At 62.3% G+C, this 56,849-nt stretch carries 49 protein-coding genes, 1 tRNA gene and 1 pseudogene (2 of these 51 running past the window's edge); 24 read left to right on the forward strand and 27 right to left on the reverse strand.

Annotated elements, in window-relative coordinates:
• Positions 1-1,552: the 3' portion of a DUF3857 domain-containing protein gene (locus N008_RS04110; RefSeq protein WP_081910604.1), read on the forward strand. 404 nt of this gene lie to the left of the window's left edge; only the last 1,552 of its 1,956 coding nucleotides appear in the window; its start codon lies beyond the left edge, outside the window; it ends in the stop codon at positions 1,550-1,552.
• 273 nt (positions 1,553-1,825) lie between these two features.
• The gene (locus N008_RS21295) at positions 1,826-5,446 is read left to right on the forward strand and encodes a reprolysin-like metallopeptidase (protein ID WP_081910605.1); all 3,621 of its coding nucleotides are present in this window, start codon (positions 1,826-1,828) and stop codon (positions 5,444-5,446) included.
• Between the two features lie 223 nt (positions 5,447-5,669).
• Here the strand turns inward: N008_RS21295 and N008_RS04120 are convergent, their stop codons facing one another.
• Entirely contained in the window at positions 5,670-7,757 is a 2,088-nt protein-coding gene (locus tag N008_RS04120) for a ComEA family DNA-binding protein (protein ID WP_044013954.1), read from the reverse strand.
• Positions 7,758-7,924: 167 nt separating this feature from the next.
• Complete coding sequence (locus N008_RS04125) at positions 7,925-8,779, reverse strand: hypothetical protein (protein ID WP_156109004.1); 855 nt, start codon at positions 8,777-8,779, stop codon at positions 7,925-7,927.
• 317 nt (positions 8,780-9,096) lie between these two features.
• Between N008_RS04125 and N008_RS04130 the strand changes: the two genes are divergently transcribed.
• Positions 9,097-9,705: a hypothetical protein gene (locus N008_RS04130; protein ID WP_044013958.1), complete on the forward strand. Its 609-nt coding sequence runs from the start codon at positions 9,097-9,099 to the stop codon at positions 9,703-9,705.
• A gap of 179 nt (positions 9,706-9,884) precedes the next feature.
• Here the strand turns inward: N008_RS04130 and N008_RS04135 are convergent, their stop codons facing one another.
• Positions 9,885-12,194, reverse strand: coding sequence for a S46 family peptidase (locus N008_RS04135; protein ID WP_044013960.1), 2,310 nt, complete (start codon positions 12,192-12,194; stop codon positions 9,885-9,887).
• 137 nt (positions 12,195-12,331) lie between these two features.
• Here N008_RS04135 and yidD point away from each other — a divergent pair, with 137 nt between their 5' ends.
• Complete coding sequence (gene yidD / locus N008_RS04140; RefSeq protein WP_044013962.1) at positions 12,332-12,553, forward strand: membrane protein insertion efficiency factor YidD; 222 nt, start codon at positions 12,332-12,334, stop codon at positions 12,551-12,553.
• 257 nt (positions 12,554-12,810) lie between these two features.
• Positions 12,811-13,749 carry a hypothetical protein gene (locus tag N008_RS04145; RefSeq protein ID WP_052381178.1) on the forward strand — a complete coding sequence of 313 codons (939 nt, stop codon included), beginning with the start codon at positions 12,811-12,813 and terminating at the stop codon, positions 13,747-13,749.
• Positions 13,750-13,825: 76 nt separating this feature from the next.
• Here N008_RS04145 and lgt read toward each other — a convergent pair whose 3' ends face one another.
• The 7 genes from lgt to N008_RS04180 all read right to left on the reverse strand — a co-directional run bounded on the left by lgt (position 13,826) and on the right by N008_RS04180 (position 20,492).
• Positions 13,826-14,722: a prolipoprotein diacylglyceryl transferase gene (lgt, locus tag N008_RS04150; protein WP_071884483.1), complete on the reverse strand. Its 897-nt coding sequence runs from the start codon at positions 14,720-14,722 to the stop codon at positions 13,826-13,828.
• 93 nt (positions 14,723-14,815) lie between these two features.
• On the reverse strand, positions 14,816-15,055 hold the full coding sequence (locus N008_RS04155) for a hypothetical protein (RefSeq protein ID WP_052381179.1): 240 nt from the start codon (positions 15,053-15,055) through the stop codon (positions 14,816-14,818).
• On the reverse strand, positions 15,048-15,674 hold the full coding sequence (locus tag N008_RS04160; protein WP_081910607.1) for an RNA polymerase sigma factor: 627 nt from the start codon (positions 15,672-15,674) through the stop codon (positions 15,048-15,050). Before N008_RS04160 ends, N008_RS04155 begins: the two co-directional genes overlap by 8 nt.
• Positions 15,675-16,007: 333 nt before the next feature.
• Positions 16,008-17,942, reverse strand: a complete 1,935-nt coding sequence (gene nadE / locus N008_RS04165; RefSeq protein ID WP_044013964.1) for an NAD(+) synthase — start codon at positions 17,940-17,942, stop codon at positions 16,008-16,010.
• A gap of 158 nt (positions 17,943-18,100) precedes the next feature.
• Positions 18,101-18,838 carry a ribonuclease III gene (rnc, locus tag N008_RS04170; RefSeq protein ID WP_052381180.1) on the reverse strand — a complete coding sequence of 246 codons (738 nt, stop codon included), beginning with the start codon at positions 18,836-18,838 and terminating at the stop codon, positions 18,101-18,103.
• A 5-nt stretch (positions 18,839-18,843) separates the two neighbouring features.
• Positions 18,844-20,094 (reverse strand): beta-ketoacyl-ACP synthase II, encoded by a 1,251-nt coding sequence (fabF, locus tag N008_RS04175; RefSeq protein WP_044013967.1) that lies wholly within the window; start codon positions 20,092-20,094, stop codon positions 18,844-18,846.
• 161 nt (positions 20,095-20,255) lie between these two features.
• Positions 20,256-20,492, reverse strand: a complete 237-nt coding sequence (locus N008_RS04180; RefSeq protein ID WP_019948606.1) for an acyl carrier protein — start codon at positions 20,490-20,492, stop codon at positions 20,256-20,258.
• A gap of 161 nt (positions 20,493-20,653) precedes the next feature.
• On the opposite strand from N008_RS04180, the gene N008_RS04185 reads away from it, so the two are divergent.
• Together N008_RS04185 and pyk are read left to right on the forward strand one after the other, a co-directional pair.
• Positions 20,654-21,082 carry an IPExxxVDY family protein gene (locus tag N008_RS04185; protein WP_044013969.1) on the forward strand — a complete coding sequence of 143 codons (429 nt, stop codon included), beginning with the start codon at positions 20,654-20,656 and terminating at the stop codon, positions 21,080-21,082.
• 107 nt (positions 21,083-21,189) lie between these two features.
• Positions 21,190-22,628 (forward strand): annotated as a pseudogene (gene pyk, locus N008_RS04190) (pyruvate kinase).
• 207 nt (positions 22,629-22,835) lie between these two features.
• Here the strand turns inward: pyk and N008_RS04195 are convergent.
• Complete coding sequence (locus tag N008_RS04195) at positions 22,836-24,332, reverse strand: T9SS type A sorting domain-containing protein (protein ID WP_197062948.1); 1,497 nt, start codon at positions 24,330-24,332, stop codon at positions 22,836-22,838.
• A gap of 126 nt (positions 24,333-24,458) precedes the next feature.
• On the reverse strand, positions 24,459-24,716 hold the full coding sequence (gene rpsT / locus N008_RS04200) for a 30S ribosomal protein S20 (RefSeq protein ID WP_044013973.1): 258 nt from the start codon (positions 24,714-24,716) through the stop codon (positions 24,459-24,461).
• Between the two features lie 265 nt (positions 24,717-24,981).
• On the opposite strand from rpsT, the gene N008_RS04205 reads away from it, so the two are divergent.
• Positions 24,982-25,968, forward strand: a complete 987-nt coding sequence (locus tag N008_RS04205) for a YheT family hydrolase (RefSeq protein ID WP_044013975.1) — start codon at positions 24,982-24,984, stop codon at positions 25,966-25,968.
• Between the two features lie 645 nt (positions 25,969-26,613).
• Here N008_RS04205 and rsmG read toward each other — a convergent pair.
• The 3 genes from rsmG to N008_RS04225 are packed head-to-tail and all read right to left on the reverse strand — an operon-like array spanning position 26,614 to position 29,094.
• Complete coding sequence (gene rsmG / locus N008_RS04215; RefSeq protein WP_044013978.1) at positions 26,614-27,252, reverse strand: 16S rRNA (guanine(527)-N(7))-methyltransferase RsmG; 639 nt, start codon at positions 27,250-27,252, stop codon at positions 26,614-26,616.
• 22 nt (positions 27,253-27,274) lie between these two features.
• Positions 27,275-27,967: an RNA polymerase sigma factor gene (locus tag N008_RS04220; RefSeq protein WP_231569778.1), complete on the reverse strand. Its 693-nt coding sequence runs from the start codon at positions 27,965-27,967 to the stop codon at positions 27,275-27,277.
• The gene (locus N008_RS04225; protein WP_052381181.1) at positions 27,958-29,094 is read right to left on the reverse strand and encodes a glycosyltransferase; all 1,137 of its coding nucleotides are present in this window, start codon (positions 29,092-29,094) and stop codon (positions 27,958-27,960) included. Before N008_RS04225 ends, N008_RS04220 begins: the two co-directional genes overlap by 10 nt.
• 148 nt (positions 29,095-29,242) lie before the next feature.
• Here N008_RS04225 and tgt point away from each other — a divergent pair, with 148 nt between their 5' ends.
• The 3 genes from tgt (at position 29,243) to N008_RS04240 (ending at position 32,687) form a co-directional block, all read left to right on the forward strand.
• Positions 29,243-30,373, forward strand: coding sequence for a tRNA guanosine(34) transglycosylase Tgt (gene tgt, locus N008_RS04230; protein WP_044013980.1), 1,131 nt, complete (start codon positions 29,243-29,245; stop codon positions 30,371-30,373).
• A 182-nt stretch (positions 30,374-30,555) separates the two neighbouring features.
• Complete coding sequence (locus tag N008_RS04235) at positions 30,556-31,632, forward strand: LptF/LptG family permease (protein WP_044013982.1); 1,077 nt, start codon at positions 30,556-30,558, stop codon at positions 31,630-31,632.
• 116 nt (positions 31,633-31,748) lie between these two features.
• Entirely contained in the window at positions 31,749-32,687 is a 939-nt protein-coding gene (locus N008_RS04240) for a DMT family transporter (protein ID WP_044013984.1), read from the forward strand.
• Positions 32,688-32,740: 53 nt separating this feature from the next.
• Here N008_RS04240 and ispE read toward each other — a convergent pair whose 3' ends face one another.
• Positions 32,741-33,562 (reverse strand): 4-(cytidine 5'-diphospho)-2-C-methyl-D-erythritol kinase, encoded by an 822-nt coding sequence (gene ispE, locus N008_RS04245; RefSeq protein ID WP_044013986.1) that lies wholly within the window; start codon positions 33,560-33,562, stop codon positions 32,741-32,743.
• 165 nt (positions 33,563-33,727) lie between these two features.
• On the opposite strand from ispE, the gene N008_RS04250 reads away from it, so the two are divergent.
• The 3 genes from N008_RS04250 to N008_RS04260 all read left to right on the forward strand — a co-directional run bounded on the left by N008_RS04250 (position 33,728) and on the right by N008_RS04260 (position 36,342).
• Positions 33,728-34,357 (forward strand): sugar transferase, encoded by a 630-nt coding sequence (locus tag N008_RS04250; protein ID WP_052381182.1) that lies wholly within the window; start codon positions 33,728-33,730, stop codon positions 34,355-34,357.
• Positions 34,358-34,365: 8 nt separating this feature from the next.
• Entirely contained in the window at positions 34,366-35,055 is a 690-nt protein-coding gene (locus N008_RS04255) for an acetyltransferase (protein ID WP_071884594.1), read from the forward strand.
• 129 nt (positions 35,056-35,184) lie between these two features.
• A complete protein-coding gene (locus N008_RS04260; RefSeq protein ID WP_044013988.1) occupies positions 35,185-36,342 on the forward strand; it encodes a DegT/DnrJ/EryC1/StrS family aminotransferase in 1,158 nt (385 codons plus the stop codon).
• Positions 36,343-36,482: 140 nt separating this feature from the next.
• Here N008_RS04260 and N008_RS04265 read toward each other — a convergent pair whose 3' ends face one another.
• From N008_RS04265 to atpD, 6 genes are all read right to left on the reverse strand, one after another.
• Positions 36,483-37,550, reverse strand: coding sequence for a DUF6268 family outer membrane beta-barrel protein (locus tag N008_RS04265; protein ID WP_044013989.1), 1,068 nt, complete (start codon positions 37,548-37,550; stop codon positions 36,483-36,485).
• 4 nt (positions 37,551-37,554) lie between these two features.
• The gene (locus N008_RS04270; RefSeq protein ID WP_044013991.1) at positions 37,555-38,007 is read right to left on the reverse strand and encodes a DUF2147 domain-containing protein; all 453 of its coding nucleotides are present in this window, start codon (positions 38,005-38,007) and stop codon (positions 37,555-37,557) included.
• Between the two features lie 475 nt (positions 38,008-38,482).
• A complete protein-coding gene (locus N008_RS04275; RefSeq protein ID WP_052381184.1) occupies positions 38,483-39,622 on the reverse strand; it encodes a trans-sulfuration enzyme family protein in 1,140 nt (379 codons plus the stop codon).
• Between the two features lie 74 nt (positions 39,623-39,696).
• Positions 39,697-40,581 carry a hypothetical protein gene (locus N008_RS04280; RefSeq protein ID WP_156109006.1) on the reverse strand — a complete coding sequence of 295 codons (885 nt, stop codon included), beginning with the start codon at positions 40,579-40,581 and terminating at the stop codon, positions 39,697-39,699.
• A 170-nt stretch (positions 40,582-40,751) separates the two neighbouring features.
• Complete coding sequence (gene atpC, locus N008_RS04285) at positions 40,752-40,991, reverse strand: ATP synthase F1 subunit epsilon (protein WP_044013995.1); 240 nt, start codon at positions 40,989-40,991, stop codon at positions 40,752-40,754.
• Positions 40,992-41,086: 95 nt separating this feature from the next.
• Complete coding sequence (atpD, locus tag N008_RS04290; RefSeq protein ID WP_044013997.1) at positions 41,087-42,592, reverse strand: F0F1 ATP synthase subunit beta; 1,506 nt, start codon at positions 42,590-42,592, stop codon at positions 41,087-41,089.
• Positions 42,593-42,869: 277 nt separating this feature from the next.
• Between atpD and N008_RS04295 the strand changes: the two genes are divergently transcribed.
• From N008_RS04295 to pth, 5 genes are all read left to right on the forward strand, one after another.
• Positions 42,870-42,942, forward strand: a tRNA-Gln gene (locus tag N008_RS04295).
• 191 nt (positions 42,943-43,133) lie between these two features.
• The gene (locus N008_RS04300) at positions 43,134-44,063 is read left to right on the forward strand and encodes a ribose-phosphate pyrophosphokinase (RefSeq protein WP_044013999.1); all 930 of its coding nucleotides are present in this window, start codon (positions 43,134-43,136) and stop codon (positions 44,061-44,063) included.
• A gap of 131 nt (positions 44,064-44,194) precedes the next feature.
• Entirely contained in the window at positions 44,195-45,265 is a 1,071-nt protein-coding gene (locus tag N008_RS04305) for a DUF6340 family protein (RefSeq protein ID WP_156109007.1), read from the forward strand.
• A gap of 122 nt (positions 45,266-45,387) precedes the next feature.
• Positions 45,388-45,960 (forward strand): 50S ribosomal protein L25/general stress protein Ctc, encoded by a 573-nt coding sequence (locus N008_RS04310; RefSeq protein WP_044014004.1) that lies wholly within the window; start codon positions 45,388-45,390, stop codon positions 45,958-45,960.
• Positions 45,961-46,164: 204 nt separating this feature from the next.
• Complete coding sequence (gene pth, locus N008_RS04315) at positions 46,165-46,731, forward strand: aminoacyl-tRNA hydrolase (protein ID WP_044014006.1); 567 nt, start codon at positions 46,165-46,167, stop codon at positions 46,729-46,731.
• Between the two features lie 145 nt (positions 46,732-46,876).
• On the opposite strand, the gene metG is transcribed toward pth, so the two are convergent.
• Positions 46,877-48,922: a methionine--tRNA ligase gene (gene metG / locus N008_RS04320; RefSeq protein ID WP_044014008.1), complete on the reverse strand. Its 2,046-nt coding sequence runs from the start codon at positions 48,920-48,922 to the stop codon at positions 46,877-46,879.
• 276 nt (positions 48,923-49,198) lie between these two features.
• Between metG and N008_RS04325 the strand changes: the two genes are divergently transcribed.
• A complete protein-coding gene (locus N008_RS04325; RefSeq protein ID WP_052381185.1) occupies positions 49,199-49,843 on the forward strand; it encodes a hypothetical protein in 645 nt (214 codons plus the stop codon).
• A gap of 84 nt (positions 49,844-49,927) precedes the next feature.
• Here the strand turns inward: N008_RS04325 and N008_RS04330 are convergent, their stop codons facing one another.
• The 3 genes from N008_RS04330 to msrB all read right to left on the reverse strand — a co-directional run bounded on the left by N008_RS04330 (position 49,928) and on the right by msrB (position 51,932).
• Entirely contained in the window at positions 49,928-50,284 is a 357-nt protein-coding gene (locus N008_RS04330; RefSeq protein WP_156109008.1) for a hypothetical protein, read from the reverse strand.
• Positions 50,285-50,369: 85 nt separating this feature from the next.
• A complete protein-coding gene (locus N008_RS04335) occupies positions 50,370-51,167 on the reverse strand; it encodes a DUF3050 domain-containing protein (protein ID WP_044014012.1) in 798 nt (265 codons plus the stop codon).
• A 186-nt stretch (positions 51,168-51,353) separates the two neighbouring features.
• Positions 51,354-51,932: a peptide-methionine (R)-S-oxide reductase MsrB gene (gene msrB, locus N008_RS04340; protein WP_044014014.1), complete on the reverse strand. Its 579-nt coding sequence runs from the start codon at positions 51,930-51,932 to the stop codon at positions 51,354-51,356.
• 254 nt (positions 51,933-52,186) lie between these two features.
• Here msrB and typA point away from each other — a divergent pair, with 254 nt between their 5' ends.
• From typA to N008_RS04350, 3 genes are all read left to right on the forward strand, one after another.
• Complete coding sequence (typA, locus tag N008_RS04345) at positions 52,187-53,995, forward strand: translational GTPase TypA (RefSeq protein ID WP_044014016.1); 1,809 nt, start codon at positions 52,187-52,189, stop codon at positions 53,993-53,995.
• Positions 53,996-54,099: 104 nt separating this feature from the next.
• The gene (locus N008_RS22640) at positions 54,100-55,020 is read left to right on the forward strand and encodes a T9SS type A sorting domain-containing protein (RefSeq protein WP_081910608.1); all 921 of its coding nucleotides are present in this window, start codon (positions 54,100-54,102) and stop codon (positions 55,018-55,020) included.
• Positions 55,021-55,144: 124 nt separating this feature from the next.
• Complete coding sequence (locus tag N008_RS04350) at positions 55,145-55,885, forward strand: YqjF family protein (protein WP_197062949.1); 741 nt, start codon at positions 55,145-55,147, stop codon at positions 55,883-55,885.
• 14 nt (positions 55,886-55,899) lie between these two features.
• Here the strand turns inward: N008_RS04350 and N008_RS04355 are convergent, their stop codons facing one another.
• The gene (locus N008_RS04355; RefSeq protein WP_044014022.1) at positions 55,900-56,175 is read right to left on the reverse strand and encodes an acylphosphatase; all 276 of its coding nucleotides are present in this window, start codon (positions 56,173-56,175) and stop codon (positions 55,900-55,902) included.
• 147 nt (positions 56,176-56,322) lie between these two features.
• Here N008_RS04355 and nagA point away from each other — a divergent pair, with 147 nt between their 5' ends.
• Positions 56,323-56,849: the start of an N-acetylglucosamine-6-phosphate deacetylase gene (gene nagA, locus N008_RS04360; protein ID WP_044014024.1), read on the forward strand. 595 nt of this gene lie beyond the right edge of the window; only the first 527 of its 1,122 coding nucleotides appear in the window; it begins with the start codon at positions 56,323-56,325; the stop codon falls past the right edge of the window.

A 56,849-nucleotide genomic window follows, 5' to 3' on the forward strand; every position in this document is an offset into this window, starting at 1 on the left:
CCGCCTCGCCGACCTGCGCCAGCCGGTGTACCCGTACACCGTGGAGTTTGAGTACGAAGTCAGCTCCACCAACACCCTTTTCTATTCCACCTGGAAGCCCCAGCCCGACGAGCAGCTGGCCGTGGAGCACGCCACGTTCCGGGTGCTGATGCCGGCCGGCCTGGCGCTGCGCTACCAAGAGCGTGCCCTGCCCGCCGGCACGGCGGCCGTGAAAACCCCAACGGCCGACGCCGGGCAGGCCTACGAGTGGCAGGTGCACAACCTGGCCGCCGTGGAAGCCGAGCCCGACGGACCGCCCGTGAGCGAAACGGCCCCCGCCGTGTACACCGCCCCCACCCAGTTTGAGGTGCAGGGCCACCTGGGCACGCTTACCTCGTGGCAGACCCTGGGCCTCTGGAACTACCAGCTCAATGCCGGCCGCGACGAGCTGCCGCCCGCCGTGCAGGCCAAAGTGCAGGCCCTGCTGCAGGGCGAAACCGATGAGCGAGCCCGCATCCGGAAAGTGTATGAGTGGCTGCAGGCCAACACGCGCTACATTTCGGTGCAGCTGGGCATTGGCGGCTGGCAGACCTTTCCGGCCAGCAGCGTGGCCGCCAATGGCTATGGCGACTGCAAGGCCCTGACCAACTACTGCCAGGCCCTGCTGAAAACCGCGGGCATCACGGCCTACCCGGCTTTGGTGCGCGCCAATGAGGAAGACATCCGCACGGAGTTTCCCAGCCAGCAGTTCAACCATGTGGTGCTGTGCGTGCCGCTGAGCAAGGCTGCCAAGCCCGACACCGTGTGGCTGGAGTGCACCAGCCAGACCAACCCGTTCGGCTACATGAGCAGCTTCACTGGCAACCGCCACGCGCTGCTCGTGACGCCCCAGGGCGGCCGGCTGGTGCGCACGCCCCAGTACCTGGCCGCCGACAACCGCCGCGAGCGGCTGGCCGACGTGTACTTGGATGCGCAGGGCAGCGCCACAGCCAGTGTCCGGACCCGGCTTTCGGGCCTGGAACAGGACGCCTACACAGGGCTGGCCAGCTCCCAGAACCTGGCCGATCAGAAGAAGGCCGTAGCCGAGCATCTGCCGCTGGCCAACTTCAGCATCAGCAAGCTCAGCTACCAGCCCGACCACCGGCAGCCGGTGCCGGTGCTCACCGAAAACCTGGGCCTGACGCTACCGGGCTGGGCCTCGGTGTCGGGCAAGCGGGCGTTTCTGACACCCAACCTGCTCAGCCGCTGGAGCGCGCTGCCGGCTGCCGTGGGCGAGCGGCGCACGGGCGTCTGGCTCGACAACGCCTTCAGCTACGCCGATACCGTCCGGATTCATGTGCCCGCCGGCTTCAAGCCCGAAAGCCTGCCGGCGCAGGTGCAGCTAACGACGGCCTTTGGAACCTACTCCAGCCAGGTACAGGCCCAGCCCGATGGCACGCTGCTGTACGTGCGGCGCCTACTTGTGCCTCGCACCCGCTTTGCCCGCGAAGAATACCCGGCTTACCAGGAATTCCGCCGCCGCATCAGCCAGGCCGACAAGGCACAGGTGGTGCTGGTGAAAACCGAAGCCTGACCCTGCCAGCTGCTTCTCCCTGCCCAAGGCCCGCCGGAACTGCTTCCGGCGGGCCTTGCACGTTAGGTGGGCAACCACCAACCGGAGGGCAGCCACGTGCATCCCTCTAAATCTGTGTCGGTTAGACCCGCACCGCTCTGCGTGAGCACTGGCTATTAGGTGAAAGATACCTTCAGGTAAAATACCCTTCTAAACGCATTACACCTTCAGCAAAACCAGTACCTTAGGGCACCAGACTCTTGTTGACTTCCTTTTTTTTCAACCCATTCTTCTATGTTACCAAGCTTTACTCTGCCAAGAAATACATGGCGTCCGGCGCTGCTGGGCGGCCTGCTGCTGGCGGCGACCGGGCTGCCGAACATGGCCTCCGCCCAACGCGTGTTGTGGGCCGATGCACCCGGCGCCCAGCCGGCTGCCCGCTCTGCCACGCAGGCCCTGCGCCAGTACCGGGCCGTTACGGTGCAGCTGCCGGCCATGCGCGATGCTCTGGCTACTGCCCCCCGCGAGGCCGGCGCCGGCGCGCGCAACTCCGGCACCGTGGTGTCGCTGCCGCTGCCAGATGGCACCTCGCAGCGCTTCCGCATCGTGCAGGTGCCCGTGATGCTGCCCGAGCTGGCCGCTAAATACCCGCAGATCCGCACCTACGAAGCGCAAGGCATCGACGATCCGGCGGCCACGGCCCGCCTCGACGTGTCGCCGGCCGGCTTCCACGCCATGATTATGAGCGGCAGCCGCACGGTGTTCATCGACCCCGCTGAAACCGGCAGCAACACCCACTTGGTGTTCGACCGCACGGCCATGAACAAGGACAACGTGCGCTTCGAGTGCCTCACGCCGGGCGCCAGCAGCGCGGCCGGCACGGTGCTGGCGCCGCCGCTGCGCGTGGCCGTGCCCAACGGCGCCACGCTGCGCACCTACCGCCTGGCCGTGTCCTGCACCGGCGAGTACGCGGTAGCTGTGTGCGCCCCGGCCGCCCCCACCACAGCCCTGACGCTGTCGAAAATGGTAACGTCGGTGAACCGCGTGAGCGGCGTGTATGAGAAGGAAGTGGCCGCCCGCCTGGTGCTGGTGCCCAAGAACGACACTTTGGTGTTCCTCGACGGCACCACCGACCCGTTCACCAACAGCTCCTCCACGACGCTGCTGACCGAAAACCAGACCGTAGTGACGGCCCGTATCGGCCAGGCCAACTACGATATCGGCCACATCTTCGCCACCGGCGACGGCGGCGTGGCCCAGTTGCGCAGCCTGTGCGCCGCCAGCGGCAAAGCCCGCGGCATGACCGGCCGGCCCGCGCCGTTCGGGGATGCTTTCGACATCGACTACGTGGCCCACGAAATCGGCCACCAGTTTGGCGGCAACCACACCTTCAACGGCACGGTAGGCTCCTGCGCCGGCGGCAACCGCTCGGCGGGTGCGGCCTACGAGCCCGGCTCGGGCACGACCATCATGGCCTACGCCGGCATCTGCGGCACCGACAACACCCAGCCCAACTCTGACCCCTATTTCCACTCCTACAGCTTCGATGAGCTGGTAGCGCACATGACCAACGGCGGCAATTGCGGTGTGAACACGGCTACCGGCAACAATGCCCCAGTAGTAAACGCTGGCACCAATTACGCCATTCCGCTCAGCACGCCGTTTGAGCTGACCGGCTCGGCCACCGACGCCAACAGCGACCCACTGACGTACAGCTGGGAACAGTTCAACCTCGGCCCCGGCGGCGCGCCTAACTCGCCTACCGGCAACGCTCCAATTTTCCGCGCGTTTTCGCCCGTAACTTCGCCTACGCGCACCTTCCCGGCCACGCTCACGCCGGCCGGCACGCCGGGTGCTTTGCTGACCAACGTGCAGGTGCGGGGCGAAATTCTGCCTTCGTATGCCCGCAAGCTCATCTTCCGCCTTGTAGCCCGCGACAACCGCGTAGGCGGGGGCGGGGTTGATTACGACTCGATGAACGTGGCAGTAATCGGCACGGCTGGCCCGTTCCTGGTGACACTGCCCAACACGTCGGCTGCCTCGTGGCAGGCCGGCGCGCCGCAGCAGGTAGCCTGGGACGTGGCCAACACCACGGCCGCGCCCATCAACGCTGCCAACGTAGACGTGCTGCTCTCCACCGACGGCGGCCGCACATTCCCGACGGTGCTGCAGGCCAACACCCCGAACGATGGCTACACCGTGGTAACGGTGCCAACTTCGGTGGCCGCCACCACCACGGCCCGCATCAAGGTGAAAGCCGCCGGCAACGTGTTCTTCGACCTGTCCAACCAGGATTTCACCATCACCAACTCGGGCCAGCCCACGTTCTTCCTGGCGCCTACGGCCGCTCAGATTCCGGCCATCTGCCCCGGCGCTGGCTTCTCGTTCCCGCTGGCTATCGGCCAGATTCAATCGTTCAGCGGCGCGGTAGCCCTGTCGGCGGCCAACCTGCCCGCCGGTGTCACGGTTTCCTACGACAACAACGCCCCAGCCGCTGGTACCACCGTGCAGGCTACTGTGAACGTGGCAGCCGGCACCGCTGGTGGCAACTACACCATCTCGCTGACGGGCGTGAGCGGCAGCATCACCCAGACGCAGCAGTTCACCTTCACGGTGCTGCCAAGCGCTACAGCCACTGCCGTGCCGGTTAGCCCGGTTAGCGCTCAGCGCGTAGGCCCCCGCCCCCGCCTGACCTGGAACGCTGTACCTAATGCCACCACCTACGAGGTGCAGGTAGCTACCGACGCCACCTTCAGCAACGTGCTGCTCACGCAGGCCAACATTGCCGCCACCAACTTCACGGTAGCCACGCTGCCCCTGACGCCGGGCACCACGTATTTCTGGCGAGTGCGGGGTGTGAGCCCCTGCAGCACGGCGCCGTATTCGGCCGCAGCTTCGTTCCAGGTGGGCTCCGTAACCTGCGCGCCGATTGCGGCCACGCAGGTACCGGTCAGCATTCCGTTCGGCACGACGCCTACGGTAACGTCCACCATCAACGTACAGAACGCGGAGCGGGTCGGTGACATTCGTATCCGCAACCTAGCCATCACGCATCCTAACGTGGGCGAGCTGACCATTTCGCTAACGAACCCTGCGGGCCGGACTGTAGTGCTGCTCGCCAACGTGTGCCCCGGCACCGCCGACCTCAACCTGAACCTGGATGACGCGGCCACTTCCGCAGTTAGCTGCCCGCTGGCCAACGGCGCCACCGTGCGCCCAGCCAACTCGTTTGCCCCGCTGCTCAACGACCCGGCCAACGGCAACTGGACGCTGACCATCTCGGACAACAACGCCAGCAACGGCGGCCAGCTAACCGGCTGGAGCCTGGAGCTGTGCACGCTGGCCGAAGTTCCGGCTGCGCCATCTACGCTGCTCACGCTGCTCAATGGTGTGACCAACAACCGCGCAAACGTGAACCTGGTGTGGGCTGACAACTCCAACAACGAAGCTAGCTTCCAGATTGAGCGCACCGGTGCGAACAACAACACGTTCGCGCTGCTGGCTACTGTGGCGGCCAATACGACGTTCTACGCCGACCAGATTGCCGGCGCCAACGGTACCTACTGCTACCGCATTCGGGCCATCAACGCTACTGGCAACTCGGTGTACACCAACGAAAGCTGCGTGAATATCACCACGCTTTCCAGCCAGAACGCGGCCCTGCTGCGCGGCGTGGAAGTATTCCCGAACCCAAGCACCGGCCAGTTCCAAGTGAGCGTCGATAACGCCCAGCGTGGCCTCGTTACGCTGCGCGTGACGGATGCCGTGGGCCGCACCGTGAGCAGCATTGCCCTCAACAAGGGCGGCGCTCCGCTCAAGCACTCCCTCGACCTGAGCAAGCTCAGCACCGGCGTCTACCAGCTCCACCTCGACATGCCAGAAGGCACCGCCGTGGTGCGCCTGTTGAAGCAATAGTCGGCACCGAGTATCAACACATAAAAAAGGCGGCTCCCGACTCGGGAGCCGGCCTTTTTATGTGTTGGCACGGGTAATTATAGGATACCTGAAAACCTTGCGCACGTCATGATTAGCTTGTCGAAGCATCTCTACCGCTTCGTTGTGTTGGCATTGATTAGCCAGAGGTAGAGATGCTTCGGCAAGCTCAGCATGACGGCCTGAATGCTTTATATACGCCCTACTAGAACCGGTAGCGCGCCTGGGCTTTGAACTCGGTGCGGCGGGGGCCCTGGATTTCTTCGAGGCCGGAGCCGACGGTGGTTTGGTGGCGGTAGTGGGTTTCGGCCAGGCGCAGCCAGAGCGTGAGCTGGCGGGTGCAGCTGATTTCAGCAATGCCGTAGACGCGGGTGCCCTGCCCCGAGAGGGCCGGCACCGAAAACGCGTAGAGCACGTCCTGCTCGAACACGTACTGGCGCGTGTCGTAGCTGTCGGTATCGAAGAGGGCGTAGCGGGCAGTGAGGCGCAGGCGGCGGCCGATGCTTACCGAGGCATCCTGGGCCAGCACGTAGCCGCGCTGCCAGGGGCTGGCGTCGGTGGCGCGGTAGCGGCTGCCCTGCACGCGGGTGCGCAGACCCAGCGTGGGCGTGGGGTTGGCGTCGTAGTAGAGCAGCACGCTGTGGCGGGTGGTGGGCTCGGGCTGCGGGATGGGCTGGTCGGAGGACGGGTTGTAGGCTTTCTGGCGGGTGCGCAGCTGGGCGTATAGCAGGCTGGTTTTGGTGGGCGCGTACGTCACGCGCGTCAGCCAGTCGTGGCCGCGCGAGGGCGCACCCACGTCGTATTTCAGCCACGGAAACCAGAACTGGTCGTAATACGCCGATACTTCCCAGCGGGCCACCGGCCGTACTTTCAGCCCCAGATACAGGCCGCTTTCGTTGATGTTGCGGGTGTTTTCGCTAAGCGCGTTGCCGTAGAGCGTGTGGAAGTCGCGGGTGTAGTGCCGCACCAGCGCCGACACATCCACGGTGGGCGCGAGGCTGGCCAGCAGCCCGTTCACGGTGCCCCAGCCGCCGCTGCTGCTGCGGGCCGTTTCGCCAAACACCAGCACGTTGCCGCGCACGTAGGTGTAGTGCGCGCCCAGCGCCAGGTTGTGCGTACCGCGAAACTCGTACTGGTTGTACAGCTCGGGGCGGCGCTGAATGGCTTTGTCGAAGTGGGTGTCGACGGCGGTGAGGCCGGCGGCGAGGTGGCCGCTGCGGCTGGTGTAGCTGAGGTTGCCGCCGGCCACGGTTTCGCGCAGTGTCTGGCGGTTGGCCCGCTCCGAGGGTGTGCGGTGGAAGCCCGTCAGCAGAAAGCCCGACGAAAACTCGTCGAACTCTGCCAACGAATCGGCCGCCAGCTGCACGTTGGCATCCACCCGCTTCCTCGACACGAAAGCCGTGGCCCGCACCGTGGGCGCCACTTCCACGGTAGTGGCCGCACCCCTAAAAAACGTGCTTTCCAGAATGGAAGAGTACGGCCGCACCCCGATGGAGCTGCGCCGCAGGGTGGTGATGGTTTCGGCGCCCTTGCCCACCTGCAGCCCCGACGACAGCAGCAGCCCCTGCCCAAACTGCAGCTGGTAGTCGCCGACGGCCAGGGTTTTCAGCTTGCTCCGCTCCTGCACCACAAAGTGCGCCGACAGAAAATCGGCGCCGTACTGGCGGCCCTTGGGGTTCCAGGTGAGCTGCTCGCCGGCGTCCTTTTCGGCTGTGACGCCCAGGCTGAAATCCTTGGCGTGGCTGACGCGGTAGCGCAGCAGCAGCTTGTCGGGCGACCCGAGGTAGCGGGTGGGGCCGCGGCCGAGGCTGTCGAGGGGGGCGGCAGTGTAGCCGGTGCGGGTTTGCAGCACCCGCTCGTAGCGCAGAAACAGGGCGTTGTTGTCTTCCTTGAACACGCGCTGCCACAGCGGGCCGCGCAGGCCGTTGGTGCCGCCGGCGGTCTGCACCGTCACGAAGGGCGCGGCCCGGTAGATGGTGCGCAAATCGAAGCCCGGCACGGCCTGCAGCTCGTAGAGGCTCAGCAGCGGCCCGCGCTGCTGGCGGTACGTGAGCAGCTGGCTGATTTGGTTTTCGGAGAGCAGCAGCAGGCCGCGCAGGTCCTCGCGGGTGGCGGTGTTGAGGCTGAGCGGCGTCTGGTAGTACTGCAGCAGCGTTTCGTAGAGGTCCTCGGAGGGCACCTGGTCGCTCTGGATTTCGGCAAACAGCTCCTGCGTCAGCCGGTCGAGGTCGGGCGTGGGGCGCACGTATTCCTGGGCCTGCGCCGTACCGGCTGCCGCCAGCAGAACGGCCATCAGGATAGCCTTGCAGCGCCGTTTTTGCGGGTAGCGCGAAGCGTTTGCTTCGGGCCTAGCTGAACCGTAGGCTGCTGAATCGTTTAGCGGTACGCGAAGCAAAGGCTTCGCGCTACACTCGCCCGACAGTTCTCCCGACTGCGATACGAAAGTGCTCCAACCGGACCTCATGGCTGCTTGGCGTTGAAGCTCAGCCCAATGCTCAGGTGCTGGCTGAGGCCCAGGGCCGCGTGCCAGGCGGCGGCGTAGTCAATCTGCAGCGCGCCGGCCCGAAAGCCCAGGCCACCGGTGGTTTCCTCGGTGAGCGTACGCAGGCCGGCCCGCAGCGCTAAGGCGTCAATCACGCGGTATTCCACGCCAGCCTTGAAGTCGGCCGACTGCTCCACTTCCTTTTCGGTTTCGATGTTGAGCATCACCTTGGCCGTGGGCCGGTACGAGAGGCCGGCCTTGAGCACCGTGGGCACCCGCTCCTGCTGGTATTCGGCCAGCTTGGCCTGGTTGAGGTTGTAGAGGTAGGCACCGAACACCAGCCGCTTGGGCACCAGCTCGGCCTGCCCGCCCAACGATACGGCCACCGCCCGCCGGCTACCCAGCCCCTCAATACTCAGCTGCAGCAGATCCACCCGCGCCCCGATGCTGACAAGGCCGCCGCGGTAGCCGTAGCCGGCCCCGATGCGCTGCTCGTTGTAGAGCTTGCCGCCGAAGCGCTGCACCTCCAGGCCCACCACGCCCCGGCGGGCCAGCCCGTTTTCCACCTTGCCCAGCGGCGCGGCCACCGCCAGCGCCACGGTGTTGAGGGCGCTGAGCAAATAACGGTTTTCGGCGTACACGGCTGCCGTGGGGGCGCTGAGCTGGCCGAGGCCGGCGGCGTTGTTGCCTACCGCCCACACGTCGTTCAGCGTGACGGAGGCGTGACCAAGGGCGGCGGCGCGGGCCCCGCGCACGCCGGGGCCGCTGCCCTGCGCGTGGGTGATGAATCCGGTTAGCAATAAGACACTCAGAATCGGGTAGCGTTTTGCCATAAAGTGCTTTTGCATCTTTTACAAGTGATGAAAATTACCGGAAAGCCAGCAACTCCACAACTATTCATAGCGCACAGCCAATATTTATTTCCAGTGAGAAATCCAGCCCCGCCAGACGCATAAACGCCCCGGCGCCAACACGGCACCGGGGCGTTTTGCCAGCCCTTAAACGGGGCCTATATGCTCTTTTGCAGGCAACTCAGCCTGTAGCAGCATTGCATTTTCATAATTTATTACTACCTCTGCTTCAGTTAGGTACCTATTGAGTTTTTAGTTTTTCTATTCCCTACGCTAACCGCCCTGCCTGGGTCGCTGCCATGAACGCCCGCCCCCTCCTACTCGCCATTGGCCTGCTGGCACTGAGCACCAGCTGCGACAAAGAGCCGGATACCACCACCATCGAAGGGCAGGTGGTGGACCGGATAAACGGCCAGCCCGTGCCTAACGCCACGGTGCAACTGCACGTGACGCCCAACACCGGAGCAGGCGCTTATCGCGCTGTGGGCGCCCCGCACGCTTGCGACGCGCAGGGCCGGTTCTCGTTTGCCGCTGAGGCGCCCGGCGGCCATGTTATCCTGATGGCCCACTCCGCACAGGGCCACTACACGGCCTACGGCGAAGCCCCCGCCGTGCGCCAGGGCCGCAAAAACCAGGGCCTGCGTGTGCCCATCTACTCCCCCGCCTGGCTGCGCTTCGTGCTGGTAGACGAGCCGCCTCGCAGCCGCGTGTGGATTAGTATTGATGGCTCCAACACGCTAGTGGCCGAACTGCCCTATCCGCGCGACACTACTTTCGTACGGCCCATAGATGGAGGTCAGAACTATAGAGTTCGTTGGTATATCAACGTAGATGGAGTGCGGACTCTCACCAGCCAGAACGTGAACGTGCCCGCCCTGGACACCGTGACCGTACGCATTCCTTTTTAGCTGTGTAGTCTAACCTACTGGCCCACAATATCGGCTGCGCGCCAGACGCAAAAACACCCCGGCGCCAACACGGCACCGGGGCGTTTTTGGGTGTCATTCTGAGTAACGCGAAAAATCCGGGAAAACCCCGGTGGCGGGCTTGCGCAGATTCCGTGCTTCACTCGGAATGACAGGCGGGACTACATGCCGGCGGCAGTGGTTTCCTTGCCTTTCTTCTTCTTGACTTTGGTTTTCTGGCCGTCGTCGGTTTTCACCTTCATCTTTTCCACGTCGCCCAGGCCGTTGCTTACCGAGGCGGTGGCAGCACCCACGCCGGGGTTGGGGCCGTTGTTGACGATGGTCATTTCATCGACGATGTGCTTGGCGTTGCCGAGCTTCTCGATGCACCAGAGCACGTAGCGGATGTCGGCGTTGATGCAGCGCTTCAGCTCGGGGTCATATGCCAGGTCGCCGGTCATGGCTTCCCAGTTGCCGTCGAAGGCCAGCCCGATCAGCTCACCGCGGCCGTTGATAACCGGCGAGCCGGAGTTGCCGCCCGTGATGTCGTTGTCGGTGATGAAGGCCACGGGCAGGTTGCCGTCCTTATCGGCGAAGCGGCCGTAGTCTTTCATTTTCAGCAGCTCCAGCTCTTTCTGGGGCACCACAAACTCGGGGTTGGAGGCGTCTTCCTTCTCCAGAATGCCCTGGGCCGTGGTTTTGTAGTCGTAGCGCACGGCGTCGCGGCCTTTGTAGGGGCGCACAGTGCCGTAGCTGAGCCGGATGGTGGAGTTGGCATCGGGCGAGTACACTTTCTGGCTGTTCTTCTCACGCAGGGCGGCCACGTAGAGGCGGTTGGCGCGGGTGAGGCCGCTTTGCAGGGCCTGCATTTTGGGCAGAATGTTCTGGGTGTAGTTCAGGTACACCGAGTTGAAGGTCTTGAAGCCGGGGTCGGCTTCCAGCTTGGCCAGCGTGGGCGCGGCCAGGAAGGCCTTCACCTTGGCTTCCGAGGTCAGGAAGGAGTTGGCAAACACGTAGTCGGCGTACTTCTGCATCGAGTTGCCGTACTGCTTCTGCACGGTCTGGAACACGTCGGGCAGCTGGGCGGCGGGCACGTCCTTCATGTAGAGGCTCATGAGCGCGGCAAACACTTTTTTGTCGGTGCTGGCGCTGTAGTCCTTGAAATACTCGGCCACAGGCTCCTGCAGGTCGGCGGTGGCTTTGCCGAGGGCTGCCTTGTCGGTCGGCGTGGATTTCAGGGTCATGTAGAGCGGCATCATGCGCGAAGCCAGCGTGATGATTTCGGTGCCGAAAGCGGCTTCGTTCACGTAGTTGGCGCTCAGGTTGTACTCCCGCAGGCCGGCGTAGGCCTGGTTGATGCTGGTGAGGGCCTCGCCGTACTGCTGCTGGCGGGCGGGGTCCTGGCTGATCCACTGAGCCAGGGCGGCTTCTTCGGCCTTCTTGGCGTCCACGGTTTTCAGGCGGTTCATGCCCTCATTCTGGCCGATGAAATACTTCCAGTAGTTGGCGATGTTGGCGTACTTGGAAGCGTACTGCAGGCGCAGCGTGGGGTTCACGTCCATGTCTTCTTTCCACAGCTTGAGGCGCGTGTCGCGCAGCTTGATGCGGGCGGGGTTGCTCTGGTCGAGGGTCATCTGCAGGCCGGCGGCGGGCAGGAAGCGCTGGGTGCGGCCGGGGAAGCCGAACACCATGGCGAAGTCGCCTTCGCTGATGCCCTGCAGGCTTACGGGCAGGTGCTTCTTGGGCACGTAAGGCACGTTGTCGGCACTGGGGCCGGCGGTGGGCTTGTTGTTTTTGTCGGCGTACACGCGGAACATCGAGAAGTCGCCGGTGTGGCGGGGCCACATCCAGTTGTCGGTGTCGCCGCCGAACTTGCCCACGGCTTCCGGCGGGGCGCCCACCAGGCGCACGTCGCCGAAGCGCTGGTACACGAACAGGTAGTACTCGTTGCCGCCGAACATGTCGCGCACGTAGGCCACGTACTGGCCGTTCTCCTTGGCGGCGTCGGCCATTTCCTTCTGGCGCTTCTGGATGGTGGCCATGCGCTCCTGCTCGGGCGTGGTGGCCGTGAGGCCTTCCAGCATCTTGCCGGTCACGTCTTCCATGCGCACCAGAATGTCCACGAACAGGCCGGGGTTGGTCTTCTCTTCGGCTTTGGTAGCGGCGAAGAAGCCGTTCTGCAGGATGTTGTTCTGGGGCGTGCTGTGGGTCTGGATGGCGTCGTAGCCGCAGTGGTGGTTGGTGAGCAAGAGGCCCTGGCTGCTGACGAACTCGCCGGTGCAGAAGCCGCCAAGCTGCACCACGGCGTCCTTGAGGCTGGCGTTGTTGACGTCGTAGATTTCTTCGGCCGTGAGTTTGAGGCCTTTTTTCTGCATGTCGGCCTGGTTGAGCCGCTTCACGAAGAGCGGCAGCCACATGCCTTCGTCGGCGCGGGCCGTGAAGGGCAGCAGCAGCGTCAGCAGCAGGGCCTTGGCCCAGTGATTGGTGCGCATAAAACTGTGGGGAATGGGGAAAGGAAGGAATAAGGCGCCGGGCGCGTGCACCGGCCTTCAAACTTACAAAAAGGCGCTGCAACGCGCCGCCCGCCGGGCTCGGGATTTATTCCGAGGGGTTTGCGGTTCTTTGCGCTATGTCTGCCGTTTTCCGCCAGCTGCTGCTGGGTTTACTCTGGGTGTACCGCCACCTGATTTCGCCGCTCACGCCGGCCAGCTGCCGCTACACGCCCACCTGCTCGGCCTACGCCGTACAGGCCATCGAAAAGCACGGCCCCTGGCACGGCGGCCGGCTGGCGCTGCGCCGCATCGCCCGCTGCCACCCCTGGGGCGGCCACGGCCACGACCCGGTTCCTTGATAGCGTGGGCGTGGTCCTACGAATTGCCCGAAGGGCTTCGTAGGACCACTAAACCATTGAACAGCAACATCAGCACTCCACTGAACACCAACGACCCATTGCCTATTTAGTGGTCCTACGAAGCCCTTCGGGCAATTCGTAGGACCACGCTGCGTTGCGCGCCCGTACCCTCCTGCCTGCTCATTCCGTATACACTGTGTTTGCGCTGCCTGGGCTCTGCGAGTCGGGCAGCTTTTTTTCATCTCCGCTGTTCTTCCATGTCCAGAACTTTCCTGCTTACCCTCGGCCTGGCCACCCTGCTCACCAGTGCGTGCTCACAGGCGCAAAACGAAGTTTCCAACGACCTGACCGCTACTTCCGACACCAACGACCGGGGTGGCGACGACCAGAAGTCGGGCAAAAAAGGCAAAAAGGGGAAGAAGGATAAAAAGGGCAACGATGCCAGCGCGCCGCTGGGCGTGCTGCAGCCGGTAGGCGAGCTGCAGGGCGGCATTCCGGAAAGCTCGGGCCTGGCCCACGGCGGCCGGCCCGGCACGTTTTACACCCACGGCGACGCCGGCACTTCACCCACGCTTTACCTCATCAATGAGAAAGGTGAAAAGCTGGGCGAGCGGGAGCTGCCCGTGACTAACATCGACTGGGAAAGCCTGGCCGACGACGGCAAAGGCACCGTGTTCATCACCGATGCCGGCAACAACAACAACACCCGCCGCGACCTGGCCATCTACCGCGTGGAGCCGCAGAGCCCCAACAGCGTGGGCAAAATCAGCTTCCGCTACCCCGACCAGACGGCCTTCCCGCCCGCCAAGGACGAGCGCAACTTCGACTGCGAAGCCTCGCTCTGGAGTGCCGGCAAGCTGTACCTGTTCACGAAAGACCGCGCCAACCAGACCACCAGCAAAGTCTACAGCGTGTCGGACCAGCCCGGCTCGCACGTGGCCGAGCTGCTGACCAAGCTCAGCATTGCCGGCGAGGTAACCGGCGCCGACCTTAGCCCCGATGGCCGCCACCTGGCGCTGCTGGGCCGCGAAGAGCTGTACCTGCTGGAAGGTACCGACCTAAACAGCGCCCTGAAAGCCACGCCCAAAACCGTGTCGCTGAAAGGCGCCGGCCAGACCGAGGGCCTGCTGTTCCTCGACAACGGCACGCTACTCATCAGCACCGAGCAGGGCGCGCTCTACCGCTACAAGCTGTAAGCACCCGCACAATATCAGGCACAAAAAAGCCCCTCCGCCAAACTGGCGAAGAAGCTTTTTCGTGCGAGGCCGAAGGCTATACTTTGAGGGCCTTCGGATCGGGGGTTGCGTCGGTTTCCAGGTCGCGCGGGGCGTAGCCGTAGGGGTTTTTGGGGTCTTTGCCGGCGCGCAGCAGCACCCACAGCCCAACCAAAATCAGGGGTAAGCTCAGCAGCTGGCCCATGTTCAGCGGCAGCCGGTCTTCGAAGGCTTCCTGGTTTTCCTTCAGGAACTCCACCAGCACCCGGAACGAGAACAGCAGCACCACAAACAAGCCAAACAGCTGCCCGCGCGGCGTGCGCTCCTTGGTGCGGTTCCACATGAAGTAGAGCAGCACCAGCAGCACGATGCAGAACAGCGCCTCGTAGATCTGGGTGGGGTGGCGCAGCTCAAACGGAATGTTGCTGTTGCCGCCGTGGATTTCGTTGTAGCGCGCAAACTTGAACGCCCACGGCACGTCCGTCACGCGGCCGATAATTTCCGAGTTCATCAGGTTGCCGAGGCGGATCATGCAGCCGCCCAGCGCCACCACAATCACAATCCGGTCGAGCACCCAGAGGTAGTCGAACTTGTTGTTGCGGGCAAACAGGTAGGTGGCCAGCAGAATGCCCAGCGTGGCGCCATGGCTGGCCAGGCCGCCTTCCCAGATCTTGAAAATCTCCAGAAAATGCTCGCTGGTGAGGTAGTAAGCAGGATCGTAGAAAAGCACGTGCCCTAGCCGCGCCCCCAGGATGGTGCCCACCAGCATATAGATGGTAATGACATCCACCCAGCGCGGCGACACCCGCTCCGATTTGTAGATGTGCGACAGAATGAACGTGCCGAACACGAAGCCCGACATGAACAGCAGCCCGTACCAGCGCAGCGTCAGCGGCCCAATGTGCGCCAGAATCGGGTCGGCGGTCCAGGTGATGTAGGAGAGAAAAGAAAGCATGGTTACGAAATATAGAAGGGACTCAAAGGTACTCAGACATTCCACTTGCCGCTTTGCCGGCTCCTGCGGCGGCAACTCGTGGGCCGGCGGCAGTTAGCGCAGCAGGGCGCCGTCGCCGCTCAGCAGCAGCAACAAGCCCAGCATGACGGCGTAGCTGGGCCAGCGCAGCCAGGCGGGCAGCAGCTGGCGCTCCGCGGCGGCTTCGGCCACCAGCCGGGCCCGCACGCGGCTGTAAAAAAACGGCCGGGGCTGGGCAGCGGGCTGCGTGCGCCACTGGCGCAGCAGGTTTTCCCATTCGTCGTCGGCTATGGGCCGGGAGGCAGGATCAGTCATGGCGCAGGGAAAGATGGTGGCGAAGGGTTTTGCGGGCCCGGAACAGCAGGGATTCCACGGCCGGCACGGTGGTGTTGAGCACGGCCGCTATTTCCTCGTAGCTCAGCTCCTGCTCGTGGCGCAGCGTGAAGGCCACCTGCTGCTGGCCGGGCAGGCGGGCAATGTACGCCAATAGCAACGCCAGCTGCTGCTGGCCTTCCAGCTGGGCCTGCGGGTGCGCGTGGTCGGGCGGCTCGTGCAGTACTTGGTTGTCGAAGCCCAGTAGGCTGGTGAAGTAGGCGAAGCGCTTCCGGGCGCGGGCCCGCTGCCGGTGCTTGAGCGCCCGCGAAGTAGCCAGGCGGTACAGCCAAGTGCTCAGCGCCGCCTCGCCCCGAAACCGCCCGATGGTCTGGTACACTTCCACAAATACCTCCTGCGCCACGTCCTCGGCCTCTTCCGCCGACTGCAGCAGCGCCAGCACCGTGCGGTAGATGCGGTTCTGGTAGCGCTCCACCAGCGTCCGGAACGCCGCCTCGCTGCCCTGCTGCAGCTGCGCTACCAACTCGGCATCGGGCGAGACGGCAGCGCCGGGCGCGGGCGGCACAACGCCGGAAGCAGCAGGCAGCGGAAGGGTATACACCAGGGAGGCAGGAATTGAAAGATGAAAACGACACCTGCCCGGCACCCGGCCTTTGCCGCGCCTGCTGAGGATACAACTGCTTAGGCCCCATCGGCACGCAAAACTTGCGCACGGGCCAAACAATATTATTCAACAGCCTGTCTGACAGTTGATAATACATTGAAACCCCGCAACCTATCGGCACTTGCAGCCATAGGTCCGGAATCCTCTTGCAACCGCAACTGGCCAGAGGTGGCAGCCGCGCCGTGCTGACGACGACCGGCCCGACGGCTGAAAGAGCCGCCGGACCGGAGCCACTACCTTACCCCAGCGCAGCCAGTCGCCGCCCGGCCCCTACAGCGCGTTCAACTCCTCGGTGTAGCCACCGCTCAGGATGGGGAAGCGCAGCCAGGAGCGCGGGTCTACGTTGTAGTCGTCGAGGTGGAAGCTGGGGGCGTACCGCTCGCGCTTCCACTGGTTGCGGCTCCAGAGGCTGTAGAAGCGTTTCACGTAGGTTTTCAGCTGCTCAGGGTCGGCGGCGGGGTCTTCGTGACGCAATGTGGCCAGCACCTGCTTGGGCGCCAGCCGGTCGTAGAAGGCCAGCCGCTCGATGCGGTTGAGCAGCACGTAAGGCATCAGGTCCCGCTCGTCGGTTTGCTTGTCTTCGAGGGGGCGCAGCTCGGCGGTGGGCTGCAGGCTGTTCACGTGGCGCAACGCCGGGTAGTTCAGCTCGGTTTCGGCCCAGCGCAGCCACTTCTTCACGAAGTCCTTGTCCACGCCCGCAATCGGCGAGATGCTGCCGGCCGTGTCGCCGTCCATGGTGCAGTAGCCCACGCTGGCCTCCGAGCGGTTGGAGGTGGTGATGAGCAGGCAGTTCTGCACGTTGGCCAGCAGCCAGATGGCCGGGGCCCGCACCCGCGCCTGAATGTTCTGCAACGCCAGGTCGTCGGTTTGCCAGGTCAGGTCGCGGCCCAGCGCGTGCTCAATCTTGCCCACGTAGCCGCTCACTTCCGCGTCGATTTCCCAGTTGTGAAACACGGCCCCGATAGACTCCGCCAGCTCTTTGGCCGAATTGAACGTGTCGTCGGAGGAGTTGACGGTGCCCTGGTAGGCGCAGGTAAGCAGGCGGCGCGTGATTTCGTTGTTTGCTTTTCGCTGTTCGTTGTTGGTCGGGCTCAGCGAGGCGTCGTTGGGGCCCGGCGCATCCTGGTCGGCTACGGCCGTTACGGGGCCGGCCAGCTGGGCTATTTCCTCTGCGGTGAAGCAGCCGGCGCGGCGCATGAACTCGGCGGTGCCCAGCTCGGCGGTGCCCAGGCGCACCATCTCGGCCACCGCCACGGCGCACAGGCAGGAGTCGGCGCCGCCGCTGAGGCTCAGCACGAAGCCCCGGCTGCGGGCCTTGCGCAGGTAGTCGAACAGGGCCAGGCTCAGGGCCTGGTTTAGCTCCCGGTACTCGTCGGGCGCGGGCAGCGGCACTATCTCGGCGGCAGGCTCCAGCGGCGTGCTGAAATCCACGTCCACGTACTCCATGTCCACTTCCTTGAAGCTCATGAGCTGGTTACGCAGCAACAGGTGGCCGTGGCGGGCCACCAGAATTTCACCGTCGTAGGTGATGCGGCCGGCCTCGTTGCCGAGCAGGTTGGCGTAGAGGTAGGTGCAGTTGAACGTGCGCGAGGCCTCCGTTACAAGGTGGTAGCGCACGTCGGTCTTGCTCATGGCGAAGTGGCTGGCCGAGGGATTCACGATTAAGTCCACGCGGCCCATCAGGCGGCAGGCGGGGCGCACGTCGTTGGGCCGCCACGCATCCTCACAGATTTCAAACCCGAACTTCACTCCCTGGTGCTCAAACGTCATATCGCCCAAGGTCCACTCCTCCCCTTCCCACTGCACCGTGGTGGTTTCGCCGGCCGGCCAGGGCGCAAAGAAGCGCGGCTCGTAGTGCACGCCGTCGTTGGCCAGAAACTGCTTGGCCGCGAAACCCAGAATCTGGCCGTCGCGCAGCACGGCAGCCGTGTTGTAGGTGCGCTGGTTGAGCCGGATGGGCAGCCCCACCACCACGCAGATGCCCTCGGTCCAAGGCCGGATCTGCTGCAGATGGGCCAGCGCGGCTTCGGGCAGCCACTCGCTCAGAAACAGGTCTTCGCAGCCGTAGCCGGTGAGGCACAGCTCCGGCAGACACAGCAGCTCCACGCCAGCCGCTTTGGCCTGCGCTATGGCCTCACGGATGGTGCGCAGGTTGTGGGTCCAGTCAAACGGTATCTGGTTGAGGGCGGCGCCGGCTATTCGCATGGGAGGGGTCGGTAGGTTTCTGCAAAACAACTCTATTTCCCCGGATTGGGTTGCCCACTGCGTCTTCTGCGCAAAACACTGCGCCCTCTGCGGGCTACATCGTACCAACGACGTAGCCCGCAGAGGGCGCAGAAGTTTACGCAGAGGGCGCAGTGTTCTTACACGCCCAACGCCGCCAGCGCCCGTTCGGCGGCTAGCTGCTCGGCCTGTTTCTTACTCAGCCCCATGCCGGTAGCCACCACTTCGTCGTCAAGCACCACGGAGGCCGTGAATTCCATGACGCCGCCGGGGCGGGCCTCGCCGTTGAGGTCGTAGCGGATGGCTTTTCCGTTGCGCTGGGCCCATTCAATCAGCTTGCTCTTGAAGTTGGCCGTGGTTTCGGTGAGGGATTTCACATCCACGTAGGGCTTCACGAGGCGGCTGAGCACGAATTTGCGGGCCGCCTTGTAGCCCTGGTCGAGGTACACGGCGCCCACCAGCGCCTCCAGGGCGTTGCCGTTCACGGAACGCGAACGGGCGGCGCGGCCCTGACCGGGGTCCAGCTGCACCAGCTTGTCGAGGCCCAGCTTGAGGGCCAGGCCGTTGAGGCTTTCCCGGTTCACGATGCGGCTGCGCATCTCGGTCAGGAAGCCTTCCTGCTCATACGGAAACTTGCGGAACAGGTACTCGGCCACCACCGTGCCCAGCACGGCGTCGCCGAGAAACTCCAGCCGCTCGTTGCTTTGGTGGCGCCCGGTGGTAGGCTGCTGCTTCACCACCGACGAATGGGTAAAGGCCAAATGGTAAAGCCGCACGTTTTGAGGCGTGCGGCCGGTTACCGTGGCAATGGCCTGGCGGAAGGCCTTATCGTGGCCCAGCATCCGCCGAAAAAACCCGAACAAGGGTAAGCCACTCATGGCTGCTACTCCTCGAATTTGCGGAACACCACCGACGTGTTGTGCCCGCCAAAGCCGAAGGTGTTACTCATGGCCACCTTCACCTCGCGCGGCTGGGCCTCGTTGAACGTGAAGTTCAGCTTGGGGTCCAGTTCGGGGTCGTCGGTGAAGTGGTTGATGGTGGGAGGCACGATGCCGTGCTGAATGGCCAGGATGCTGGCCACGGCCTCAATACCGCCCGCGCCGCCCAGCAGGTGGCCGGTCATGCTCTTGGTGGAGCTGATGTTGAGCTTGTAGGCGTGCTCGCCAAACACCTTCTGGATGGCCTTCACCTCGGCACCGTCGCCGAGGGGCGTGCTGGTGCCGTGGGTGTTGATGTAGTCCACCTCTTCGGGCTGAATGCCAGCGTCGCGCAGGGCGTTCTGCATTACCAGCACCACACCTTCGCCCGTAGGATCGGGCGCCGTGATGTGGTAGGCATCCGACGACAGACCGCCACCGATGATTTCGGCGTAGATCTTGGCGCCGCGGGCCTGGGCGTGCTCGTAAGCTTCCAGAATCAGAGCCCCGGCACCTTCACCGAGCACAAAACCGTCCCGGTCTTTGTCGTAGGGACGCGAGCCGGTTTCGGCATCGTCGTTCCGCTCGCTCATGGCCTTGAGAGCATTGAAGCCCCCTACGCCCGCTTCCGTAATGGCTGCTTCCGAGCCGCCCGTCACCACCACGTCGGCCATGCCGAGGCGGATGTAGTTGTAGGCCGCCACAATAGCATCCGACGACGAGGCGCAAGCCGACGTCGTCACGAAGTTGGGGCCGCGGAAGCCGTTTTTGATGGAAATGTTGCCCGACGAGCTGTCGGCAATCATTTTAGGGATGAAGAAAGGGTTGTAGCGCGGCGTTCCGTCGCCCTTGGCGAAGTTGAAACACTCGTCCTGGAAGGTTTTCAGCCCCCCAATGCCCGAGCCCCAGATTACGCCTACCCGATCCTTGTTTACGCCTTCGAGCAAGCCGGCATCTTTAATGGCTTCGTCGCTGGCGATGACGGCAAATTGCGTGAACAGGTCCATTTTCCGACCTTCCTTGGTGGGGAAGTAGTCATCCGGGCTGTAGTTCTTCACTTCGCAGGCGAAGCGGGTCTTGAACTTGCTGGCGTCGAAGCGGGTGATGGGCGCGGCACCGCTGATGCCTTGGCGCAGCCCTTCCCAGTAAGCGGGAACGGTGCTACCCAGCGGCGTGATGGCGCCCAGGCCAGTAACGACAACTCTCCGAAAAGCCATAGGCGGGGCAGAGATTACGAAAAAGGGGAAAAGCAAAACGGCCGGCGGCAGGCCGGCCGGAATGCAAAAAGTAGAATCAAGTAGGTAGTATCAGGTATTAAGTATTGAGCTAAGCCCAGCATGTAGAAACCTCTCAATACTTAATACTCGCTACTCACTGCTTACTTGGCGTGCTCTTCGAGGTAGCTGATAGCCTGGCCCACGGTGCCGATGTTTTCGGCCTGGTCGTCTGGGATAGACACGTTGAATTCTTTTTCAAACTCCATGATCAGCTCCACCGTGTCGAGCGAGTCGGCACCCAGGTCGTTGGTGAAAGAGGCCTCCGGAGTTACTTCCGACGCTTCTACGCCCAGTTTGTCGATGATGATGGCTTTTACTTTTTCTGCAATTTCAGACATTTCCGTGGGGGTTTAGAGAAAACTCGCCACAAATAACATCATCTTCCCTAACATTTTCAAACCTGCCCCCCGATTCTTCCCGGCACAAGATTCTGGCCAGGGTGGTTCGTTTCGGATAAGGGGATGTGTACTTTTGCGCATCACCGCTTCGGCACCTGTCTATGAAAACCCTCACGCTGGACGTAGAATATGAGTGTGACTTCGACCTGTTCGGGGTAGTCTCGTCGAGCCGGGAGCACACGCTGGCGTGGCAGCTCAACCAGGCGCTGCGCCTGCGCCTGGTGAAGCAGCAGGACCTGATCTACGACCTGCTCCACCAGGGCCGGCTGGTCATCAGCAACTACCTGCACGCCACCGAGCACCTCACGCTGCGCCTGCTGCGCAACCGCTCCATCGACCCCTCGGTGCTGAAAAAGCCGTTTTTGGCTCCCGATGTTAAGGAGTATGACTACCTGATTCAGGTGAACAACGGCAGCGGCCAGCTGGCAGCCGAGACTTTACTGGCCGAACTGACCACCCTGCCCGTGGTGCAGTACGCCTGCCAATTCGACCCGAATACCTTGAAGTTTAAAGAAAATCTGCTCTTTTGAGCCTGCAACGCCAAGCTCCAGCTTGGCGGGCCATCTGAGCGTCTTGTTTCACCTAGCCACTGTCGTCGTGTGCCGACTCACCAAGCTGGAGCTTGGTGTCCCTTTCTATGGAACCTCTGCCCCATTTCAATAAAACTAAAATCGTAGCCACGGTTGGCCCGGCCTCCAACACCTACGAGAAGCTCGGCATGCTCATGCGCGAAGGCGTGGACGTATTCCGCCTCAACTTCTCGCACGGCAGCTACGAAGACCACCTGTCGGTTATCAACACGGTGCGCCGCCTCAACAAGGATATGCGCACCAACGTGGGCTTGCTCCAGGATTTGCAGGGCCCCAAGATTCGCCTTGGCGAAGTGGAAGGCGGCGGCGTTGAAATCAAGGCCGGCGACAAGATCAAGCTGGTGTGCGGCGAAAAGGAAATCACTACCGCTACCCGCCTGAGCACCATCTACCTGGGCCTGGCCCGCGACGTGAAGCCCGGCGACATGATCCTCATCGACGACGGCAAGATTGAGCTGCGCGTGCTGGCTACCGACCGCGACAAGGAAGTGGATGTGGAAGTGATTTACGGCGGCCTCGTGAAGCCCCGCAAAGGCATCAACCTGCCCGACTCCGAAGTGTCGGCCCCGAGCATGACCGAGAAGGACATCGAGGACCTGAAATTTGGCCTGGAAAACGACGTAGACTGGGTGGCGTTGTCGTTTGCGCGCCGCGCCGAAGACATCCGCTTCATCAAGGGCCTGATTGCCGAGAGCGGCAAGTCGGCCCGCGTGATTGCCAAGATTGAGACGCCGGAAGGCCTCAAAAACCTCGACGAAATCATTGCCATTACCGACGCCGTGATGGTAGCCCGCGGCGACCTGGGTGTGGAAGTGAAGATGGAAGAGGTGCCAATGGCCCAGAAGCTGATTGTGGAGAAGTGCAACAAGGCCGGCAAGCCCGTCATCGTGGCCACCCAGATGATGGAAAGCATGATTACGGCCCCCGCCCCACCCGCGCCGAAACCAGCGACGTGGCCAACGCCGTGCTCGACGGTGCCGACGCCGTGATGCTCTCCGCCGAAACGGCCGTGGGCGCGTATCCGGCCGAAGTAATCCGTTCGATGGTGGGCACGATTCTGAGCGTGGAAACCCGCCGCGAGTCGCTGTACCACCGCTGGCACCCTATCTCGCCCGAGTCGCCGACGTTCATGGTCGACAGCGTACTGTCGGCGGCCTGCCACTTGGCTAAAAACACGGGCGCCAAAGCCATTACCGGCATGACGCACCGTGGCTACACGGCCTTCCAGATTGCCAAGTACCGCCCCAAAGCCAACATCTTCATCTTCACCGATAACCGCTCTTTGCTCACGACCCTGAGCCTGATCTGGGGCGTGCGCGGCTTCTACTACGACCGGATGGTGAGCACCGACAGCTCGGTTTCGGACATCAAGTACGCCTTGACCGCCACCGGCAACCTCAACAAAGGCGACGTATTCATCAACACTGCCTCCATGCCCATCAACGAGAAGGGCAAGACCAACATGGTGAAAGTAAGCGTAGCCTAGCGCTGATGTAGCACAGGCTTTAGCCTGTGCCGCACAACACACAAAAAAGCCCGCCGGAATTGCTTCCAGCGGGCTTTTGTTTTTAATACTCAGTAGTGAGTAACGAGTACTTAGTATGGAGTGTTGAGGCAATCATCGAGCATCTCGATATTCCATACTAAATACTCGGCACTCACTACTCACACACGGCACAGGCTGAAGCCTATGCTACTTTTCAAGCTGCAGGCGCAGGTGCTGCGGCAGCTCGCCGGCAGCCTGCACCTCCACTACGTACATGCCGGCCGCCAGGGCCTGCAGGGGCAGCACCGTGGCGGTCTGGCCGGCAGCCAGCGGCCAGGAGCCGGCCGTGCGCCCCAGCGCGTCGAGGAGGCGCACGTTGGTAGTGGTGCGGGCCGGGCCGGCCAGCGTGAGCGTGGCGCTGCTGCCCGCGGGGTTGGGGTAGAGCTGGAACGTGGCCGCCGCCCGCGCCGCCGCAGTGGGCAGCAGCGTGGCGAAATCGGTGCGGGTGCCGCAGGTTTGCACGGTGCCGCTGCTGGTGCGGCGGCTGTAGGTAAGCTGGTATTCCAAATCACGCACGAAGCCCACGCCTGGCGCGCTCAGGGTTTGCTGATTCAAGGCATCCAGCCCCGGCGTATAGCCAATACCGCTACGGTTGTACAGCACCTCCGTCTGTAGCACTGCGGGCCCGCCACAGGCGCTGCCCGGCCGGTTGCTTACGACCGGGTAGCCCATGAGTACCGTGTTAAAGGGCAGCTGCTGGTAAGCGTAGGACAGCAACGGGGCGCGCAACGGGCTCAGCCGGTCGAGGCTGCTACCGCGCCACTGCCCGGTGCGCAGCGAGGCCGACAGGCGCACCCTCGATACCGGCGAAACAACAGTACCGCTCCGTGAGCAGCCCGGCGCGCCATTGTACACCGTTCGGCTTTGCTCCTGGCAGATGTACGTCAGGCTGTCGGCCGTAAGCTGGCGCGTAAGCACGCGGCGCAGCACAGTGCCGCTGCCGCACCCGATTGGATTGCTGGTAAACGGCGTGTATTGGTACCCCAGTTCGTCGCCCGGCTGCAGATCCAGCAGTGCGAGCGGGTTGTAGTAGCTGAGGCCGGCGGGCGCAGGGCGGCGGGCCAGGGTGAGCTGCCGGGCACTGGGCAACCCAAACCGCAAATTCACCGGTCCCGACACCAAGCCGTTGTTTTTGCTCAGCACGATCAGTACGCCAGGATTATTGCCGGCCCGAAAAGTAGCCACGGAATCCTGCATGCCATCCAGCAGCATCGTACCGCGTGATACCAGCGTGGTGGTCAGGCCATAATCAGTGAAAAAGCTGCTCCACGTATCGCCCACGCGGGCAAACGGCTTCAACACCAAAGCACAGCTGAGAATAAAGCCGGTATCGGGGCCACCGTCCCAGAACAGCACGTAGGTGCGCGTGGCGGGCGTGTAGCGCATCTGCTGCCCGAACTGGTTGTTGCGGGCCTTCTGCCAGGCAAAGCTGCCCGCACGCCGCATGATGCGGTTGAAGTAGTACACCGAGTCGGAGTCGCGCACGCCGGCCGAGTCGAGGCGCAACGTCAGGATGGTATCGGCGGAGGCGTTGCGGAAGGCGTGCACGTCGCCGTTGGGCCGGAAGGGCCGCCAGTTCTGGGCGGCAGCGGGCAAGGCGGTGAGGCTGCTCAGGAGCAGCAATAAGCAGTACAGTTGTTTCATATAGGAGTAGAAAAGGATATGACTGCCAAAAGATAGGAAATAAACCATACGCCCGAAACACGAGAAGGCCCCATGCTTGCGCACGGGGCCTTCTCTATCAAAAGAGCAGAAAGTTACTGGTGCTGCTTAGGCGGCCAGCGACTTCACGAACTTAGCCAGCTTCGATTTGTTGTTGGCGGCTTTGTTCTTGTGGATGATGTTTTTTTTGGCCAGGCGGTCCAGCATCGACGATACTTTCTTCAGCAGCTCCTGAGCGGCCGAAGCATCGGTGGTGGCGCGCAGCTTCTTAACAGCTGTGCGGGTAGATTTTGCCTGGTAACGGTTCAGCACGCGCTTAGCTTCGTTGGAACGGATGCGCTTGAGGGCTGACTTGTGATTTGCCATGAGTAGGAGAAATGAACGTTCTGCTCGGTTTCAATTCGGATTGGGTGGGCAAAGGTAAGGGTTTGGATGGAAAGTCCAAACCGTCAGCCCGGAATTTGCCTCGTCGCCCCCGATTAATCTTGCCGGCAGAGCTGCGCGGGGTGGCCCGTTTACCGAACTTTATTTCCGGAATGGGGTTGACAATCGCGCCAGAAGCACTAAATTCTATACAGATCTGCCGGGCATCCTACCAACCACACCGCACCTTAGTTAGCCGCCCTCGCCCATGCCACTCGTTGCCGACTCCCGCTATCAGCCGCCGTTCTACATGTTCAACGGCCACCTGCAAACCATTGTGCCCAGTCTGTGGCGCGAAGTACCGGAAGTGCACTACCAGCGCGAGCGGGTGGAAACGCCCGACGGCGACTTTCTGGACCTCGACTGGTCGTGGCGGCAGCCGCAGGCTCCGGCCGATACGCTCTGCATCGTGTCGCACGGGCTGGAGGGCGACGCCTCCCGTCCCTACGTGCGCGGCATGGTGCGCGCCCTCAACCAGGCCGGCTTCGACGCCCTGGCCTGGAACTACCGCAGCTGCAGCGGTGAAATGAACCGCCTGCTCCGCTCCTACCACCTCGGCGACACCGACGACCTCGACTTTGTGGTGCGCCACGCCCTAGCCACTGGCCGCTACCAGCGCATCTTCCTGACTGGCTTTTCGGCCGGCGGCAACGTCACGCTCAAGTACCTGGGCGAAAACCCGGCGCGGGTGCCGGCTGAGGTGGAGCGCGCCGCCGTGTTTTCGGTGCCCACCGACCTCAAGGCTAGCTCCTACCACATCGGCCGCCTCGAAAACCGCGTGTATCTCAACCGCTTTCTGAAAACGCTGCGTGGCAAGATGCGCCAAAAAGCGGCCCTGCTGCCCGACCAGATTGACCTCACCGACCTCGACCAGCTCCAGGATTTCCCGCAGTTCGACGACCGGTTTACGGCCCCGATGCACGGCTTCAAGTCGGCGGAGGACTACTACGAGCACGCTAGCTCCGGCCGCTACCTGAGCGGCATCCGCATCCCGACGCTGCTCGTGAATGCCGAAAACGACCCGTTTCTGCCCGCCAGCTGCTTCCCCCGCGACGTGGCCGCCGGCAGCGAGTTCGTGTTCCTGGAAACACCCTCCGACGGCGGCCACGTGGGCTTCGGTGAAGGCACGCCTGATGGCGAATACTACTCCGAGCGCCGCGCCGTGGAGTTTCTCACGGCCGCCGTGCCGGCGTAGTCAATGGCTGTGACCGTTCTTTTCTTGCACTGCTTGTCATACCCGCCACCTCGGAATAAGTGCGGTTCTGGCCTCACCGCACGGGGTGTCATAGACGTGATGCTTTGACGAGAGAACTAGGTTCCATGTTGGGCGTTTACGAAAATCATCCGCTCCGTGCATTTCGTAAACTTTGATTCGTAGACGGGTTTCTTGAACTCACCCCACGGTGTAAGGGCCAACTAACACCTAGTGTCAGGCTGGTTTCTACCGTTCACGAAAAAGAGCGTTTTAGGCCGTGCTTACGAGTTGGTGTGCCTCCCAGGCTTTCCGAATTGGGCCACCAATTGCTGATACTCCGGTGAAGTTTCCCAACGCTGCCGGTCTAGCCGGGCCTCTTCCAGTGCCTCTTTCCGGTAGGCCCACTCGTCGAAGCACCCTTGGTGAAAGCCCGAGTCGAAGAAGTTGTACAAGGGGTGCGCGGTGTCAGCTATGGCGGGTAGCGCTGTCAGGGATTCTCCCTCAAGGAGCAGGCAGTCGCACAGCGGACAAAGGGACTTGCCACGGAGGATTATCGCCATTCGGTTTAGAGGCTCAATAGTTGGTTGGGGCAGGCCGAAGATACTGTTCAGCCAAAAGGTCCTTTGTGAAACGCCATAACCATCCTTACCCACGCCCAGCCGAATTGCTGGGCACCACCACCACCTTTTTGGTTTCGAAGAAGCTCTCGGTGTAGAAGTCGCTCAGGTTGTGGATGGTGGCTTTCAGGCCCGATTCTTCGATTTCCTCGGTCAGGTCGCCGCCTTTGAGGTAGTAGAGGCCGCTGTTGGGGGCGGCTTCGTGCTGGGGCTTGTAGCGGTGCGCAATCCAGGTGTGGAAGGTGGCCAAGCGCGCCACGGCGCGGCTCACCACGTAGTCGTACTTGGGGCGCAGCTGCTCGGCGCGGGTCTGCTCGGCCGTGACGTTGGTCAGGTTGAGGGCGCGGGCCATTTCCTGCACCGCGTGGATTTTCTTGCCGATGCTGTCGACCAGGTGAAACTTCACTTCCGGAAACAGAATGGCCAGCGGCAAACCCGGCAGCCCCCCGCCCGTGCCCACATCCAGCACCGACGAGCCGGGCGCAAACTCCACCACCTTGGCAATGCCCAGCGAGTGCAGAAAATGCCGCTCGGCCAGGTTATCGACGTCGGTGCGGGCTACCAGGTTGAGCCGCTCGTTCCAGCCCCGAAACTCGGTATCGAGCTGGCTGAACAGCTGGCGCTGGTGGTCGGTGAGGTGCGGAAAGTAGTGGTGAAGGATGTGCATAGTGGGGCAAAGGTAGCAGCTCTTAGCACGTCATGACGTGCTGATTATGATAATCGGCAGGCACAAAAAAAGCCCCGACCTGCGTCGGGGCTTTCTCACTAGATGATTTCCTTTTGTTTTTCACCATGTCGAAGAGCAGCTCGCGGGCCCGGTGCAGCTGGGCTTTCACGGTGCCGAGGGGCGCTTTCAGCTCCTGCGCAATTTCCTCGTAGCTCAGCTCATCGAAGTAGCGCAGCGTCACGAGGCGCTGGTACTTATCAGGCAGCCGCGATACCACGTGCTGCATGATTTCGATCTTCTGGTTTTTGATGGTCGTCTCCTGCGGGTTCAGGTTCTGGTCGCGGAAGTCGATGGTGATTTCGTCGCCGTTGTCAATCTTGATGGCCGAGTCGATGGACATCGTCTTGATTTTATTCTTGCGGATAAAATCAATGCAGTTGTTGGTGGCAATGCGGAACAGCCAGGTGCTGAAGGCAAACTCCGGGTTGAACTTGTGCAGGTTGCGGAAAGCTTTGGCGAAGGCTTCGATGGTAAGGTCGTCGGCGTCGTCGGGGTTGCGCACCATCTTCAGCACCACATGATACACCGGCTTCTTGTAAATCTGCATCAGCTCGGCGTAGGCCTTTTCGTCGCCGTTTTCCACGGCGGCGCGAATCAGCTTAAAGTCATGCTTGGCTTTGGCAGAGAATTGTTTTTCCTGATTATTTACTTCCATCGGAGGTTGCGGTAGAGGAACAGCGACATTCCTAAAGCGAGATAATAAAAAAAGTAGACAACGTCCAGCACCGGCAGCAGCGCCACCGGCAAAGGGTCGTCGAGGCGACGGCTCAGACGCTGGTAGGTGGCACATACCAGCCCGGTGCGCGCCACCCATAGGCCGGCCAAAGGTATCCAATCGGCCCGGGAAAACAGCAACGCTAAGCTAACCGCGTAAAAAAGCAGATTGCTTCCGATAAAGTTTCCTATCCGCAGCCGGTCGGCAAGGCGGTAGCTGCGGCCGGCCGACAGATGCCGCCGTTTCTGCCGCCACCAGCCGCCCCAGGTGCCAGCCGGCTCGCTGAGCGTATGCGCGGCCGGCTCGGCCACTACGGCCACCCGTGCCCCCTGCGCCACGGCATCCTGCACCAGCAGGTCGTCGTCGCCGGACAAGCTCCGGATGTGGGAAGCAAAGCCTTTGGTGGAGGTGAATACTGCACGCGTGTACGCCAGGTTGCGCCCGACGCCCATGTAGGGTTGGCCGCGCCACGCAAACGACAGATACTGCGCGCCGGTCAGCAGGGTTTCAAAGCGCACCAGCTTGTTGAGAAACCCGGGCTCGGCGGCGTAGGCCGAGTAGCCCAGCACCATGTCGGCGGGCTGCCGGAAGCCGGCGGCCAGGTGCTGCACCCACTGGTTGGTGGCCGGAATGCAGTCGGCATCGGTGAAGAGCAGCTGCGGGTGGCGGGCCGCCTTGATGCCCAACGTGAGGGCGTACTTTTTGGGCGACAGGCCGTCGGGCGTGCGGCCGATGGTGACGAGGCGGAAGTTGGGGTAGTACTGGCTGAGCTGCTGGGCGTAGAGGTAGGTGTCGTCGTCCGACCGGTCGTCGATGAGCACGATTTCCAGGTCGGCGGGATACTCCTGGCGCAGCAGCAGCGGCAGCAGGCGGCGCAGGTTGTCCAGCTCGTTGTGGGCGCATACCAGCACCGACACCGGCTCGGCCCCGGCCTCGGTGGGCGCGGGCTCGGGCGGGCGGGTGGCGAAAGGCCAGAAGTAGTAGGCGGCGTAGTAGAGCTGCACCAGCACCGTGGCCAGCAGCAGCCAGATGGCCGGGGAGAAACTCAACAACAAAACGGGCAGCATGAATTAGCCTGCAAAAGTAGGCATTCGGGGTGGGTGGAGTACCTTTGTGGCTGAGAAGCTGCAAGTCGCAGGCTGCAAGCTGCGAGCTGACGCGTAGGCGTGAGCTTGTAGCCGGCAGCTTGTAGCTTGTGGCTTATAGCTTTTCCGCATGACCTTCGACTTAGTAACGCAAGACCCGCACACCAAAGCCCGCGCCGGGGTGGTGCACACGGCGCACGGCGCCATCGAAACGCCCATTTTCATGCCCGTCGGGACGGCCGGCACGGTGAAGGCCGTGCAGCAGCGCGACCTCAAGGACGAGGTGCAGGCCCAGATCATCCTCGGCAACACCTACCACCTCTACCTGCGCCCGGGCCTCGACGTGCTCAGCAAGGCCGGCGGCCTGCACAAGTTCAACGGCTGGGACCGGCCCATCCTCACCGACTCGGGCGGCTACCAAGTGTACTCGCTTTCGGGAACGCGCAAGATCAAGGAGGAGGGCGTGAAGTTCCGCTCACACATCGACGGCTCGCAGCACCTGTTCAGCCCGGAGGGCGTGATGGACATTCAGCGCACCATCGGGGCCGACATCATCATGGCCTTCGACGAGTGCACGCCCTGGCCCTGCGAGTACGACTACGCCGCCCGCTCCCTCGACATGACCCACCGCTGGCTGAAGCGCTGCATTGCGCGCTTCGACAGCACCGAGGGCCACTATGGCTACCAGCAGACCCTGTTTCCGATTGTGCAGGGCTCTACGTTCAAAGACCTGCGCGTGCGCTCGGCCGAGTTCATTGCCGAGCAGGGGCGCGAGGGCAACGCCATCGGGGGGCTGAGCGTGGGCGAGCCGGCCGAGATGATGTATGAGATGACCGAAATCGTCTGCGACATCCTGCCCAAAGACAAGCCGCGCTACCTGATGGGCGTGGGCACGCCGGCCAATATTCTGGAAAACATTGCGTTGGGCGTAGACATGTTTGACTGCGTGATGCCGACCCGCAACGCCCGCAACGGCATGCTGTTCACCACCCAGGGCATTATGAACGTCACCAACAAGAAATGGGAGCAGGACTTCTCGCCGATTGACGCCGAGCTGGGCGGCCACGTCAGCACGTTCTACTCGCGCAGCTACCTGCGGCACCTGTTCCAGAGCAAGGAAATGCTGGGCCCGCAGCTGGCCTCCATCCACAACCTGAGCTTCTACCTGTGGCTGGTGAAGCAGGCCCGGGAGCAAATCCTGGCCGGCACCTTCCGCGAGTGGAAGGAGAAGATGGTGAAGCAGGTGATGACGCGGCTGTAAATCGCTGATTTGCGCTGATTAGTCGTGATTTCGCTGATTTTCGCCTTTTGACAGTTGCATTACCGCAACAGCTAGCTTCGTTGCTGGTGCTTGGTGCTTCGTTGTCTGCCCGATAACAGGCTGTACAAGCAACCACAACACGCAGATAGCTAAGCACCGAGCACTAACAACGAAGCACTATTGTGAAGATTCTCGATAAATACATTCTGCAGAAATTCCTCACGGCCTTCTTCTTCACGGTGGTGGTGCTGGTGATGGTAATTTGCGTGATTGACTTCACGGAGAAAAACGACGACTTCATCCAGCACAACCTGGGCGCGAAGCAGATTATCCTGGAGTATTACGTGAACCTGTTTCCGTACTACGCCAACCTGCTCTCCCCTATCACCGTGTTCATTGCGGTGGTGTTCGTGACGGCGCAGTTGGCGGCGCGCACCGAAATCGTGGCCATTCTGGCCTCGGGCGTGAGCTTCAAGCGGCTGCTGGTGCCCTACCTGATGGGCAGCCTTGTGCTGGGCGTGGCCACCATTGCCCTCACCGGCTGGATCATTCCGTACGCCAACAAGACGCGGGTGGAGTTTGAGCGGAAGTACGTCAAGAACCCCTACCGCTTTAAGGGCCGCGACGTGCACATGAAGATCGGGCCGAGCACCTATGCCTTCATGGAGAGCTACGACAACGTCAACAACATCGGCTACAAGTTTGCGCTCGAAACCATTGAGGGCACGCTGCTCAAGCGCCGCATGACGGCCGAGGCCATCACCTGGGACTCGACGAAGCGGGCCTGGCGCCTCACGCCGCAGCTGGTGCGCACGTTTCGGGGACAGAAGGAAACGCTGCTGGCACTACCCGCCCGCGACACCACGCTCAACCTCTACCCCAAAGACTTCGCCAGCACCTACCGCCTGAGCGAAACCATGACCCTGCCCGAGCTGAACCGCTACATCCGGCAGAAGATAGAACGCGGCTCCGACGACACCCAGGTGTACCTGAGCGAAAAATACGAGCGGTACGCCTACCCCTACGCCATCTTCATCCTCACCGTCATCGGCGTGATTATGAGCGCCCGCAAGAGCCGCGCGGGCGTGGGCGGGCAGATTGCGCTGGGCTTCGTGCTGGCCTTCGTGTTCATCATCTTCGTGATTCTGAGCCGCAATCTGGCGGCTGTGGGCACCCTCTCGCCGCTGCTCGCCGCCTGGGTTCCCAGCATCCTGTTCACCGGCGTCGGGCTGGTGCTCTACCGGGTGGTGCCGCGCTAGAAGAGTAACTGAGTAAGGGAGTAGCTGAGTAAGGACTCCTTGCCGGAAAGCCTACTCAGTTACTCAGCTGCCCAGTTAACCGATTTTACTCAGCTACTCCCTTACTCAGTTACTCCATGCTGAAAGACTACCTCCGCCTGCATTTCATCGTCCTGCTTTGGGGCTTCACGGCCATTCTGGGCAAGCTGATATCGGTGCCGCCGGTGGAGCTGGTGTTTTGGCGTACGCTGCTGGCGGCCTCGGGGCTGGCGGTGCTGCTGGTGGCGCGGCGGCAGCCCTGGCGCGTGGCCGGCCGCGAGGCGCTGAAGATGCTGGGCATCGGGGCGCTGGTGGCCGCCCACTGGATTACGTTTTTTCTGGCCGCGCGCCTCTCCTCGGTGAGCGTGTGTTTGGCCGGCATGGCCACGCTGGCGCTCTGGACCTCGCTGCTGGAGCCGCTGGTACTGTGGCGGCGGGTGCGCCTGTATGAAGTCGGGCTGGGGCTGCTGACGATGGTGGGGCTGTACCTGGTGTCGCAGGCCGAGCTGGACCAGATGGCGGGCTTGCTGGTGGCCATTGTGTCGGCGGGGCTGTCGGCGCTGTTCAGCGTGCTCAACTCAAAGCTGGTGAAGCGCCACACCCCGTTTCAGCTCACGCTCTACGAAATGACCGGCGCCTGCCTGAGCATCGTGCTGTTTATGCCCCTCTACAGCCGCTACTTCACCGACGGCCAAGGCATGCAGCTGGGTTTGCAGGGCCTCGACTGGCTGTGGCTGCTGCTGCTGGCCGGCGTGTGCACGGTGTATGCGTTTTCCACGTCGGTGGAGCTGATGAAGCGCATTTCGGCCTTCGTCGTGAACCTGACCATCAACCTGGAGCCGGTGTACGGCATTCTGCTGGCCGTGCTGATGTACACGCTGCGCATCCCCGGCTTCGGGCAGGAAAAGCTGTCCACCGGCTTCTACCTGGGCACCGTGGTCATCCTGCTCAGCGTGCTCATCCACCCCGTCCTCGACCAATGGATGAAACGCCGCCAGCGCAAAGCTGAAGCCGCCGAGGTGTTGGTGGGCAAGTAGCGCGGCAGTAGCACAATCGTAGCGCGAACTACAAAGTTCGCGCTACTGCTGTATTACAGCCGCCCGCGCCACACCTGATACTCCGCCGGCAGCTCCAGGAGCGGTGGCAGCTCCAAGCCAGGAAACAGGCCATACACGGCCGAACCGGAGCCGGACAGGCTGGCGTAGGCGGCTCCGGCGGCGTATAGCTGGGCTTTGATGTCGCCGAGCACGGGGTACACCGGCGTCAGGGCGTCCTCGAAATCGTTGCTGACGGTGTCGCGCCAGGTGCTGAGGGGCTGGGCCAGGGCCGTGCGCAGGTCGTGGCGCGGGGTGCGGGGCTGCACGCGGCCATACGCTTCGGCGGTGCTGATGTGCAGGCCGGGGTACACTACCAGGCAGGCCATGCCGTTCAGGTCCAGCGAAACGGGCTCGAAAATGTCACCTTTCTCGTAGGCGAAAACCGGCTTGTTTTCAATGAAAAACGCGCAGTCGGAGCCCAGCCGGCGGGCGTAGCTTTCCAGGGTTTCGGCGGGCAGGTTCAGCGCAAACTGCTCGTTGAGGGCCCGCAGCGCAAACGCCGCATCGGCCGAACCGCCGCCCAGCCCGGCCCCGATGGGCACCACCTTGTGCAGGTGCAGCTTCACGGGCGGTAGGTCGAAATCGGCCTGCAGCAGCTCGTAGGCCCGCACGCAGAGGTTGGTGGCCGGGTCGCCGGGGATGGGCAGGCCGGTGAGCGTGAGGGCCGTGTCGGCGCCGGCGGGGGCGGGCAGCACCTCCAGCGCATCCGTCCAGGGCAGCGGCACAAACACCGATTCGAGGTTGCGGAAGCCGTCGGGCCGCTGGCCGGTGATGTACAGGCCCAGGTTGAGTTTGGCGTTCGGAAAAACGAGCATGGCGCAAATGTAGTGCTAGCTTTGCGGATGCGGCGGCCCACGCAGCCGGCATTTTTTTCTGTTGCAAGCACTGCCCGCACCGCCATTTTTTCGTTAGTTGAGCTGCCCCCGGCCAAAGGAGCTGGCCACTGCCGTTTCACAAACCACTCTTCCTGCTGCCCGCGTATGTCTCTTGCCGCCACCTGGTACCGCCGCTGGGGCAAGCGCCTGCTGGACGTAGCGCTGGCCGGGCCGCTGCTGCTGCTGGCGCTGCCGGTGCTGCTGCCCGTGGCGCTGGCGCTGGCTGCCCAGAACGGCGGGCCGTGGCTGTTTCGGCAGGCGCGCCCCGGCCGGCACGGGCAGCTTTTCACGCTCTACAAGCTTCAGACCATGACCTCCACCCGCGACGCCCACGGCCAGCTGCTGCCCGATGCCGCGCGCCTGCCGCGCCTGGGCCGCTGGGTGCGCGCCACCAGCCTCGATGAGCTGCCCCAGCTCTGGAACGTGCTGCGCGGCCACCTCAGCCTGATCGGGCCCCGGCCGCTGCTGCCCGAGTACCTGCCGCTGTACTCTGCCACGCAGGCCCGCCGCCACGAGGTACGGCCCGGCATTACGGGCTGGGCCCAGGTGAACGGCCGCAATGCCATCAGCTGGGAACAGAAGTTTCTGTACGACGTCTGGTACGTCGACCACCTCAGTCTGGGCCTCGACCTGCGGATTCTGCTGCGCACGGCCGGGCGCGTGCTGGGTGCCCAGGGCATCACGGCAGCCGGCCAGGCTACCACCGAAGCCTTCCGGGGCTCTTCTTCCGTTTGATGCACGCCATGCCCGTTTCTGCCTATCCTGCTCCTGCTGCACCGCTGGCACCGCTCGTCATTTTTGGCGCGGGCGGGCTGGGGCGCGAAGTACTGATGCTGGTTCACCAGATCAATGCCGCCGCGCCCACCTGGCATATTATGGGGTTTTATGACGATGCGCCCTCCGCAGCCGGTGCTGCCCTGCATGGCCTCCCCTACCTCGGCACCGCCGCCGACCTGAACGCCGCGCCCGGGCCGCTGCACGTGGCCGTGGCGGTAGGCAGCAGCCGCAGCCGCGCCGCCGTGGTAGCCCGCCTCACCTCGCCGCGCCTCTCCTTTCCCACGCTGATTCATCCGGGCGTGGCCTGCGCCCCGTATCAGCGGTTGCAGCTGGGGGCCGGCTGCATCATCAGCCAGGGCTGCATCCTCACCTGCGACATCACGCTGGGCCGCCACGTGCTGCTCAACCTGGGCTGCACCATCGGCCACGACGCCGTGCTGGAAGATGGCTGCTCGCTGATGCCGCACGCCAACGTGGGCGGCGAGGCCCACCTGGGCGCGGGTGTCTACCTCGGCACCAACGCCACCGTCCTCCACCAGGTGCGGATTGGGGCGGGCACCATCTTGGGCGCGGGCGCCGTAGCCATCCGCGACCTGCCAGCGCACTGCACGGCTGTGGGCGTGCCGGCTCAAATTATCAAACCGCATGTAGCATAACCCCGCCCGTTGCCGTTTACGTTTTGCTATAAACACCTATTCCACTACCTGAGAATGGCGGCCTGCCGGCCCTGTTTTCGTGTTTCCCCGCTTACAGTTCAGGCCAGAGCCTGAGCTATACTTTCTCCGATGCGCAGCCAGGATTACGACCGAATTTACCTTTCCCCGCCCCACCTCGGCCGCCACGAGCTGAACTACCTGCACAAGGCCATCGAAGACAACTGGGTGGCCCCGGCCGGCCCGAATCTGGATGGGTTTGAGCGCGACATCTGCGAGTTTACGGGCGCGGCGCACTGCGTGGCCCTCACCTCGGGCACGGCCGCCATTCACCTGGGGCTGCGGCTGCTGGGCGTCGGCCCCGGCGACACGGTGCTGTGCCCGTCGTTCACGTTCGTAGCCACCGCCAACCCCATCAGCTACCTCGGAGCCACGCCGGTTTTCGTGGATAGCGAAGCCACCACTTGGAACCTGTGCCCGCAGCGGCTGCGCGAGGCCATCGAGGCTGACCTTGGGCAGGGCCGACGCCCCAAAGCCCTCATCATCGTGCATCTGTACGGCATGCCGTGTCAGCTGCGCGAAATCCTGGCCGTAGCCGCCGAATTCGACATTCCGGTGCTGGAAGATGCCGCCGAAGCCCTGGGCGCCCGCTACGACGGCCAGCCGCTGGGCACCTTCGGGGCGGTGGGCGTTTTCTCGTTCAACGGCAACAAGATCCTGACCACCAGCGGCGGCGGCGCCCTTATCACTAATAGCAAAGAATGGGACAAAAAGGCCCGTTTCTGGGCCACGCAGGCCAAAGACGATGCCCCGCACTACCAGCACTCCGAGCTGGGCTACAACTACCGCCTCAGCAACCTGCTGGCCGGTATCGGGCGCGGCCAGATGGGGCTGCTGGATGACCGGGTGAAAAAGCGCCGCGAGATATTCAGCTGGTACCAGAAGCACCTGGCCGACCTGCCGGGCCTGTCCTTTGGCCCGACTGAGCCCGCCGGAGGCCGCGCCAACCGTTGGCTGACCTGCGTGCTGCTCGACCCCGCCCAAACCACCGTCACGCCGGAGCTGCTGCGGCAGCACCTGGAGGCGCGCAACATCGAGAGCCGGCCGCTGTGGAAGCCGCTGCACCTGCAGCCGCTTTTTGCCGACGTGCACATGTTCGGCGGCCATGTCTGCGCCGGTTTGTTCGCCCACGGCCTGTGCCTGCCTTCGGGCTCGGCTCTTACGGAAGCCGACCTGCAGCGCGTGGCCGAAACCATCCGCGACGCCTACGCCTGCCACCACCGCGCCTGAAGTCAGCACAATGCCTGGAGTGGTGGCCGCCAAACGCAAACGGGCCGCGCCTGTTGCAGCAGACGCGGCCCGGAAGCAGCTTCGAGCAGGAAAGTGGGGCCCGGCCGCCGAAAATGGCAAACTGGCCAGCCCACCGCCTGTTAGGGGCTAACCAAGTTGAGGCTCAGGTTGAAGTACAATGGGTTGCCCAGCTCGTTTTCATACAGCGGGTCGTTGTCGCCGCTGGGGTTCTGCTTGCTGAAGGCATCGAAGCGGTAGTTGTAGCGGAAGCCCGCCTGGGCCGACAGCCAGATAAAGCCCGTCAGCTGGCGCTCGTAGGTGATACGCGGCTTCAGCTCGCCGCGGCGCAGGTACACGTCCTGGCCGTTCACAGGGCCGAGATAGTAGGCGTTGCCTTCCAGCTCGTAGCCGAGCATGAGCAGCGAGTTGGCCCCGAAGCTGCGCCGCACGTTCACGCGGGCCGGGAAGATGGCCTCCACGCCCCACTTCGGGTTGAAGGTGCGGAAGTAGTATACCACCGGAATGTGCAGCAGCTGCCCGGCCCGGTAGGTGCGCGTGAGGCCCAGGCCCCACATATACGATTCGCTGGGCTTCCAGCCGTAGATGGCCGTGCCGCTGTAGGTCAGGGCCTTGCTGCTGATGGCGTCGAAGTTGCGGTAGGTGCCGTTCAGGTCGACGTTGCCCTGCACCAGCAGGAAGTTCTTGTCGTTGAGCGGCCGGAACACCGTGGCGTTGAAGCCCGTGGAGCGCAGTCCGTCTTCTAGGCGCCGGAACAGCGGCGTGCGCTCGGCATTGGCTACCCGCACGCCGGTGTTCCAGTACGTGAGGCCCAGGTTCAGAATCAGGCTGGAATTGGAAATCACCGGGGCATTGAAGCCTAGGCGCAGGCCCGCAAAGCGGTCCACCTGCTCGGTAACCTTTTGCGGCCCGCCGGTAGTAGGTACCAACGGACCAATAGACGTCAGATCAAAGGGCATCTGGGCCTCATAGCCCACCGAAATTAGCTTGGTGGGGCTTTGCAACAGCACCTTCTGGCTGGCATACGGCCGGTTGGCGGTGGCGTCGGCGTTGCCGAAGCTGCTGAAATCTTCCAGCCCCAGCGAGTCGGCGGGGGCGGTGGGCAGGTCCTGGGCCAGGGCCGGTGCGGCCAGCAACGTGCTCAGCGCCAGCAGGGCGCCGGGAAGCAGAAAACGGGAGAGATGCTGCATGAGGCTACTTCTTTACCTGCCGCTTCCACACGTCGGTCCGGCCGAAGAGCGACACGCCGATATAGCCGCGCACTTCCAGCGTGTTCGGGTCGGTCAGGGTCATCTCGCAGGAATAGTCGCTACCGTTTTTGGGGTCGTAGATCTGGCCGCCCTCCCACTTGTTTTCCCCGACATACTTGAAGTCGCGCATGTTCACCAGGCCACGCAAAGGCTTGGTGCGGGCCGATTCGGTGGGGTTGTTGACGTCAGTGCGGGGCGTGCCGTCGGGGTTGTTCATCACTTTCAGCCACACAATGCGTCCGAAGTATTTGTCGCCGCTCTTGTAGATCTGAATCATGCCCGTTCCTTCCCCATTTTTCCACACGCCTAGCACAGCGTCCGGGTTATCTGCCAGGGCGGACACCGCCGTCAGCACAACAAGCAGTAAAGTGAGCAGGCTTTGTTTGATCAGCTTCATAATGGGTACTAGAATGAGTGGGTGGGATGAAAAAAAAGGAGCAATGCTTCTCCAAATAGAAGTAATAAAATAGAATTATAATAGGGTTAATCCCCTTTTAATATAATTATAATGATGTTTTAATATCACCAAATAAGCAGCAGGGCGATACGGCAGAACTTGGAAATGCTTAACATCGAGAGCCGGCCGCTGTGGAAGCCACTACAGGTGCAGCGGGTTCTACAGCGGCCGGCTCTCGATGTTAAGCAGTGATGTTTGTACTGAGTTATTTACCCAAGGCTTGTACCTGCCTTCTGGTTCAGACCTTACTGAAAGTGACATGCAGCGCGTAGCCGAAATCATCCGTGACGCCTTTGCCTGCCACCACCGCGCCTGAAGTCAGCACAAAGCCCAGATTGGTGGCACATAAAGTTCAATAGCCAGTACACCCGGCACAAAAAGCCAGACTGCTAGTACAACCCAAGGGCAGGTAGTATTAAACCGCCGTAGCTTCCAGCGCCTGATGCAGGTCGGCCAGCAGCTCCTCCATGGGCTCGATGCCCACGCTCAGGCGCACCAGCCCGGCCGTAATGCCTAACTCCTGCCGCTGCTCCTCCATCAGGGCCCGGTGCGAGGTGCCCGCCGGATACGACAGCGACGAGTCGACGCCGGCCAGCGACGGCGCGAACGGGAACCGCTGGCTGGCCCGCATGAAGCGGCTTACAGCGTCGGTGCTGTCGTCCAGCAACCGGAACGAAACCATACCCCCGAACCGACCTGCCCCCTGCTCCCGCGCCAGCGCGTGCTGCGGATGCTGCGCCAGGCCCGGATAAAATACTTCCTGCACCGCCGGATGCTGCGCCAGCAGCTCGGCTACGGCCTGGGCATTGCGGCTGTGCGCTTCCATGCGCAGCCGCAGCGTCTTGATGCCGCGCACGGCCAACCAGCTTTCCATCGGGCTCAGCGTGAGCCCAAACAGCGTCCCGATTTGCCGGAGGCGGGCGGCATCTTCGGGCGTGCGCGCCACTACCACCCCGGCCGTCACGTCGGAGTGGCCCGCCAGATACTTCGTGACGCTGTGCATCACCAGGTCGGCGCCGTACTCGAACGGCTGCGTGAGTACCGGCGAGGCGAAGGTGTTGTCCAGTACCAGCTTCAGCCCCAGTGCGTGGGCGGCTTCGGCGGCGGCGCGCAGGTCTACCACGCGCAGCAGCGGGTTGCTGATGGTTTCGCAAAGCAGCAGCCGGGTACGGGGCTGCGCGTAGGCCGCCAGGTTGGTGGTCAGGTCCTCGAAGGGCACGTAGCTCACGCTGATGCCCAGCCGGTCCAGTTCCTGGTTGAGCAGCGCGGCCGAGCCGCCGTAGATGTCGGCCGCACACAGCACATGGTCGCCGGCGGTGCAGTAGGTCATCAGCGCCGCGAAGATGGCCGCCATGCCCGAGCCCGTGGCCACCGCCCCGGCGCCGCCTTCCAGGTGCGTCACGGCCTCGGCCAGCTCGTCGGAGTTGGGGTTGCCGTTGCGCGAGTACAGGTAGCGGCTGCCGGGCTCCCCGAAGTATAGCTCCAGCTCGTTGAGGTCTTCAAACTTGAAAACGGAGGTCTGGTAAATCGGGGTGATTTTGGGGTGGATGTGCATGGGCGGGAGAGTGGGCGGGAAATTGGGCGCGGGGCAAAACAACGGCAAAGTACGGCGCTGGTTGCAGCCGGGCACTATTTCATCTGCCGTACCTCTTTGCCCAGCTGAGCCGCGGCGGGCCGCCCTGCCGGCAGCTTCTGCAGCGCCGCCAGGTACTGCTGGGCTTCGGTTTTGTGGTTGAGGTTGATGGCCAGGCGGGTGAGGTTGGCCAGTGTCTGCCAGTCGTTGGGCTTGCTGGTATTGGCCCGCTGATACAGCGCGTAGGCCTTATCCTCCTGCCCGTGCAGGCTGTGGTACATGCCCAGGTTGAAAGGACCAAGGGAGCTTTCCGGGTAATACTCGCTGACGAGCTCGGCCAGCTGCCGCGCTACCTCGGCGTCTTCGGGAGTGTCGGCCTGCCAGTAGGGCAGCATGTATTCTTCCAGGTTTTCGGGCAGAAAAACGGCCTCCGGCCTTGGCAACGGCTTGCCTTCCTGCCAGCGCCACGGCTGGCCGCTGGCTTTGCGCGCAGCCAGGGCCTCGCGTAGCACCTGCACTTCCGGGCCCGGCTCGTGGGTCATCTCGTAGGCCTTGGCCAGCCCGAACCGCATATCCAGCCGGTCCGGGGCCAGCCGTATGCCTTCGCGCAACGTGTTGCGGGCGGCCTCCAACAGGCGCGGATCGTAGCCCTCGCTGAGGGAGCCGGCGGCGCTGCCATCTTGCTTTTGCAGCGCCACGCCCCGCCCGGCGGCCGGGGCCGTGCTCACCACCACGCGGTACGACTTGCGCAGCAGGTAGTTGAACTGGGCCACGTACCGGTCGGGGTTGTTGGGCTCTTTCAGCTGCCAGGCCGCCAGCACCCGCCGTTGCTTGGCAGTGTCCTGGGCCTGCGCGGCCCGCCGGTAGTCGATAGGAAAGGTTTGGGCAACAACCGGGGCCGCCGCAAGCAGCAAACCCATCAAGGGTAGAATAACGCGCATAGTAGCTGGTAGTGCGGAAAAAGAGTGGCGCAAGCTACGCGCCGTAGCAGATTTACCGGTTAGCGAAGCCACACAATTTCTGCCTCAGCCCCATCCTTCCCTCCCAGACGCACAAAGCCCCGCACCTGCTGGCAGGTGCGGGGCTTTGCTGAAACTGCTTCAGGCCGCGCTTACGCCGAAGCGCCTTCGGCCAGTACGATAACGTTGTTGCGCAGCACCTCTACCACCCCGCCGTCGATGCGGAAAGTAGTAGCGCCGCCGTTCAGCACCACGTTGCCGGCTTTCAAAGCCGAGATCAGCGGGGCGTGGTTGTTGAGAACCTCGAACAGGCCATCGGTACCCGGAAACTGGGCCGACGTAACCTCGCCTTCAAAAACCTTGCGGTCGGGGGTGATGATTTCTAGATGCATGGTCTGTATTGTTGAATGGCTGAATTGATAAATGGTTGGTCGTTCTAACGAGGTGCTGAACAACCAACCATTTATCAATTCGGCCACTAAGCCATTTATTTTGCTTCCGCCATCAGCTTCTCACCCTTGGCCACGGCATCTTCGATGTTGCCTACCAGGTTGAAAGCCGCTTCCGGCAGGTGGTCGTGCTTGCCGTCGATGATTTCGTTGAAGCCGCGGATGGTGTCCTTGATGTCAACGAGGACGCCTTTGAGGCCCGTGAACTGCTCGGCCACGAAGAATGGCTGCGACAGGAAGCGCTGCACGCGGCGGGCGCGGTTTACTACCTGCTTGTCTTCCTCGGAGAGTTCGTCCATACCCAGAATGGCGATGATGTCCTGCAGTTCTTTGTAGCGCTGCAGAATCTCTTTCACGCGCTGGGCGGTGTTGTAGTGCTCGTCGCCGAGGACGGCGGCCGATAGGATGCGCGAGGTAGAGTCCAGCGGGTCAACGGCGGGGTAGATGCCCAGCTCGGCGATTTTGCGGCTCAGTACCGTGGTGGCGTCCAAGTGAGCAAAGGTGTTGGCCGGGGCCGGGTCCGTCAAGTCATCGGCAGGAACATATACGGCCTGTACCGACGTGATGGAACCGCGCTTGGTAGAGGTAATCCGCTCCTGCATGGCGCCCATTTCGGTGGCCAGCGTAGGCTGGTAACCTACGGCCGACGGCATCCGGCCCAGCAGAGCCGATACTTCGGAGCCAGCCTGCGTGAAGCGGAAGATGTTGTCGATGAAGAACAGGATGTCGCGGCCGGCGCCGGTGCCATCACCGTCGCGGAAGCTTTCGGCAATCGTCAGACCCGACAGGGCTACGCGGGCACGGGCTCCGGGAGGCTCGTTCATCTGGCCGAACACGAGGGTGGCCTGCGACTTCTCCATCTCGGCCATGTCTACTTTGCTCAGGTCCCAGCCGCCTTCTTCCATCGAGTGCTTGAACTCCTCGCCGTAGCGAATGATGTTGGCTTCGATGAATTCGCGCAGCAGGTCATTGCCTTCGCGGGTACGCTCACCAACACCGGCAAACACCGACAGACCCGAGTAGGCCTTGGCTACGTTGTTGATCAGCTCCTGAATCAGTACGGTTTTGCCTACGCCGGCACCACCGAACAAACCAATCTTGCCACCCTTTACATAAGGAGCGAGCAGGTCGATTACTTTAATGCCGGTGAAGAACACTTCCGAAGAAGTAGCGAGGTCTTCGAAGCGCGGGGCCTGACGGTGAATCGGCAGGCGCGTGGTGCTCGTGGGCTGTGGAATGCCGTCGATGGCGTAGCCAATGACGTTGAACAGACGACCTTTGATGCTGTCGCCGGTAGGCATGGAGATAGGAGCGCCCAGGTCACGCACAGCGGCGCCACGGGTGAGGCCTTCCGTCGAGTCCATGGCGATGGTGCGCACACGGTCTTCGCCCAGGTGCTGCTGGCACTCCAGGATAACGACCTGGCCGTTGTCTTTGATGACTTCGAGGGCGTCGAGGATGTTGGGGAGCTTAGAGCCTTCACCCGCGAAGCTCACGTCCACAACGGGACCGATAACCTGGGTGATTTTGCCGGTATTCGCCATTACTTTTTATGTATGGAGTGGGATGCAACGATTCAGGCCGCAAAACTACGGCTTAATACCCGCTTTGCCAAAGCAGGTTTTTTCAAGAATTTTCCGAGCCCGGATTCCGCCTCTCCAACCCTGAAAATCAGGCACTCACAGCCCGCAAAACCCCTTTTACACGCTACTGAGGCCAAATTTTCTGAAAAAATTTTTCGCCGAAAGTTTGCCTTGAAAAAAAGCCGTACTACATTTGCAAACCCAAACGGCACACCGGTAACGGAAACGGATGGGAAATTGTCCGATGGTGTAACTGGCAACACGCTTGATTTTGATTCAAGAAAGTCCAGGTTCGAGCCCTGGTCGGACAACCGACTACCACAACGCGAAAGGCGCTGATTCTTCCTCCCCGGAAGAGTCGGCGCCTTTCGCTTTTTATATCACAGATTTTGCAGATCAAAAAAAGGGGTTTCACGGATGGGTAGTTGCTACTCAATCCGTGAAATCCCTTTTTTAATCTGCGAAATCTGTGATTCACCTTTCCCTTCTTTTCAAGTACCCCATGTCACAGCAGGTAAAAATATTCGCGGGCAACGCCTCCCACGAACTGGGTTTGAAAATTGCCGAAGCGTTCGGCCAGCCGCTCGGCGACCTGAGCATTCAGCGCTTCGCTGACACGGAGCTGGGACCGAGCTTCAACGAAAGCATCCGGGGCTGCGCCGTGTTCCTGATTCAGAGCACCAACCCGCCCGCCGAAAACCTGATGGAGCTGATGCTGATGGTGGACGCCGCCAAGCGCGCCTCCGCCGCTTCCGTTACCGTAGTAATGCCCTACTACGGCTACGCCCGCCAGGACCGCAAAGACAAGCCCCGCGTGAGCATCGGCGCCAAAGTAGTGGCCGACTTCGTGCAAAGCGTAGGCACCGACCGCCTGATGACCTGCGACCTGCACGCCGGCCAGATCCAGGGCTTCTTCGATATTCCGGTTGATCATCTGGACGGCGCCACCGTCACGGCCCCTTATATCAAGTCGCTCAACCTGGAGAACCTCATCTTTGCCTCGCCCGACGTGGGCGGTGTGGTGCGCACGCGCGGCTTCGCCAAGAAGTTCGGGGCCGAAATCGTGGTCTGCGACAAGATGCGTTTGCGGGCCAACGAAATTGCCTCGATGCAGGTAATCGGCGACGTAACCGGCATGAACGTGGTGCTCGTGGACGACATCGTGGACACGGCCGGCACCATCTGCAAAGCCGCCGAGCTGCTGATGGAGCGCGGCGCCAAGTCGGTGCGGGCCGTGATTACGCACGGCGTGCTGAGCGGCCCGGCCCACGAGCGGATTCTGAACTCGGCGCTGGAAGAGCTGGTTATTACCGACACCATTCCGCTGAAGCAGGAAAACCCGAAGGTGAAGGTAATTTCGCTGGCCCCGCTGTTTGCGCAGGCCATTCACAACGTGGTGTCGCACGAGAGCATCAGCTCGCTGTTTGTGTAGCGGCGCCTTTGGCGCAGGATAAAATCACTGGAAAAACCAAAGCGCCGCCGCGGTTGGCGCAGCTTTGGCACGGTCTTGAAAGGGGAACTGTAAAAAGTTCCCCTTTCTGTTTTTTATTTTTATTCTGCGCCATGAAACGTCCTCTACTCCTTTGCTGCCTCACTGCTATGCTGGCCCTGGGTGGGCTGGCCAGCTGCACCACCACTGTGCACATGCAGGCCCTAGCGCCGGCTTCGGTGTCGATGCCCGTGCAGATGCAGCGCATAGCCACCGCCAACCGCGTACTGCCCGAAAGCCGCCGCGACAAGTTCTTTGATGTGCTGGAAGGCATCTTCACCGGCGAAGGCCCGCTGGTAGACCGCGCCGGGGCCGAGTCGTGCACGATGAGCGTGGGCGAGGCCCTGATGCGCAACAGCCCTCGTTTCCGCGTGACGCCGGCCAGCCTACAGCTGCTGGGCCGCACCCGCGAGTTCTTCCTGCCGCCCATGGCCCCCGACTACGTGCGCGAAGTGTGCCGCCGCTCGCAGGTAGACGGGCTGGTGGTGCTGGAAGCCTTCGACTCAGACATGCAGCTCAGCCAGAGCGTGGAGGAGCGTATCATCAAGGAGAAAGACAAGCCCGACCGCAAGGTGCCGGTTACGGTGGTGCACATGAGCATGCGCGTGGTGACGGGCTTCCGCACATATGGCCCGCAGGGGCTGGTGGTAGACCAGGCCCGCCAGGAAGACCGCCTCAATTTTGTGAGTGAAGGCGACACCTACCAGCAGGCCCTGCGCGGCCTGCCCGCTCCCGAGGAGTGCATCCGGCGCGTCTCCACCCGCATCGGCGACCAGTACGCCCGGCGGATTGCGCCTTCCTACGTGAACCTCTCGCGGGAAGTGTACACCCGCGCCAAGCGCGACGAGCTGCTGCGCCAGGCCAACGTGCGGGTGCAGGCCGAGGACTGGGAGCAGGCCGCCACGGTATGGCGCCAGGCCGCCCAAAGCGCCGACCCCAAAGTGGCGGGCCGCGCCTGCTACAACCTGGCCGTGTACCACGAGATGAACGGCAGCCTGAGCAGCGCCGTGGACTTTGCCCGCAAAGCCGCCTACGACTACCAGCTCGCCAACGCCCGCGACTACGTGCGCCAGCTGCAGGCCCGCCAGCAGGCTGCCCAGACAGTGGAGCAGCAGATGGGCCCTGCCACCAACGGCGGGCAGTAGGCCACCCGGCCCGCGCAGCAGCAGAAAGGCAGATTCGGGTTTCTATTGTCGGATAATCCGCCTATCTTTGCGGCCCGTTTGCCTGCTTTGGGCACGCGTTTTTTCCTCAAAAGCACACTTTTATGAAAAGCCTCGAGATTGTAGGGTTTAAAAGAGCGAATCTCGGTAAGAAGGACGCCAAGGCTATCCGCCTCGAATCGTACGTACCATGCGTACTGTACGGTGGCAAAGAGCAGGTTCACTTCTCCGCCCCCGCTATCCTCTTCCGCGAATTGCTGTACACGCCCGAAGTTCACATCGTGGACCTGAACGTGGAAGGCACGCACTACAGCGCCATCGTACAGGATGCCCAGTTCCACCCTGTAAACGAAATGCTGCTGCACGTTGACTTCCTGGAGCTGCAGGAAGGCAAAGAAGTGAAGATGGACGTGCCTGTGAAGTACGTAGGCGTTTCGCCAGGCGTACTGGCCGGTGGCAAGCTGGTGAGCAAGCTGCGCAAAATCCGCGTACGTGCTACCCCCGAAAACCTGCCCGAATTCGTAGAAGTAGACATCTCGGAGCTGGGCCTCGGCAAGTCGATCAAGGTGAGCAAAGTTGTGCCAAACAACTACACCATCCTGACCAACGAGCAGGCTCCTATTGCTACCGTGGCCATCCCACGTGCCCTGAAAGGCCAGATGTCGGCCGACAAATAAGGATCACGGATTGGCACGGATGTAAGCGAATTTCACGGATTTTGTGGACGACGCGGCATACCTGCCTTTCCAACCCAAAAAGCCGTCCTGCTCGCAGGGCGGCTTTTTTTTGTGTGCGTTGAGGGCCGGGCCAGCAGAATATTGCTGTTCCGGCTGCGCAACTTTGCATCCGTGAAATCCGAAGAATCCGTCTAAATCCGTGATATGAAGTTTCTTGTGCTGTGCCTGGGCAACATCGGGCCGGAATACGCCGATACGCGCCACAACGTGGGCTTTATGGTGGGCGACTACCTGGCCCGCAAACACGACGCCGCGCCCTGGCAGCTGGGCCGCCATGCCTTCACCACCGAAATCAAGCACAAGGGCCACACCTACGTGCTGGTGAAGCCCACCACCTACATGAACCTGAGCGGCAAGGCGGCGGCCCACTGGCTGAGCACACTCAAGCTCACCAAGGAAAACATGGTAGTCGTCACCGACGACCTGGCCCTCCCCTTCGGCAAACTGCGGCTGAAAGCCAAAGGCTCGGCCGGCGGCCAGAACGGCCTCAAGCACATCCAGGAAACCCTGGGCTCTGACGAGTACGCCCGCCTGCGCTTCGGCATCGACTCTAGCTTCTCCAAAGGCCGCCAGGTGGATTACGTGCTCAGCCCCTTCTCCGCCGATGAAAACATCGATCTGGAAGGCCGCCTGGAAAAAGCCGCCGAAGCTGTGCTGGCTTTTGGCGCTATGGGCGTAGAGCGGGCCATGAACGTGGTGAACGTGAAGTAAACCTCGCATTCAGGCCATCCTGTAAAAGCAGAACGTCATTCAGAGCGAAGCGAAGAATCTCGCTAGAGGGTAATCAATCGATATACCCTCTAGCGAGATTCTTCGCTTCGCTCTGAATGACGTTCTATTGTTATCGGGTAGCGGCTTACGCCACTCCCGAACCCGGCCGCACGGAGCTGCTGGGCTGCATGAGGCTGAGCACGCCGTCGGCGTTTTCGGCCATCAGGAGCATGCCCTGGCTTTGGATGCCTTTGATTTCGCGGGGGGCGAGGTTGAGCAGCACCTGCACCTGCTGGCCGATGAGGGCCTCGGGCAGGAAGTGCTCAGCAATGCCTGATACGATGGTGCGGGGCTCATCGAAACCGAGGTCTACGCTGAGCTTGAGCAGCTTTTTGGTTTTGGCGACCTTCTCGGCGGCCACGATGGTGCCGATGCGCAGATCCATCTGCTGGAACTGCTCGAAGCTCACATCCTCTTTCGCGGGGGCGGCTACGGCGGCGGCCAGTTCGTTGGCTTTCTTGGTGTCTAGCAGCTTCTGCACCTGGGCTTCCACGGTGGCATCCTCGATTTTGGTGAACAGCAACGCGGCTTCGGCCAGCTGGTGGCCGGCGGGCAGCGCGTCGGGGCGGCCGGCCTGGGGCCAAGTGCCTTTCTCGGTGTTGAGCATCCGGCCCAGGCGGGCGGCGGCTTCGGGCAGGAAGGGCTCCAGCAGCGTGACGAGGGCGGCGGCCAGCTGCAGCGACACGTGCAGCACGGTGCCGGTGCGGGCCTCGTCGGTTTTGATGAGCTTCCAGGGCTCCTGGTCGGCCAGGTACTTGTTGCCGAGGCGCGAGAGGTTCATCAGCTCGTTCAGGGCGTCGCGGAAGCGGTAGTTGTCAATCAGCTCCCCGATGCGGGCCGGGAACTCCTGCAGCTGGCGCAGTACGTCCTCGTCCTCGGTGGTGAAGCCCACGGCGGCGGGTACTTTGCCTTCAAAGAACTTGTGGGTGAGCACCACGGCCCGGTTCACGAAGTTGCCGAGGTTGGCCACCAGCTCGTTGTTGTTGCGGGCCTGGAAGTCTTTCCAGGTGAAGTCGTTGTCCTTGGTTTCGGGGGCGTTGGCGCAGAGCACGTAACGCAGCACGTCGGCCTGGCCGGGGAAGTCCTGCAGGTACTCGTGCAGCCACACGGCCCAGTTGCGGCTCGTGCTGATTTTGTCGCCTTCCAGGTTCAGGAACTCGTTGGCGGGCACGTTATCGGGCAGGATGTAGTCGCCGTGGGCCTTGAGCATCGTCGGGAAGATGATGCAGTGGAACACGATGTTGTCCTTGCCGATGAAATGCACCAGCTTGGTTTCGGAGTCCTTCCAGTACGTTTCCCAGGTATCGGGCAACAGGTCCTTGGTGGCCGAAATGTAGCCGATGGGCGCATCGAACCACACATACAGCACCTTGCCTTCGGCCCCGGCAACCGGCACGGGCACGCCCCAATCCAGGTCGCGGGTTACGGCGCGGGGGTGCAGGCCCTGGTCAATCCACGATTTGCACTGGCCGTACACGTTGGCCTTCCAGTCCTGCTTGTGGCCTTCCACAATCCACTCGCGCAGCCAGGGCTCGTACTGGTCCAGGGGCAGGTACCAGTGCTTGGTTTCGCGCAGCACGGGGTGGTTGCCGCTCAGCATGGAGCGCGGGTTGATGAGCTCGGTGGGGCTGAGTGAGGTGCCGCACTTCTCGCACTGGTCGCCGTAGGCGTTTTCGTTGCCGCAGTTGGGGCAGGTGCCCACGATGTAGCGGTCGGCCAGAAACTGGTCGGCCTTCTCATCATAGTACTGCTCGGAGGTCTGCTCGATGAACTTGCCTTCCTCGTAGAGCTTCCTGAAGAAGCCGCTGGCTACCTCGGCGTGCGTTTGGGAGGACGTGCGCGAGTAGATATCGAACGACACGCCGAAATCCTGGAACGAGTCGCGGATGATGGCGTGGTACTTATCGACCACCTGCTGGGGCGTGACGCCCTCCTTCTGGGCCCGGATGGTGATGGGCACGCCGTGCTCATCGGAGCCGCAGATGAATTTTACGTCGCGCTGCTGGGCGCGCAGGTAGCGCACGTAGATGTCGGCGGGCAGGTACACGCCGGCCAGGTGGCCGATGTGCACGGGGCCGTTGGCGTAGGGCAGCGCGGCCGTAACGGTGTAGCGTTGGGGAAGAGAGGCCATATCGGGGGCAGAAATCAACTAAATCGAAAGAAAGCCGCGGCCGGGCAGCCAACGGGAGTGCAAAGGAACGAGGAATAAAGAGGAATGCCGCCGGTAGGCGCGCACAGGCTACTTCGGCAATGGGCCACCGCCGGCTGGTTGCGGGAAGGCCGGCGCCAGGCAGCGCAATGGGGCGGCCAGCAACTTTACCTATTAATCCTTCTATATTTCGGCTACCTACGGCGGCATTTTGCGTACTACGGGCCAGCTACCTCCTTTTCCCCCATTTTTCAAGCCATGAAGAACCCCGACCAAAAGGAATCTGCCAAGAAGGCAAAGAAGGAAAAAGACCCGGCTGTAAAGGCCCAAAAGAAAGCCGCCAAAGCTGCCAAAAACACCGCCAGCGCCCTTTCCGACACCCGCGCGGGCAAGAAGGCGTCGCAGAAAAAAGCTCTGAAGACGGCCGCCAAGCAGCTGCAGAAAGAGCTGGATGGCCGCATCAGCGAAGTGGTGAAGCGCATCCGCAAGGAAACCAAGGCCAAGCTGCAGGAAGTGGTGAAAGATGCCACCCAGCGCCTCGACGCCGACATGGAGCACCTGTTTGAGCAGGCCTTGCACACGATAGTGCGCCACCACGAAAACGGCACCGCCGCCGCCTCCGACAGCATTTCCACCGAATCGGACCCCACGACGGCCGCCGCTCCGGCTAAGCCCGCCGCCCGCGCGGTAGCTAAGCCAGCCGCTAAACCGGCCGCCTCCCGCCAGCAGCCGGCAGCCAAAACCGCGGCCGCGAAACCCGCCGCCGCACCAGCCTCTAAGGCAGCTCCGGCCAAGCCGGCCGCCCGGCCCGCGGCGTCCCGCTCCCGCGCTGCCGCCGCGCCAAAGCCCGCCGCTGCCAGCACCGACAATACGCCGGCTCCGACCAACAATCCAGAGGCTTAGCCCCCCTGCCCCTCCACAACACACCGGCCCGCTACTTCTCAGGAGGTAGCGGGCCGGTGTGTTATCGGGAGGCCTGAGGCGTAGCTAGGGCCGCCGCACGGTATCGACCGGGGCGCCATTGAGGCGACGCAGGCGAGTTTCCTGCGAGGTGGTGTTGGCCTCGTTGGTGTTGAGGCTTTCCGGGCGCTTGCGCGAGTTGATGCCGCTGGCCTGCTCGCCGAGCTGCACGCGGCCCGGCGTGGCGTCGGGCACGGAGCCACCGTAGCCGCCGCCGCTGTTGTAGGCCGCCTGGCGGTCGGCATCGGTGCGGATTTCGGCGGGCGCGGCCGTGGGCCGGGCCACCTCATTGGAGGTTTCCTGCGACGTGAAGCAGGAGCTTAGCAGGCCCGAAGCCCCCAGCAGCAGCAAGCCGCACAGCGGATAAACACGAATCGTTTTCATACAGAAAGTAAGGCCGACCGCCCCGAAGCTGGCGCGGCCTTTCCTAACAACGACTTCCCGCCCTATTGGGTTGGCCCGGGCCGCATTACCCGGCCACGCGCGGCGCCAGCGCCGCCCGGATTCCGTCCCAAAGGCCCACGCGGGCCTGCATGCAGCGCACGGCCGTTTCCTCGGCCTGCTGCCAGCGGGTGGCGTCGTCGGCGCACAGGTCGCGCACCATTTGCTGGGCCAAAGGCGTGTGCACCTCCTCGTCGAGCTGAATGTGGCGGTCCAGGTAGTAGGTGAACGTGTCAAGCTGGCCGGGGAACCGCTGGCGCAGGTCGTGCACGAGGTGGCGGAACATGTCCGGGATGACGTCTTCGCGGCCGAACGTGAAGGCGGCGGCCACGGCGTGCGGCTGGCCCGACTCGATGATGCGGAACGTATCAAGCACGAATTCGCGCACCGAGGCCGGGGCGTCGGCTGCTTCCAGGGCCTCGGCTACGGTGGCGCCTTGCGCCAGGGCGGCCAGCAGTCGCTCAATCGGAGCGGTGTCGGCGCCGCACTCGCGCATGGAGCGCAAATACAGCTCGAAGTGGCTGGCGGGGCGGCCTTCGGGGTCGACGTCGGTTTCCTCTTCCAGCACGATGTCGTTGATGAGGCGGCGGGTGGCGGGGTTGCCGCGGGGCACCCATGGCACCTCCACGCAGGTCAGCTCCCGCTGCAGCGCCTTCAGCAGCGACATGAAATCCCAGACGGCAAACACGTGGTGCTGCATGAACACGCGCAAATCGTCGAGCGAGTGCAACGACTGGTACACGCCGTGGGCTACCAGCTGCTGCCGGGCCGGGGCAAGGGCCTCCTGCAGGCCGGCAATGGCATCAGAATGAACTTGAGTGGACATGAGAATCGCGGATTAGGCGGATTGATTGGATGGCACAAATTGCTGTGGCCGGCGAAAACACGCCCCAGCCACCGTTTTGGGCTATAACAAACGAAACGGCCCGCTGGCTTGGATTGCCAGCGGGCCGTTCAGCAAAAGTACAGCAGAGCGCCATGTATGGCGGCGCCCAAGTCGGTCAGGCTACGCTTACTTGGCCTTCTCGAACGTCATGCCGTAGGAATCCATGCAGTAGCGCAGGCCGGTGGGCTTGGGGCCGTCGTTGAAGACGTGGCCGAGGTGGCCGCCGCACTTGGCGCACACCAGCTCGTCGCGGCTCATACCCATGGTATTGTCGGCGGTTACTTTCAGGCTGTTTTCGGTGGCCGGCGCCCAGAAGCTGGGCCAGCCGGTGCCACTCTCAAACTTGGTTTCCGATGAGAACAGCAGGTTGTGGTCGGCGGCGCAGTAGTAGTTGCCCTTCTCGTGGTTGTCGTGGTAGGGGTTGTTGAAGGGCCGCTCGGTGCCCTGCTCGCGCAGGATGTAATACTGCTCCTTGGTGAGCTGCTTGCGCCACTCGGCGTCGGTTTTGCGCACCGGAAACTCGTCGGGCTTGCCGGTTATCGGCTTGGGCTTGGGGTAGACTTTGGCCGCGCCGGAAGGGGCCGTAGCAGTCCGCGGCGAGTCGGCGGCGTCCATTTTGGCGTCGGTGCGGGTGTTTTTTTTCTGGGAGCAGGCCGTGTTCAGCGTCAGCACCGACAGCAGCACAATTAGGAAAGAGGAGCGCATAAGAGAGAGAAAAGAAGATGGGTACAGAAGAAAGCAAAAACCCGCGCTGGGCAGGCTACGGCTAGAACATACGCAAGCGGGCCCGGGTTCGGCCTTGCCAGCCGCAATCTTCCGGCGGGGTTGCCGTAGAGACGCAGCAGCCCAGCCAGTTGGCCTGCCGGGCTTGCCCGATTCTTCCTCTCTCATTAACAATTGATTACTGTAATTTATTTGCGACAAACATTCCGTACCTTTGCGCCCGGAAACCCCTTTGTATGCAGAACATCCGGAACATCGCCATTATTGCCCACGTTGACCACGGCAAGACCACGCTCGTGGACAAGATCATTCATGCCTCGAAGCTGTTCGATGAGCATCAGCAGTTCGACGACCTGATCCTCGACAACAACGACCTGGAGCGTGAGCGAGGCATCACCATCGTCTCTAAAAACGTATCGGTACGGTACAAAGACGTTAAAATCAACATCATCGACACCCCTGGTCACGCCGACTTCGGCGGCGAGGTGGAGCGCGTACTGAAGATGGCCGACGGCGTATTGCTGCTCGTTGATGCCTTCGAAGGTGCCATGCCCCAGACCCGCTTCGTACTGGGCAAAGCCATCGACCTGGGCCTGAAGCCCATCGTGGTGGTGAACAAAGTCGACAAGGAAAACTGCCGCCCTGACGAGGTGCACGAGCAAGTTTTCGACCTGATGTTCAACCTCGGCGCCACCGAAGACCAGCTGGACTTCGTGACGCTGTACGGCTCCTCGAAGCAGGGCTGGATGAGCACCGACTGGAAAGTTAAAACCGACAGCATCATTCCGCTGCTCGACGCCGTAGTGGCCTCGATTCCGCCAGCTCCGACCCTGGACGGCACGCCTCAGATGCAAGTTACCTCGCTCGACTACTCGTCGTTCGTGGGCCGTATCGCCATCGGCCGCGTACACCGCGGTACGCTGAAAGAAGGCGCCAACATGAGCCTGGTGAAGCGCGATGGCACCATCAAGAAAGTTAAAATCAAGGAACTGCAGGTGTTCGAAGGCCTCGGCCGCACCAAGGTTTCCGAAGTTAGCTCAGGCGAAATCTGCGCCGTAACGGGCATCGAAGGCTTCGACATCGGCGACACCCTCGCTGACGCTGAAAACCCCGAAGGGCTGACCACCATCAGCATCGACGAGCCGACGATGAACATGCTGTTCACCATCAACAACTCGCCGTTCTTCGGTAAGGAAGGTAAGTTCGTGACCTCGCGTCACCTGCGTGACCGCCTGTTCAAAGAAACCGAGAAAAACCTGGCCCTGCGCGTGAAGGAAACCGACCGTGAGGACTCGTTCCTGGTGTACGGCCGCGGCATTCTGCACTTGTCGGTACTGATCGAAACGATGCGCCGCGAAGGGTTTGAGCTGCAGGTAGGCCAGCCGCAGGTGCTGTTCCAGGAAGATGAAAAAGGCAACCGTTTGGAGCCCATCGAGCACCTGGTAGTGGACGTACCAGAGGAAACTGCCGGTAAGGTAATCGAGCTGGTGACGATGCGGAAGGGTGAGCTGACCATCATGGAGCCGAAAGGCGACCTGCAGCACCTGGAGTTCAACATTCCGGCCCGCGGCCTGATCGGCCTGCGCAACAACGTGCTGACCGCCACCGCTGGTGAGGCCATCATGAACCACCGCTTCTCGGCCTACGAGCCGCACAAAGGCGTAATCCCCGGCCGTATTGCTGGTTCGCTGATTTCGATGGATACCGGTGTTGGTACCGCTTACACCATCGACAAGATGCAGGACCGTGGCGAATTCTTCGTTGATCCAGGCGAAGAAGTATACGCCGGCCAGGTTATCGGCGAGCACACCCGCCCGAACGACCTGACCATCAACATCCAGAAAGGCAAGAAGCTCACCAACATGCGCGCGTCGGGCACCGACGACAACGCCAAGATCATCCCGAAGCGCCAGTTCTCGCTGGAAGAAGCCATGGAATACATCCAGAAGGATGAGTACCTGGAGGTAACGCCGAAGTCGATCCGGATGCGTAAGATTCTGCTCGACGAAAACGAGCGCCTGCGCTCGGCCAAGAAAGTAGACTAACTGTCTGCACCATAACGACAAAAGCGCCGGACAAGAATTGTCCGGCGCTTTGTCGTTATGGTGCTTTTATTCGCTATGTTTAATAGAAACTGACTATTACAACTATGAAGCGAGTTATATTCTTAGCGTTGGGAGTCACGTTCCTGAGTGGGCATTTCACCGCCAACGGCCAAAGTATCGTAGCTGGCCAGACCAACGGAGTTGCCTATACAGATATCATTCCTGATCGAGTAACAGTCTTAAGAACTCCGAATGGGCTGCTATCTGATTCGCTCGACTTGAATTTGGATGGCATCTATGACTTGCGATGGACTGCACGCAACATCTTCTATACCCCACCTGTAGGACGAACTGGTTGGGAAACTCGTGCAATGATACGCCCCTTGCATGACAACATTGAAATTGGTTGTTCTCACTCCATTTCACCCACTGCCTCTTATAATCATGGTTTTATTCTTGGCTATAGCGCAGCAGGTGTTATAGAGGCACAATTACCTCAAACGACGACTAATTCGTCTTACGTTGACAGTTGGCTCGGAAAAGCCGCTTGGCCTACCGAAGCTTCTTTCGTATGGGTGGAGCGTGTAGTGACAGAGTCTTATAGAACAGTGGGTGGTTATTTACCAGGCGTAGACAGATACATGGGCATACGCTTTCGAACGACTGCCTCTGCGCCATGGCGGTATGGTTGGGTTAGAGTGGCGACTCAAGCAGCTATAGGTGATGTCACGATTACAGTGAAAGATTACGCTTTCGAGCAAACCATTCTCAACACTAGAAAGGCACCTGCCAGCGCGTGGCAGGTGTATCCCACCCCAGTGGCGCATACACTTACCATTCAGTCCAGCACGGCCGGCTCGAAGCACGTCACGCTACTGAATGTTCAGGGGCGAGTGTTATCAGAAACGCAGTTCACAGACCTTACGTCTTCGCCACTTGATTTGTCACGCTTTGCGGCAGGCGTTTATATCCTCCGCCTGACGGATGCGACGGGCACCGTTACCAAGCGTGTCAGCAAATTGTAGACTGCGTTGCTGCTGGCTAAAGGGCTCGATAATAACTAACTCGATTTTATCGAGTTGTGAAGAGGCATAGCCATTGGTTATGCCTCTCTTACGTTTTACGCTATCAGTGACACTCCCTGCCTCCTTGCCGCCCTCCCCTGCCACTGCCCGCCGCCTGCACTTGATGGGCCAGCGCTGGAGCAACCTGCTGTTTGCGCACTGGCCTGTGCCTCCCGAGTTGCTCCGCCCCTATTTGCCGGCCCGGCTGGAGGTCGACACGTTTGAGGGGCAGGCGTGGCTGGGCGTGGTGCCGTTCACGATGAGCCACATCCGGCCGCTGGGGCTGCCGGCCGTGCCGGGCCTGAGCGCCCTGCACGAGCTGAACGTGCGCACCTACGCCACCCTCGACGGTGTGCCGGGCGTGTGGTTTCTGTCGTTGGATGCTACGCAGCCGCTGGGGGTGTGGGCGGCGCGCACGCTGTTTCACCTGCCCTACCTGCACGCCCGCATCAGCCTGACCGAAACGGCCGGTACGCTGCGGGCTGTGGCCGAGCGCACCCACCGCGGCGTGGCTCCCGCCACCTTCGCTGCTACCTGGACGCCGGGAGCCGCGATGCCGCTGGCGCAACCGGGCACGCTGGCCTATTTCCTCACGGAGCGGTATCATCTCTACACGGCCGGCCATACGGTACGCCCCCACCAGCACGGAACCGACCTATGGCGTGGCCGCCTCTGGCACGAGCCCTGGGCACTGCGGGAAGCCACGCTGCAGGAGTGGAACTCCACGCTGGTAGAAAGCCACGGCCTGCCCACGCCGCTGGGCCCGCCCCTGCTCTACGCCGCCGATGCGCTGGATGTGCAGGTGCAGGAACTGCGCCGCGTGTAAGTCCACAGGTGGCGCTACCGTCGCACCTCAAACCCGGTATAATGCCGTACCGGCCTGGCGGCCACGTCTACTTTGGTAACCTGCGCGGCAGGCGGGCCATGCTGGCACCAGGCCTGCAGAGTGTCCAGCGCTTCGGCCGGACCTTCGGCTTCGATGGTCACGGTGCCGTCGGGGTTGTTGCGGGTGTAGCCGCTGATGCCTAGCTTTTCGGCCTGCTGCCGCGCCGACTGCCGGAAAAATACGCCTTGCACGCCGCCATGAACGAGGAATGCACGATGCTGAACAGACATGAATAGTTGATTCAGGAAGTGGTTATCTGGATGCCATAGCGGAGGGCAACTGGCCGCCGATACGGAGCCACACGAAGGTAAGCGGCAGCGTAATTGCGCGGGCTCCCCGATCTTGCGGCCACACGACTGCTCTTGCCCTGATATCTTATGCGCTACCGGCTTTACAACTGCACCCTTTATACCGGGGCTGAAGTGCTTACTCAGCACAGCCTGCTTGTTATGGCAGATGGGCGCCTTGGCGGAGTAGTGCCCGACGCGCAGGGCCCCACCGATATTCCGGCCGTAGATGGGCGCGGACTGCAGCTGGCGCCGGGCCTGCTCGATCTACAGGTGTATGGTGCCAACGGCCGGCTGTTTTCAGTGCAGCCCGACCTGGCCGCCCTGGAAACCCTCACGGCCCACGCCTTTCGGCACGGTACCACCGGCGTGCTGGCTACCATGCCTACCAATGCCTGGCCCCTGATGCGGGAGGCGCTGGAGATAGGCCGGGCACATCGGCACCTACCGGGCCTGCTGGGCATTCATCTGGAAGGCCCCTACCTCAACCCGACAAAGAAAGGCGCGCATCAGGTTGAGTTTATCAAAGCCCCCACCGTAGCGGAAGCCAACGAGTTGCTGGCGTTGGCCGACGACGTGCTGCGCATGATGACTCTGGCTCCCGAGCTTACGCCACC

Origin of the sequence: Hymenobacter sp. APR13, from assembly GCF_000737515.1 — a bacterium.
Taxonomy (GTDB): domain Bacteria; phylum Bacteroidota; class Bacteroidia; order Cytophagales; family Hymenobacteraceae; genus Hymenobacter.

What these genes read in the sequence shown, in the direction of transcription:
- N008_RS04135 (WP_044013960.1), bottom strand. Translation starts at nt 12,194, where the DNA reads ATGCGCACCAATCACTGGGCCAAGGCCCTGCTGCTGACGCTGCTGCTG.
- N008_RS04300 (WP_044013999.1), top strand. Translation starts at nt 43,134, where the DNA reads ATGTCACAGCAGGTAAAAATATTCGCGGGCAACGCCTCCCACGAACTG.
- N008_RS04355 (WP_044014022.1), bottom strand. Translation starts at nt 56,175, where the DNA reads ATGTCTGTTCAGCATCGTGCATTCCTCGTTCATGGCGGCGTGCAAGGC.
- N008_RS04185 (WP_044013969.1), top strand. Translation starts at nt 20,654, where the DNA reads ATGAAAACCCTCACGCTGGACGTAGAATATGAGTGTGACTTCGACCTG.
- N008_RS04250 (WP_052381182.1), top strand. Translation starts at nt 33,728, where the DNA reads ATGTCTCTTGCCGCCACCTGGTACCGCCGCTGGGGCAAGCGCCTGCTG.
- N008_RS04275 (WP_052381184.1), bottom strand. Translation starts at nt 39,622, where the DNA reads ATGCACATCCACCCCAAAATCACCCCGATTTACCAGACCTCCGTTTTC.
- typA (WP_044014016.1), top strand. Translation starts at nt 52,187, where the DNA reads ATGCAGAACATCCGGAACATCGCCATTATTGCCCACGTTGACCACGGC.
- N008_RS04155 (WP_052381179.1), bottom strand. Translation starts at nt 15,055, where the DNA reads ATGACTGATCCTGCCTCCCGGCCCATAGCCGACGACGAATGGGAAAAC.
- N008_RS04225 (WP_052381181.1), bottom strand. Translation starts at nt 29,094, where the DNA reads ATGCTGCCCGTTTTGTTGTTGAGTTTCTCCCCGGCCATCTGGCTGCTG.
- N008_RS04145 (WP_052381178.1), top strand. Translation starts at nt 12,811, where the DNA reads ATGTCCAGAACTTTCCTGCTTACCCTCGGCCTGGCCACCCTGCTCACC.
- N008_RS04265 (WP_044013989.1), bottom strand. Translation starts at nt 37,550, where the DNA reads ATGCAGCATCTCTCCCGTTTTCTGCTTCCCGGCGCCCTGCTGGCGCTG.
- N008_RS04130 (WP_044013958.1), top strand. Translation starts at nt 9,097, where the DNA reads ATGAACGCCCGCCCCCTCCTACTCGCCATTGGCCTGCTGGCACTGAGC.
- rpsT (WP_044013973.1), bottom strand. Translation starts at nt 24,716, where the DNA reads ATGGCAAATCACAAGTCAGCCCTCAAGCGCATCCGTTCCAACGAAGCT.
- N008_RS04280 (WP_156109006.1), bottom strand. Translation starts at nt 40,581, where the DNA reads ATGCGCGTTATTCTACCCTTGATGGGTTTGCTGCTTGCGGCGGCCCCG.
- N008_RS04220 (WP_231569778.1), bottom strand. Translation starts at nt 27,967, where the DNA reads ATGGAAGTAAATAATCAGGAAAAACAATTCTCTGCCAAAGCCAAGCAT.
- pth (WP_044014006.1), top strand. Translation starts at nt 46,165, where the DNA reads ATGAAGTTTCTTGTGCTGTGCCTGGGCAACATCGGGCCGGAATACGCC.
- N008_RS04125 (WP_156109004.1), bottom strand. Translation starts at nt 8,779, where the DNA reads ATGGCAAAACGCTACCCGATTCTGAGTGTCTTATTGCTAACCGGATTC.
- tgt (WP_044013980.1), top strand. Translation starts at nt 29,243, where the DNA reads ATGACCTTCGACTTAGTAACGCAAGACCCGCACACCAAAGCCCGCGCC.
- lgt (WP_071884483.1), bottom strand. Translation starts at nt 14,722, where the DNA reads ATGCTTTCTTTTCTCTCCTACATCACCTGGACCGCCGACCCGATTCTG.
- N008_RS04255 (WP_071884594.1), top strand. Translation starts at nt 34,366, where the DNA reads ATGCCCGTTTCTGCCTATCCTGCTCCTGCTGCACCGCTGGCACCGCTC.
- fabF (WP_044013967.1), bottom strand. Translation starts at nt 20,094, where the DNA reads ATGGCTTTTCGGAGAGTTGTCGTTACTGGCCTGGGCGCCATCACGCCG.
- N008_RS04310 (WP_044014004.1), top strand. Translation starts at nt 45,388, where the DNA reads ATGAAAAGCCTCGAGATTGTAGGGTTTAAAAGAGCGAATCTCGGTAAG.
- atpC (WP_044013995.1), bottom strand. Translation starts at nt 40,991, where the DNA reads ATGCATCTAGAAATCATCACCCCCGACCGCAAGGTTTTTGAAGGCGAG.
- atpD (WP_044013997.1), bottom strand. Translation starts at nt 42,592, where the DNA reads ATGGCGAATACCGGCAAAATCACCCAGGTTATCGGTCCCGTTGTGGAC.
- msrB (WP_044014014.1), bottom strand. Translation starts at nt 51,932, where the DNA reads ATGCGCTCCTCTTTCCTAATTGTGCTGCTGTCGGTGCTGACGCTGAAC.
- nadE (WP_044013964.1), bottom strand. Translation starts at nt 17,942, where the DNA reads ATGCGAATAGCCGGCGCCGCCCTCAACCAGATACCGTTTGACTGGACC.
- rsmG (WP_044013978.1), bottom strand. Translation starts at nt 27,252, where the DNA reads ATGCACATCCTTCACCACTACTTTCCGCACCTCACCGACCACCAGCGC.
- N008_RS04270 (WP_044013991.1), bottom strand. Translation starts at nt 38,007, where the DNA reads ATGAAGCTGATCAAACAAAGCCTGCTCACTTTACTGCTTGTTGTGCTG.
- yidD (WP_044013962.1), top strand. Translation starts at nt 12,332, where the DNA reads ATGTCTGCCGTTTTCCGCCAGCTGCTGCTGGGTTTACTCTGGGTGTAC.
- metG (WP_044014008.1), bottom strand. Translation starts at nt 48,922, where the DNA reads ATGGCCTCTCTTCCCCAACGCTACACCGTTACGGCCGCGCTGCCCTAC.
- N008_RS04120 (WP_044013954.1), bottom strand. Translation starts at nt 7,757, where the DNA reads ATGGCCGTTCTGCTGGCGGCAGCCGGTACGGCGCAGGCCCAGGAATAC.
- rnc (WP_052381180.1), bottom strand. Translation starts at nt 18,838, where the DNA reads ATGAGTGGCTTACCCTTGTTCGGGTTTTTTCGGCGGATGCTGGGCCAC.
- ispE (WP_044013986.1), bottom strand. Translation starts at nt 33,562, where the DNA reads ATGCTCGTTTTTCCGAACGCCAAACTCAACCTGGGCCTGTACATCACC.
- N008_RS04180 (WP_019948606.1), bottom strand. Translation starts at nt 20,492, where the DNA reads ATGTCTGAAATTGCAGAAAAAGTAAAAGCCATCATCATCGACAAACTG.
- N008_RS04305 (WP_156109007.1), top strand. Translation starts at nt 44,195, where the DNA reads ATGAAACGTCCTCTACTCCTTTGCTGCCTCACTGCTATGCTGGCCCTG.
- N008_RS04325 (WP_052381185.1), top strand. Translation starts at nt 49,199, where the DNA reads ATGAAGAACCCCGACCAAAAGGAATCTGCCAAGAAGGCAAAGAAGGAA.
- N008_RS04335 (WP_044014012.1), bottom strand. Translation starts at nt 51,167, where the DNA reads ATGTCCACTCAAGTTCATTCTGATGCCATTGCCGGCCTGCAGGAGGCC.
- N008_RS04330 (WP_156109008.1), bottom strand. Translation starts at nt 50,284, where the DNA reads ATGAAAACGATTCGTGTTTATCCGCTGTGCGGCTTGCTGCTGCTGGGG.
- N008_RS04240 (WP_044013984.1), top strand. Translation starts at nt 31,749, where the DNA reads ATGCTGAAAGACTACCTCCGCCTGCATTTCATCGTCCTGCTTTGGGGC.
- N008_RS04205 (WP_044013975.1), top strand. Translation starts at nt 24,982, where the DNA reads ATGCCACTCGTTGCCGACTCCCGCTATCAGCCGCCGTTCTACATGTTC.
- N008_RS21295 (WP_081910605.1), top strand. Translation starts at nt 1,826, where the DNA reads ATGTTACCAAGCTTTACTCTGCCAAGAAATACATGGCGTCCGGCGCTG.
- N008_RS04195 (WP_197062948.1), bottom strand. Translation starts at nt 24,332, where the DNA reads ATGAAACAACTGTACTGCTTATTGCTGCTCCTGAGCAGCCTCACCGCC.
- N008_RS22640 (WP_081910608.1), top strand. Translation starts at nt 54,100, where the DNA reads ATGAAGCGAGTTATATTCTTAGCGTTGGGAGTCACGTTCCTGAGTGGG.
- N008_RS04260 (WP_044013988.1), top strand. Translation starts at nt 35,185, where the DNA reads ATGCGCAGCCAGGATTACGACCGAATTTACCTTTCCCCGCCCCACCTC.